At 71.0% G+C, this 56,406-nt stretch carries 52 protein-coding genes and 1 pseudogene (1 of these 53 only partly in view); 18 read left to right on the top strand and 35 right to left on the bottom strand.

What is annotated here, in order from left to right; all coding sequences use genetic code 11:
* Positions 1-140 precede the first annotated feature (140 nt).
* Genes AB0F29_RS37600 through AB0F29_RS37615 form a run of 4 tightly spaced genes read right to left on the bottom strand, consistent with a single transcriptional unit; the run spans position 141 to position 3,979 of the window.
* Positions 141-806, bottom strand: a complete 666-nt coding sequence (locus AB0F29_RS37600; RefSeq protein ID WP_361882290.1) for a response regulator transcription factor — start codon at positions 804-806, stop codon at positions 141-143.
* Positions 803-2,131 carry a histidine kinase gene (locus tag AB0F29_RS37605; protein ID WP_361882293.1) on the bottom strand — a complete coding sequence of 443 codons (1,329 nt, stop codon included), beginning with the start codon at positions 2,129-2,131 and terminating at the stop codon, positions 803-805. The genes AB0F29_RS37600 and AB0F29_RS37605 overlap by 4 nt, the downstream gene beginning before the upstream one ends.
* Before the next feature lie 19 nt (positions 2,132-2,150).
* Positions 2,151-2,999 (bottom strand): ABC transporter permease, encoded by an 849-nt coding sequence (locus AB0F29_RS37610; protein ID WP_361882296.1) that lies wholly within the window; start codon positions 2,997-2,999, stop codon positions 2,151-2,153.
* Positions 2,996-3,979 carry an ABC transporter ATP-binding protein gene (locus tag AB0F29_RS37615; protein WP_361882298.1) on the bottom strand — a complete coding sequence of 328 codons (984 nt, stop codon included), beginning with the start codon at positions 3,977-3,979 and terminating at the stop codon, positions 2,996-2,998. The genes AB0F29_RS37610 and AB0F29_RS37615 overlap by 4 nt, the downstream gene beginning before the upstream one ends.
* A gap of 183 nt (positions 3,980-4,162) precedes the next feature.
* Between AB0F29_RS37615 and AB0F29_RS37620 the strand changes: the two genes are divergently transcribed.
* Entirely contained in the window at positions 4,163-4,723 is a 561-nt protein-coding gene (locus tag AB0F29_RS37620; RefSeq protein ID WP_361882301.1) for a GNAT family N-acetyltransferase, read from the top strand.
* A 79-nt stretch (positions 4,724-4,802) separates the two neighbouring features.
* On the opposite strand, the gene AB0F29_RS37625 is transcribed toward AB0F29_RS37620, so the two are convergent.
* From AB0F29_RS37625 to AB0F29_RS37650, 6 genes are all read right to left on the bottom strand, one after another.
* On the bottom strand, positions 4,803-6,434 hold the full coding sequence (locus tag AB0F29_RS37625; RefSeq protein ID WP_361882304.1) for a type VI secretion protein: 1,632 nt from the start codon (positions 6,432-6,434) through the stop codon (positions 4,803-4,805).
* Between the two features lies 1 nt (position 6,435).
* A complete protein-coding gene (locus AB0F29_RS37630) occupies positions 6,436-7,854 on the bottom strand; it encodes an ATP-binding protein (RefSeq protein ID WP_361882307.1) in 1,419 nt (472 codons plus the stop codon).
* A gap of 57 nt (positions 7,855-7,911) precedes the next feature.
* Positions 7,912-9,462 (bottom strand): SCO6880 family protein, encoded by a 1,551-nt coding sequence (locus tag AB0F29_RS37635; protein WP_018959916.1) that lies wholly within the window; start codon positions 9,460-9,462, stop codon positions 7,912-7,914.
* Positions 9,459-10,775, bottom strand: a complete 1,317-nt coding sequence (locus AB0F29_RS37640) for a hypothetical protein (protein ID WP_361882431.1) — start codon at positions 10,773-10,775, stop codon at positions 9,459-9,461. Before AB0F29_RS37640 ends, AB0F29_RS37635 begins: the two co-directional genes overlap by 4 nt.
* A gap of 52 nt (positions 10,776-10,827) precedes the next feature.
* Positions 10,828-11,697, bottom strand: a complete 870-nt coding sequence (locus AB0F29_RS37645) for a hypothetical protein (protein WP_361882310.1) — start codon at positions 11,695-11,697, stop codon at positions 10,828-10,830.
* Positions 11,698-11,877: 180 nt separating this feature from the next.
* On the bottom strand, positions 11,878-12,186 hold the full coding sequence (locus tag AB0F29_RS37650) for a hypothetical protein (RefSeq protein WP_003968086.1): 309 nt from the start codon (positions 12,184-12,186) through the stop codon (positions 11,878-11,880).
* Positions 12,187-12,781: 595 nt separating this feature from the next.
* Between AB0F29_RS37650 and AB0F29_RS37655 the strand changes: the two genes are divergently transcribed.
* The 4 genes from AB0F29_RS37655 to AB0F29_RS37670 all read left to right on the top strand — a co-directional run bounded on the left by AB0F29_RS37655 (position 12,782) and on the right by AB0F29_RS37670 (position 18,069).
* A complete protein-coding gene (locus AB0F29_RS37655) occupies positions 12,782-15,187 on the top strand; it encodes an alpha/beta hydrolase (protein ID WP_361882313.1) in 2,406 nt (801 codons plus the stop codon).
* Positions 15,184-15,768 carry a hypothetical protein gene (locus tag AB0F29_RS37660; RefSeq protein ID WP_361882316.1) on the top strand — a complete coding sequence of 195 codons (585 nt, stop codon included), beginning with the start codon at positions 15,184-15,186 and terminating at the stop codon, positions 15,766-15,768. Before AB0F29_RS37655 ends, AB0F29_RS37660 begins: the two co-directional genes overlap by 4 nt.
* A gap of 136 nt (positions 15,769-15,904) precedes the next feature.
* A complete protein-coding gene (locus AB0F29_RS37665) occupies positions 15,905-16,915 on the top strand; it encodes a bifunctional lytic transglycosylase/C40 family peptidase (RefSeq protein ID WP_361882319.1) in 1,011 nt (336 codons plus the stop codon).
* Between the two features lie 422 nt (positions 16,916-17,337).
* Positions 17,338-18,069: a phosphatase PAP2 family protein gene (locus AB0F29_RS37670; RefSeq protein WP_361882321.1), complete on the top strand. Its 732-nt coding sequence runs from the start codon at positions 17,338-17,340 to the stop codon at positions 18,067-18,069.
* A 183-nt stretch (positions 18,070-18,252) separates the two neighbouring features.
* On the opposite strand, the gene AB0F29_RS37675 is transcribed toward AB0F29_RS37670, so the two are convergent.
* Positions 18,253-18,543, bottom strand: coding sequence for a hypothetical protein (locus AB0F29_RS37675; protein ID WP_361882438.1), 291 nt, complete (start codon positions 18,541-18,543; stop codon positions 18,253-18,255).
* 213 nt (positions 18,544-18,756) lie between these two features.
* Here AB0F29_RS37675 and AB0F29_RS37680 point away from each other — a divergent pair, with 213 nt between their 5' ends.
* Together AB0F29_RS37680 and AB0F29_RS37685 are read left to right on the top strand one after the other, a co-directional pair.
* Positions 18,757-19,617, top strand: coding sequence for a hypothetical protein (locus AB0F29_RS37680; RefSeq protein WP_361882324.1), 861 nt, complete (start codon positions 18,757-18,759; stop codon positions 19,615-19,617).
* 249 nt (positions 19,618-19,866) lie between these two features.
* Complete coding sequence (locus AB0F29_RS37685; RefSeq protein ID WP_361882326.1) at positions 19,867-20,070, top strand: hypothetical protein; 204 nt, start codon at positions 19,867-19,869, stop codon at positions 20,068-20,070.
* A gap of 43 nt (positions 20,071-20,113) precedes the next feature.
* Here the strand turns inward: AB0F29_RS37685 and AB0F29_RS37690 are convergent, their stop codons facing one another.
* Positions 20,114-20,497, bottom strand: coding sequence for a metal-sensitive transcriptional regulator (locus AB0F29_RS37690; RefSeq protein WP_361882329.1), 384 nt, complete (start codon positions 20,495-20,497; stop codon positions 20,114-20,116).
* A 319-nt stretch (positions 20,498-20,816) separates the two neighbouring features.
* Here AB0F29_RS37690 and AB0F29_RS37695 point away from each other — a divergent pair, with 319 nt between their 5' ends.
* Positions 20,817-21,437 (top strand): DUF47 family protein, encoded by a 621-nt coding sequence (locus tag AB0F29_RS37695; protein WP_026290881.1) that lies wholly within the window; start codon positions 20,817-20,819, stop codon positions 21,435-21,437.
* A gap of 5 nt (positions 21,438-21,442) precedes the next feature.
* Positions 21,443-22,441 carry an inorganic phosphate transporter gene (locus AB0F29_RS37700; RefSeq protein ID WP_361882333.1) on the top strand — a complete coding sequence of 333 codons (999 nt, stop codon included), beginning with the start codon at positions 21,443-21,445 and terminating at the stop codon, positions 22,439-22,441.
* Between the two features lie 221 nt (positions 22,442-22,662).
* Here AB0F29_RS37700 and pstB read toward each other — a convergent pair whose 3' ends face one another.
* The 12 genes from pstB to AB0F29_RS37760 form a co-directional block, all read right to left on the bottom strand.
* Positions 22,663-23,439 (bottom strand): phosphate ABC transporter ATP-binding protein PstB, encoded by a 777-nt coding sequence (gene pstB / locus AB0F29_RS37705; protein ID WP_361882336.1) that lies wholly within the window; start codon positions 23,437-23,439, stop codon positions 22,663-22,665.
* 38 nt (positions 23,440-23,477) lie between these two features.
* On the bottom strand, positions 23,478-24,560 hold the full coding sequence (gene pstA / locus AB0F29_RS37710; RefSeq protein ID WP_361882339.1) for a phosphate ABC transporter permease PstA: 1,083 nt from the start codon (positions 24,558-24,560) through the stop codon (positions 23,478-23,480).
* Positions 24,557-25,549, bottom strand: a complete 993-nt coding sequence (gene pstC, locus AB0F29_RS37715) for a phosphate ABC transporter permease subunit PstC (RefSeq protein ID WP_361882342.1) — start codon at positions 25,547-25,549, stop codon at positions 24,557-24,559. The genes pstA and pstC overlap by 4 nt, the downstream gene beginning before the upstream one ends.
* A gap of 199 nt (positions 25,550-25,748) precedes the next feature.
* Positions 25,749-26,885 carry a phosphate ABC transporter substrate-binding protein PstS gene (gene pstS, locus AB0F29_RS37720; protein WP_361882345.1) on the bottom strand — a complete coding sequence of 379 codons (1,137 nt, stop codon included), beginning with the start codon at positions 26,883-26,885 and terminating at the stop codon, positions 25,749-25,751.
* A gap of 312 nt (positions 26,886-27,197) precedes the next feature.
* On the bottom strand, positions 27,198-27,650 hold the full coding sequence (locus AB0F29_RS37725; protein WP_361882348.1) for an NUDIX hydrolase: 453 nt from the start codon (positions 27,648-27,650) through the stop codon (positions 27,198-27,200).
* On the bottom strand, positions 27,647-28,852 hold the full coding sequence (locus AB0F29_RS37730; protein WP_361882351.1) for a CHAD domain-containing protein: 1,206 nt from the start codon (positions 28,850-28,852) through the stop codon (positions 27,647-27,649). Before AB0F29_RS37730 ends, AB0F29_RS37725 begins: the two co-directional genes overlap by 4 nt.
* Positions 28,839-31,088, bottom strand: coding sequence for an RNA degradosome polyphosphate kinase (locus tag AB0F29_RS37735; RefSeq protein ID WP_361882354.1), 2,250 nt, complete (start codon positions 31,086-31,088; stop codon positions 28,839-28,841). Before AB0F29_RS37735 ends, AB0F29_RS37730 begins: the two co-directional genes overlap by 14 nt.
* A gap of 430 nt (positions 31,089-31,518) precedes the next feature.
* The gene (locus AB0F29_RS37740; protein ID WP_361882357.1) at positions 31,519-32,526 is read right to left on the bottom strand and encodes an ABC transporter permease; all 1,008 of its coding nucleotides are present in this window, start codon (positions 32,524-32,526) and stop codon (positions 31,519-31,521) included.
* A complete protein-coding gene (locus AB0F29_RS37745; protein WP_361882360.1) occupies positions 32,523-33,440 on the bottom strand; it encodes an ABC transporter ATP-binding protein in 918 nt (305 codons plus the stop codon). The genes AB0F29_RS37740 and AB0F29_RS37745 overlap by 4 nt, the downstream gene beginning before the upstream one ends.
* Positions 33,437-33,865 carry a GntR family transcriptional regulator gene (locus AB0F29_RS37750; RefSeq protein ID WP_361882363.1) on the bottom strand — a complete coding sequence of 143 codons (429 nt, stop codon included), beginning with the start codon at positions 33,863-33,865 and terminating at the stop codon, positions 33,437-33,439. Before AB0F29_RS37750 ends, AB0F29_RS37745 begins: the two co-directional genes overlap by 4 nt.
* Before the next feature lie 97 nt (positions 33,866-33,962).
* On the bottom strand, positions 33,963-34,886 hold the full coding sequence (gene mshD, locus AB0F29_RS37755) for a mycothiol synthase (protein ID WP_361882366.1): 924 nt from the start codon (positions 34,884-34,886) through the stop codon (positions 33,963-33,965).
* A gap of 107 nt (positions 34,887-34,993) precedes the next feature.
* Entirely contained in the window at positions 34,994-36,091 is a 1,098-nt protein-coding gene (locus tag AB0F29_RS37760; RefSeq protein ID WP_361882369.1) for a PDDEXK nuclease domain-containing protein, read from the bottom strand.
* 246 nt (positions 36,092-36,337) lie between these two features.
* Here AB0F29_RS37760 and AB0F29_RS37765 point away from each other — a divergent pair, with 246 nt between their 5' ends.
* The 3 genes from AB0F29_RS37765 (at position 36,338) to AB0F29_RS37775 (ending at position 39,353) form a co-directional block, all read left to right on the top strand.
* Entirely contained in the window at positions 36,338-38,149 is a 1,812-nt protein-coding gene (locus AB0F29_RS37765; protein WP_361882372.1) for a bifunctional metallophosphatase/5'-nucleotidase, read from the top strand.
* Positions 38,150-38,266: 117 nt separating this feature from the next.
* Positions 38,267-38,947, top strand: a complete 681-nt coding sequence (locus tag AB0F29_RS37770) for a hypothetical protein (RefSeq protein ID WP_361882375.1) — start codon at positions 38,267-38,269, stop codon at positions 38,945-38,947.
* 40 nt (positions 38,948-38,987) lie between these two features.
* Positions 38,988-39,353, top strand: a complete 366-nt coding sequence (locus tag AB0F29_RS37775; protein ID WP_361882378.1) for a hypothetical protein — start codon at positions 38,988-38,990, stop codon at positions 39,351-39,353.
* Positions 39,354-39,410: 57 nt separating this feature from the next.
* On the opposite strand, the gene AB0F29_RS37780 is transcribed toward AB0F29_RS37775, so the two are convergent.
* Both AB0F29_RS37780 and AB0F29_RS37785 read right to left on the bottom strand, forming a co-directional pair.
* A complete protein-coding gene (locus AB0F29_RS37780; RefSeq protein WP_361882381.1) occupies positions 39,411-40,475 on the bottom strand; it encodes a hypothetical protein in 1,065 nt (354 codons plus the stop codon).
* A 352-nt stretch (positions 40,476-40,827) separates the two neighbouring features.
* Positions 40,828-41,262, bottom strand: a complete 435-nt coding sequence (locus AB0F29_RS37785; protein ID WP_361882384.1) for a hypothetical protein — start codon at positions 41,260-41,262, stop codon at positions 40,828-40,830.
* A gap of 299 nt (positions 41,263-41,561) precedes the next feature.
* Between AB0F29_RS37785 and AB0F29_RS37790 the strand changes: the two genes are divergently transcribed.
* From AB0F29_RS37790 to AB0F29_RS37800, 3 genes and pseudogenes are all read left to right on the top strand, one after another.
* Positions 41,562-43,241 carry an ATP-binding cassette domain-containing protein gene (locus AB0F29_RS37790; protein WP_361882387.1) on the top strand — a complete coding sequence of 560 codons (1,680 nt, stop codon included), beginning with the start codon at positions 41,562-41,564 and terminating at the stop codon, positions 43,239-43,241.
* A 79-nt stretch (positions 43,242-43,320) separates the two neighbouring features.
* Positions 43,321-43,437 (top strand): annotated as a pseudogene (locus tag AB0F29_RS37795) (TetR/AcrR family transcriptional regulator); the annotation flags it as partial.
* Positions 43,438-43,500: 63 nt separating this feature from the next.
* Positions 43,501-43,932: a TetR family transcriptional regulator C-terminal domain-containing protein gene (locus AB0F29_RS37800; protein WP_361882434.1), complete on the top strand. Its 432-nt coding sequence runs from the start codon at positions 43,501-43,503 to the stop codon at positions 43,930-43,932.
* A 208-nt stretch (positions 43,933-44,140) separates the two neighbouring features.
* Here AB0F29_RS37800 and AB0F29_RS37805 read toward each other — a convergent pair whose 3' ends face one another.
* Together AB0F29_RS37805 and AB0F29_RS37810 are read right to left on the bottom strand one after the other, a co-directional pair.
* Complete coding sequence (locus AB0F29_RS37805) at positions 44,141-44,644, bottom strand: GNAT family N-acetyltransferase (RefSeq protein ID WP_361882390.1); 504 nt, start codon at positions 44,642-44,644, stop codon at positions 44,141-44,143.
* A 116-nt stretch (positions 44,645-44,760) separates the two neighbouring features.
* Positions 44,761-45,345: an isochorismatase family protein gene (locus tag AB0F29_RS37810; RefSeq protein ID WP_361882393.1), complete on the bottom strand. Its 585-nt coding sequence runs from the start codon at positions 45,343-45,345 to the stop codon at positions 44,761-44,763.
* Positions 45,346-45,581: 236 nt separating this feature from the next.
* Between AB0F29_RS37810 and AB0F29_RS37815 the strand changes: the two genes are divergently transcribed.
* The gene (locus tag AB0F29_RS37815) at positions 45,582-46,577 is read left to right on the top strand and encodes a DJ-1/PfpI family protein (RefSeq protein WP_361882396.1); all 996 of its coding nucleotides are present in this window, start codon (positions 45,582-45,584) and stop codon (positions 46,575-46,577) included.
* A gap of 71 nt (positions 46,578-46,648) precedes the next feature.
* On the opposite strand, the gene AB0F29_RS37820 is transcribed toward AB0F29_RS37815, so the two are convergent.
* Together AB0F29_RS37820 and AB0F29_RS37825 are read right to left on the bottom strand one after the other, a co-directional pair.
* Positions 46,649-47,980: a HAMP domain-containing sensor histidine kinase gene (locus AB0F29_RS37820; protein WP_361882399.1), complete on the bottom strand. Its 1,332-nt coding sequence runs from the start codon at positions 47,978-47,980 to the stop codon at positions 46,649-46,651.
* Positions 47,977-48,642: a response regulator transcription factor gene (locus AB0F29_RS37825; RefSeq protein ID WP_018959884.1), complete on the bottom strand. Its 666-nt coding sequence runs from the start codon at positions 48,640-48,642 to the stop codon at positions 47,977-47,979. The genes AB0F29_RS37820 and AB0F29_RS37825 overlap by 4 nt, the downstream gene beginning before the upstream one ends.
* A gap of 297 nt (positions 48,643-48,939) precedes the next feature.
* Between AB0F29_RS37825 and AB0F29_RS37830 the strand changes: the two genes are divergently transcribed.
* Together AB0F29_RS37830 and AB0F29_RS37835 are read left to right on the top strand one after the other, a co-directional pair.
* Entirely contained in the window at positions 48,940-50,364 is a 1,425-nt protein-coding gene (locus tag AB0F29_RS37830) for an ABC transporter permease (RefSeq protein ID WP_361882402.1), read from the top strand.
* 2 nt (positions 50,365-50,366) lie between these two features.
* Positions 50,367-51,089, top strand: coding sequence for an ABC transporter ATP-binding protein (locus tag AB0F29_RS37835; protein WP_361882405.1), 723 nt, complete (start codon positions 50,367-50,369; stop codon positions 51,087-51,089).
* 112 nt (positions 51,090-51,201) lie between these two features.
* On the opposite strand, the gene AB0F29_RS37840 is transcribed toward AB0F29_RS37835, so the two are convergent.
* From AB0F29_RS37840 to AB0F29_RS37860, 5 genes are all read right to left on the bottom strand, one after another.
* The gene (locus tag AB0F29_RS37840) at positions 51,202-52,521 is read right to left on the bottom strand and encodes an LPXTG cell wall anchor domain-containing protein (protein ID WP_361882408.1); all 1,320 of its coding nucleotides are present in this window, start codon (positions 52,519-52,521) and stop codon (positions 51,202-51,204) included.
* Positions 52,522-52,780: 259 nt separating this feature from the next.
* The gene (locus AB0F29_RS37845) at positions 52,781-53,869 is read right to left on the bottom strand and encodes a hypothetical protein (protein ID WP_361882411.1); all 1,089 of its coding nucleotides are present in this window, start codon (positions 53,867-53,869) and stop codon (positions 52,781-52,783) included.
* A gap of 479 nt (positions 53,870-54,348) precedes the next feature.
* Complete coding sequence (locus AB0F29_RS37850) at positions 54,349-55,143, bottom strand: MerR family transcriptional regulator (protein ID WP_361882414.1); 795 nt, start codon at positions 55,141-55,143, stop codon at positions 54,349-54,351.
* Between the two features lie 15 nt (positions 55,144-55,158).
* Positions 55,159-55,920: an ABC transporter permease gene (locus tag AB0F29_RS37855; RefSeq protein WP_361882416.1), complete on the bottom strand. Its 762-nt coding sequence runs from the start codon at positions 55,918-55,920 to the stop codon at positions 55,159-55,161.
* Positions 55,917-56,406: the 3' portion of an ATP-binding cassette domain-containing protein gene (locus AB0F29_RS37860; RefSeq protein ID WP_361882419.1), read on the bottom strand. Its footprint extends 320 nt past the window's final position; only the last 490 of its 810 coding nucleotides appear in the window; its start codon lies beyond the right edge, outside the window; it ends in the stop codon at positions 55,917-55,919. The genes AB0F29_RS37855 and AB0F29_RS37860 overlap by 4 nt, the downstream gene beginning before the upstream one ends.

The raw sequence follows: 56,406 nt of genomic DNA on the forward strand, positions 1-56,406 counted from the left end.
GTACTGCAGGGGGGACCCTGTGGGAGAGTAGGACGCCGCCGAACAATTTTTCCGGGAAAGCCCCGCACCTTTTGGTGCGGGGCTTTTCTGCGTTCCAGGACCTTTGAGGGGACGTTTCCGGACCCCTCCCCACGCACCCCCTACATCGGGGTGACGAGGCGGGTGTCGTAGGCCAGGATGACCGCCTGGACGCGGTCTCTCGCGCCGGTTTTGGCGAGGATGCGGGTCACGTGCGTCTTCACCGTGGATTCGGCGAGGTGGAGGCGGGCGGCGATCTCCGTGTTGGACCAGCCCTGGCCGATCACGGTGAGGATTTCCCGTTCCCGTTCCGTCAGCGCGGTGATGCGCGGGTCCGCCGCACCCGGCGCACCGGGTGTTACCGGGAGATGGTGGACGTAGGCGTCGAGGAGGCGGCGCGTCAGGGTCGGGGCGACCACCGCGTCGCCCGCGGCCACCGCGCGGACGCCGGCGAGGAGCTCCTCGGGCAGGGCGTCCTTGACCAGGAAGCCACTGGCTCCGGCGCGCAGACCGTCGTAGGCGTACTCGTCCAGGTCGAACGTCGTGACGATGAGGATGCGGGTCCTGGCTCCCGACGTGATGATGCGCCGGGTCGCCTCGATGCCGTCCAGGCCCGGCATGCGGATGTCCATCAGCACGACGTCCGGGTGGTGGCGGGTGACCAGGCCGACGGCCTCGGTGCCGTTGCCCGCCTCTCCGACGACCGTCATGTCGTCCTGGCTCTCCAGCAGCATGCGGAACCCGAAGCGCTGCATCGGCTGGTCGTCCGCGATGAGTACGGTCGTCACGGGTGCGTGTCCTCCAGGGGAAGGCGGAGCATTATCTGCCATCCGCCGTGGTTCGGCAGCGGGCCGGCCTCGACGGTGCCGTCGTAGAGCGCGGCGCGTTCCCGCATGCCCATGATGCCCTGGGCCGGCAGTGCGGCTTCCTCCGCGTCCGCGGTCGTGCCGGCTCCGGTGCCCGTATCGGTGATGCGGGCGGCGAGATGGGTGCGCGAGTAGGTGAGCGTGACCGTCGCGGACGTGGGCCGGGTGGCGTGCTTGAGGGTGTTGGTCAGTGCTTCCTGGACCACGCGGTACACGGTGAGTTGGCGGCCCGGGGTGAGTGACCGCGCGGGGGGTTCGCCGTGGAGTTCCAGGTGGACGGGGAGCCCCGCCCGGCGTACGCGTTCGATGAGGGGGGCCAGTTCGTCGAGCGTCGGCTGCGGGGCGCGTACGGCCTCGGGGTGGTCGTCGCGCAGGACGCCCAGGAGACGGCGCAGCTCGGACAGGGCCTGCCTGCTGGTGGCGCCGATGGCTTCCAGCGCCTGGCCCGCCCGTTCCGGGCTCTTCCGGGCCGCGTACGCGCCGCCGTCCGCCAGGCCCGTGATGACGGACAGGTTGTGGCCGATGATGTCGTGCATCTCCCGTGCGATGCGGGTGCGTTCGGCGGCGGCGGCGAGCCGGGCCTGCTGGTCGCGTTCGTGCTCCAGCCGGTGGGCCCGCTCGACCAGGGCCTCGGTGTACTCGCGACGCGTGCGTACCGCGATCCCCAGCAGGACGACGAAGACCAGGCCCCAGACGTACGAGACCACTTGCTGGCCCCAGGTGGAGGCGATGCGGACGCCGATGGCCAGGACCGGGGCGACGAACAGGGCAGCCGCGGCCCCGACCGTACGGAACGAGGAGCGCAGGACGATCTGGAACACCGGGATCAGCTGGAGGAGTGCGGCCTGGACCACGGCGCCCGTCCAGACGTTCAGCAGGGACGCCGGTGCCATCAGCAGCAGTACGGCCATGGGGTGCGTCCGGCGCCACAGCAGCGGCAGCGAGAAGCAGAGGCTCATCAGGAGCACCAGCGGTTCGGCTGCCGTCACGTCGTCGTCTGCGACGGTCCGCCAGCCGCCGGAGGTGTAGTCGAGCACCGCCGCCACGACCCAGAATCCGGTCACCGCCGCGTCCCAGACCCGTGGCCGGCGTCGGTCGAAGGCGCGGAGCCGGTCCAGGGCGTTGCGGATGATGCGGGTGAGAGGGGCCGTGCCGCCGGTGCCGGTGGTGGATCCGGTGAGCGGGGGTGGTGCTGGGGCGACGTCGGGGGCCGGGGGTGTGCCGGTGGTCGGGGGGTGGTCCGTCACCTGGTCGCTCCTCGTGCGGTCAGACGTCGCGGCGGTCGAGTGCCAGCGCTGCCGCGGCCAGTGTCGTGCCCGCCCACACGGACAGGGCGAGCAGGGCGGGGCCGGGGGAGATGGTGCCCGGGATGGGGGTGGCGGAGCCCAGGGCTCCCGCGGCCTGGGTGGGAAAGTACATGATGGCGCGCTCCACGGCGTCGTACGGGAGCATCCCGAGGATCTCCGGCAGGATCATGACCCCGCCGATGAACGCGCCTATCGCGCCCGGTACCGAGCGCAGCAGCGCGCCGAGGCCGAGGGCGAGCAGGCCCAGCAGGGTGAGCGCCGCCGCGTTCCCCGCCAGGGCGCGCACGATGCCCGGGTCGGTGAGCGAGGCGGCCTGGTCGGTGTCGTGGAGGAAGGCCTGGGCCGCCGCGAACGTGACCAGGGCCGTCGCGAACATGACCGTGAAGACGGTGGCGGCGAACACCGCGGGCTTGGCCCACAGGACGGGCAGCCGGGCGGGTACGGCGGTGAGCGAGGAGCGGATCATCCCGGTCGCGTACTCGCCGGCGGTCATCAGAATGCCGAGGACGACCAGGCACAACTGGCCGAGCATGCTGCCGTACAGGGTCAGGACGATCGTGTCGACGTCGGAGTCCCCGCCGCCGGAGGTGTACGTCCCGCCCATGATCAGGCCGACCCCCAGGACCATGACGACCGCGGAGACGACGGTGATCCATGTGGAGCGCAGCGTGTGGAGTTTGTGCCATTCCGAGCGCAGGATCCGGAGCGCGGTGATCCGGTACCGCGGTGACGGTGGTGATGGCGGTGGGCTCGGGCTCGGGCTCGGGCTCGGGGATGGCAGGGTGGGCTGGGTCGGGGTCGTGGTCATGCTGCTGCTCCGGTGAGAGGGGAGGAGGCGGGAGTCGCCGGTGTCCGCTGCTGCGGGCGGTGGTCCACCGATTCCTGGGTGAGGTCCATGAACGCCTGCTCCAGCGACACGGTCTGCGGCGTGAGTTCGTACAGCGTGATCGCGTGTGCGGCGGCCACGCCTCCGATGTGCGCGGCGTCCGCTCCTCGGATCCGGAGTTCGTGGCCCGGGGCGTCGGTGGTGGCGGCAGGGGTGGCAGGGGTGGCGGTGATGGTCACGCCCGGACCCGTCAGGTGGGCGCTCAGGTCGTCCGGCTGCGGGGTGACGACCTTGACGGACGCCCCGCCCGCCGAGCGGATCAGCTCGGCCACCGTGGTGTCGGCGAGGAGCCTGCCACGGCCGATGACGATCAGGTGGTCGGCGGTGAGGGCCATCTCGCTCATCAGGTGGGAGGAGACGAGGACCGTACGGCCTTCGGCGGCGAGGGAGGTGAGGAGGGTGCGGATCCACAGGACGCCTTCGGGGTCCAGTCCGTTGACCGGTTCGTCCAGGATGACGGTGGCGGGGTCGCCGAGGAGTGCGGCGGCGATGCCGAGCCGCTGGCCCATGCCGAGGGAGAAGCCCTTGACTCTCCGGTGGGCGGCGTCGGTCAGCCCGGCGAGGTCGATGACCTCCTCGACCCGGCGGCGCGGGATCCCGTGGGTGTGGGCGAGGGCCATCAGGTGGTTGAGGGCGGACCGGCCCGGGTGGACGGACCGGGCCTCCAGCAGCGCGCCGACCTGGGTGAGGGGTGCCGGGTGGGTGGCGTAGGAGCGGCCGTTGACGGTGGAGTGGCCGTGCGTGGGGGCGTCGAGGCCCAGGAGCATGCGCATCGTCGTGGATTTCCCGGCGCCGTTGGGGCCGAGGAAGCCGGTGACCGTGCCGGGGCGGACGGTGAAGTCGAGGTCCTGGACGACGGTTCTGTCGCCGTACCGCTTGGTGAGTCCGTGTGCCTTGATCATGCGGTCGACGCTACGGAGACGGCGCGGCACGGTCGTCCGACCGGGGGTTGGACGTGGGCGCGGCCCGTAGTACCGGGGTACGACGGGTGTGTGTGGGGGGCGAGGCTGGGGCGGTCGCGTTCCCGGTGGTGACGGTGGGGTTAGTCGGTTGAACGTCGGGCGGGCTGGGGTGAGGATCGGGGGATGGATTATGTGATGCGTGCGGTGCGGGCCGATGAATGGCCGCAGGTCAGACAGTTGCGGCTGGAGGCTCTGAAGGACCCGGTGGCCCCGGTGGCGTTCCTGGAGTCGTACGAGGAGTCCGTGGCGAAACCGGACGCCTTCTGGCAGGAGCGCGCCGCGGCCGCTGCCGAGGGCGGGGGCGATCGTGTCCGGCAGTTCGTCGCGGAGTCGCCCGAGGGGGTGTGGGTGGGTACGGTCACCGTGCTCGTCGAGAGCCCGGAGGACGATGTGCGCTTCGGGGAGGCCGCTGAGGTGGACCAGGCGCACCTGGTCGGGGTGTTCGTCCGGCCCGAGGTGCGGGGGGCCGGGGTGACGGACGCGCTGTTCCGGGAGGCCGTCGCGTGGGCCTGGTCGTTGTCCTCGCCGCGGCTGGAGCGGGTGCGCCTCTATGTGCACGAGAAGAACCCGCGGGCCGCCGCGTTCTACCGGCGGTTCGGATTCGTCCCCTCCGGGCAGCGGATTCCGGCCCCGGGCGGCCGGGGCGAGCTGGAGCTGGAGTACGTCCTCGGGCGCCTGGGGTAGCGGCGCTCCGGGGCCTTTCGTCCGGCCGGGGCTCCGCTGTCCTCCGTCCGGCTTTCGTCCGGCCGCGTACGGCTTTCGTCTAGACGGTGCCCGGGGCGGGGGCGTGCAGGCGGTCCTGCCAGCGGGCCCGTCCCTGTTCGCGGGAGCGGAGCAGCACGAGGGCGGGCATGCCCCGGTTCTGGCCGGTCGCGAGCAGCTCCGGGAGCTGGGGCAGGGGCGCCACGGCCGCGATGTCGTCGAGGACGAGCGTCATTGGTGGGTCGAGCCGACCGTCGGTTGACCGTGCGGCCATGCGGCGGCCGTGCTCGACCACGTCTGCGGCCAGCGCGGTGAGGAGGGGCATCGCGCCGGGGCGGGAGCGGGGATCCTCGATGGATTCGCCCACCAGATAGAGCGTTCCCCCTTCGTCCGCAAAAGATTCCAGCGCGAGGGAATCCGCTCGGTTCGCCGTGCAGGCCTCGCGGATGTGCACCGTGGACAGTGCGGCGAACGCCCGTACCGTCAGTTCCTGGGCCACTTCGCGGCGTTCGGGATAGGCGGTGAGGGCGGACTCCAGCAGCCCGGCGAGTCCGGACGCGGCCTTGGAGTGCGTACGGAGGAGGCGTACCGGTTCGTGGGCGCCGGAGCCGGAGGCCCAGCGGAGGACCTGGCGGAAGGGGCGGCCGTCCACCGCGGCGGCGTGCAGCCAGCACTGGAGGAGCGTCTGCGCGGTGTCGGCCACCGCCGCGTCGATCCGGGCCTGCGGGCGTACCGGGGCGAGCAGGGCGGCGGCGCGTGCGGCGGCGACGTCGGGGAGCTCGCAGCCCGTGGTGGGCGACCAGTGGAGGCGGGCGGGGGTGTCGCAGAGGTGGCCCGGGTCGTAGACGAGGACCGGGCCGAGCTTGGCGCGGGCGTCTTTCGTCTCGGCCCAGACGGTGGGGTCCGAGGTGACCACGAGGGCGGGGCCCTCGGCGTCGTGTACGGCCCGGACGACGGTGGGGCGCCGGGCCGGGGCGGGAGCGTAGACGAGGAGGGGGGTGCGGGGGGACGGGAGGGAGAGGGCGTGGGGGTGGTGGTGGGTGGGAGGGGCGTCGGAGGGGGCGATTCCGGGGGGCTCCTCGGAGGTCCCGGGGGGCCCGGGGGAGTTCAGAGGTCCGCTGGGGGCCTCGGAGGGAGTGGGCGTCTCTGTGGCCGCGGGTGTGCTCGCGGCGCCGGCGCCGGGGTGAGTGTGCGTCATCGCTGGTGCTGGTGCTGGTGCCGGTGTCTGGGGCTGGGTCGGGGGTGGGTTCTGTGCGGGGGGCTGCTTCTCCTGCGTGCCGAGGGCTCGTTCCTCGCGGTGCCGTTCCCGTACGGCACGACCACGGGCCACGACTCCTAGCGTGAACACCACGAGGACCACCAGCACCATCAGTTCGCCGATGAACAGGCCCCAGAACAGGCCGTACCCGGAGAGCTGGGCCGGGGGTGTCCCCGGCCAGGCCGCGGCGAGGTCCTGGGGGGCGGTGGCCAGTTCGCGCAGGGCGAGCGGGGACCGGGTGAACGTCACGCCGTCCGGCCAGGCCCCGTGGGCGAAGAGCCCGGCGAGGCCGGTGGCCGTCCAGCCGACCAGGGTGGCGGCGAAGAGGAGGCCCAGGAGGCCGATCAGCAGGCCGTCCGGGATGCCGCCGCCCTGGGGCCGGTCGTGTCCGTCGTGATGGGCCGGGCCACGGCCGCGTGCCGGCTGACGTGCCATGTCATGCCACCGTTGACTCTGACGACTCGTTCATCCGTGCTTGGTGCTCGATGCGGGCCGCCCGTTGTTCCGCCTCCAGCTCGGCGGCGCGGATGTCCTCGGGAAGCAGGTCGTCCGTCGATCCCTCGGTCATGGCGCGGTCGGTGAAGACCAGGGGGCGTTCGGCTTCGGTGATCAGGTGTTTGACGACCTGGACGTTGCCGTTGACGTCCCAGACGGCGATGCCGGGGGTGAGGGTCGGGATGATCTCGACGGCCCAGCGGGGCAGGCCGATGACCCGGCCGGTCGCTCGGGCCTCATCCGATTTCTGGGCGTAGATCGTGCGGGTGGAGGCCATCTTGAGGATGGCCGCCGCTTCCTTCGCCGCGGCTCCGTCCACCACGTCGCTGAGGTGGTGGACGACGGCGACGAAGGAGAGGCCCAGGCGGCGTCCGAACTTCAGGAGGCGCTGGAAGAGCTGCGCGACGAAGGGGGAGTTGATGATGTGCCACGCCTCCTCGACCAGGAAGATGCGCTTCTTCCGGTCGGGCCTGATCCAGGTGTGCTCCAGCCAGACGCCGACGATCGCCATCAGGATCGGCATCGCGATCGAGTTGCGGTCGATGTGCGAGAGGTCGAAGACGATGAGGGGCGCGTCGAGGTCGATGCCGACGCTCGTGGGGCCGTCGAACATGCCGCGCAGGTCACCGTCGACCAGGCGGTCCAGGACGAGGGCGACGTCCAGGCCCCAGGCCCGTACATCGTCTATGTCGACGTTCATCGCCTCGGCGGACTCGGGTTCCGGGTGGCGCAGCTGCTCCACGATGTCCATCAGGACGGGCTGGCGGTCGGTGTTGGTCGCGGTGACGTAGGCGTGGGCGACCTTCAGGGCGAAGCCGGAACGCTCGTCGAGGCCGTGGCCCATCGCTACTTCGATGATCGTACGGAGCAGGGCGAGCTGGCCGGTGGTGGTGATGGAGGGGTCGAGGGGGTTGAGCCGGATGCCGCCGTTGAGGGCTGCGGTGGGGTCCAGGCGGATGGGGGTTATGCCCAGCTCCTGGGCGATGAGGTTCCATTCGCCGACGCCGTCCTCGCCCTGGGCGTCGAGGACGACGACCTGGCGGTCACGGAAGCGGAGCTGGCGCAGGACGTAGGTCTTCTCCAGCGCCGACTTGCCGTTGCCGGACTCGCCGAGGACGAGCCAGTGGGGGGCGGGGAGCTGTTGCCCGTACAGCTGGAAGGGGTCGTAGATGTAGCCCTTGCCGCTGTAGACCTCGCGGCCGATGATCACGCCGGAGTCGCCGAGGCCGGGGGCGGCGGTGGGGAGGTAGACGGCCTGGGCCTGGCCCGTCGACGTACGGACGGGGAGGCGGGTCGTCTCCACCTTGCCGAAGAGGAAGGAGGTGAAGGCATCCGACAATGCGGACAGGGGGTCTCGCATGGTGGGGGTGCCCTCTCTTGTCGCGGTTCGGTTCGGTGTGCTCTGGGGGTGGCCGCGTCAGCGGCGGATGCCGGTGGCGAACGGGAGGGTGTTCACGAAGGCCCGGTGGTGCTCGCGGTCGCACCACTCCAGCTTGAGATACGACTTGCCCGCCGAGGCGCGGATGGTGCGCTTGTCGCGGGCGAGGGCCTCGGGTGAGCGGGACGACACCGTGATGTACCCCACCAGGTTCACTCCGGCCGCACCGCTGGCGAGATCTTCACCCCGCTGGTCGAGCCGGCCGTGGGCGGCGATGTCGCGGGGGTCGACGGTGCGGTTCATCTTGGCCTGGCGGCTGGCCTCGGCGTCGTCGTTGGTCTTCTCGGTCAGCATGCGTTCGATGGCCACCTCGGTGGGTTCGAGGTCCATGCAGACGGCGACCGTACGGATGACGTCGGGGGTGTGGACGAGGAGCGGGGCGAGGAAGTTGACGCCGACGGGGGTCATCGGCCATTCCTTCACCCAGGCCGTGGCGTGGCACCAGGGGGCGCGGGTGGTGGACTCGCGGGTCTTGGCCTGGAGGAACGTCGGCTCGACCGCGTCCAGTTCGGCGGGCCAGGCGTTGCGCTTGGTCATGGCCTGGATGTGGTCGATGGGGTGGTCGGGGTCGTACATGGAGTGCACGAGGGAGGCCAGGCGGCTCTGGCCGAGCGGCTGGCGTACCCGGATGTCGGCCTCGGCGAGGCGGGCGCAGATGTCGGTGAGCTCGCGGGCCATGACGACGGCGAGGCCGGCGTCGCGGTCGAGCTTGCGGCCGCCGTGGGGGCGGGCGGCGCGGGCCATGGCGTTGGCCTCGGCGGCCAGTTCGCGGCTGTAGTGCATACAGGCGACGAGGTAGGCGCGGTGCTGCTCGCTGGAGGTGGAGACCATGGACTGGAGCTGGTCGTAGGACTCCTGGAGCCAGCCCGGGGACGCCTTGTCGCCGCGCTGGGCGACGTCCTTGGCGTGGGCGTCGGGGTCGGCGGGGAGGGTGCGGGCGAGCATCTGGAGGCGGGTGACGAAGCCGTCGCCGTTGGCCACGTGCTTGAGGAGGGTGCCGAAGCGGTCGACGAGGGCTTCCTGGTCCTCGCTGTCACGGAGGCCGACGCCGGGGCCCTCGATCTCGATGGCGGCGGTCACGGTGCGGCGGTCGGCGTGGAGGAGCACGGCGATCTCGTCGGGGCCGAAGGGGGCGGCGAGCCAGCTGATCCGGCCGATGCCGGGGGGCGGTCCGATCTCGACCTCACGGCCGTCGGAGCTGACGCCCGCTTCCATGGCGGTGGAGCGGTAGGCGGTGCCGCGGCGCAGGGAGCGTTTGAAGCTGCGGTTGATCTCGAACCATTTGTAGAAGGTGCGGCCCTTGTACGGGACGTACACGATGGCGAGGGCCAGCATCGGGAAGCCGACGAGGCAGACGATGCGGAGGGAGAGGACGGGGACGAGGAGTCCGCTCATCATGCCGAGGAACGCGCCGGCGATGATGAGGGCGATCTCGCCGGTCTCGCGGTTCTTGCCGACGATCGCGTTCGGCCGGGCGCGGCCGATGAGATACGTGCGGCGGGGCGTCATCGTGTGGGACTGGGTGGTCAACGCCCTCCACCTCCTGTGTTCGAGTTACCTGTGGTGCCGAAGCCGCCTCCGCCTCGGGAGGAGCGGCTGCTGTGAGGGGTTCCGGAGGTGGGTGCGGACCCGCTGCGGGGCGAGGGGGCGGCGCCGCCTCCGCCGGTGGTGCGGGAGCTGTGGGCGGCGACGCCGCCGCTGGCCGGGTTGGCGGGGCGGGCGCCTCCGCCTCCGCCGCTGTTCTGGTCGTTGCGGCCGCTGTGGGTCTTGATGCCCTGGGAGACGAGGGCGGCCGGGGAGCTGATCATGGCGGCGGCCTGGGAGCCGTCGGTGGCCTGCTTGCGGTTGGTGCGGGCGCCCTGGATCTCGTCGCCGAAGCCGGGGACGAATCGGTAGATCATGGCGGAGGCGAAGATGGCCAGCAGGATGATGGAGAGGCCGGAGACGACGGCGGAGAAGGCGTCGGGGCCGTCGCCCGTGGAGAGTGCTCCGGCGAGGCCGAGGACGATGACGATGACCGGTTTGACCATGATCACCGCGATCATGATGCCGGCCCAGCGGCGGACGTGGCCCCACATGTTCTTGTCGACGAGACCGGCGTAGACGACGATCCCGAGGAGCGCGCCGACGTAGAGCAGGGCGGCGCGGATGACGAGTTCCAGCCACAGGATGCCGGCGGCGAGGATCGAGACGAGCGAGACGACGATCAGCATGATCGGTCCGCCGCCGATGTCCTCGCCCTTCTTGAGGGCTTCGGCGAACGAGCCGAAGAAGACGTCGGTCTGGCCGCCGGTGGCGGAGGAGATGACCTCGGTGACGCCGTCGGTGGCGGAGACGATCGTGTAGAGGATCAGCGGGGTGAAGGCCGAGGCGAGGACGGTGAGCCAGAGGAAGCCGACGGCCTCGGAGATCGCGGTGGTGAGGGGGACGCCGCGGATGGCCCGCTTGGCCACGGCGAGGAGCCAGAGGACGAGGGTGAGGATGGTGGAGGCCGCGAAGATGACGGCGTACTGCTGGAGGAACTTGGGGTTGGTGAAGTCGACGTTGGCCGTGGACTCGACGGCCTCGCTGAGCTTGCCGACGATCCAGGAGGCGGCGTCGGCGCAGCCTCGGGCCAGGGAGGAGAGGGGGTCGAGGGACTCCGTCGGGTCGGGAGACCCCGGGACGCTGCTGGGAGCGCTGTCGCCGTCGCCTTCCTCGCAGAACTTCTTCACCTCGCCGAACAGCAGGCTGCAGTCGTTGCTGGGGCTCGGTGAAGGCGTCGGGGTGGGGGTCGGCTCCGCGGCCGCGCGTCCGGCGAACGTCAGCGCGACGGCTTGCAGTCCGATCAGCGTGGTGGCCACCGAACGGAAGCGGTGCTGGGGACCACGGCGCTGGGGACCACGGCGCTTGGGGCTACCTGGCATAAGTGAAGCCTCCGTACTCCTCGACGGCCTTGCTGATCGCGTCCGACCGGGAAGCCGCGACATCACCGGGAACCGGCGCCGGGCCGTCGCTCTCGGACGCTCCCGTCACCTTCCAGTCACCGTCCAACCACGACAACTGAGCCGTCCACGTCTTCCAGGTGGTGCTGACGGGCTTGGTGGAGTCCTGACCGGACATGCCGATGAGCCCCGTGTACCAGACAGCTACCTTTGCGGTGTCGTCGTCGAACGCGAGCACCTTCGTGCCCACGGGAACCGTTCTCGAGATGAAGGTGCTGCCCTGCGGGGCATTGCCGTCGGGGTCGAGACCGAGGCGCGCGAGGAACTCGGCTGAGTAGGCCAGGTCCTGAGGTGCTCTGAGTTTCTCCGCCGCCGCGGGCGAGTAGACGGTGTCGAGGATCTGGTGGCGGCTCCCCTTCGTGAACATCTCCGCGGACCCCAGCGCCACCGCGTAGTTCGCCGCGGCGCTCTGCGCCCCCTGTTCGTCGCGGGCGAAGCCGGAGGCGATCGTGCCGTTCTTGCCCTCGACGGGCTTCGTGCCGGTGGCCGCGGTGGGGGTGCTTCCCGCGGCCCCGGGCTTCTTGGCGTCCGGGGCGGCGTCCTTGTCGCTGCCACCGCCGCGGTTGGCGAAGGCGATGGCAGCGATGAGGAGGACCACGACACCGGTGATCGTCACGAGGGAGCGGGAGTTGCGGACCGGGCGGCGCGCGTGAGGAAGCCCGGCGTCGCCGTCGGGGAGACGGGTGCGGGTCTGACGCGTGCCGCCGAGGGTGCTGTACGGGTCGTCCGGGCGCCCCCCCTGGTCCTTGCCGCGGTAGTCGTGCTCGTCACCGGGACTCATGCCGCGTTCGCTCCCTCGGTCGTGTGCGGATCCGCGCAGGACGACGGTAGCTGTGCTGGTTGCCGCTTGAGCGCGGTGTGGTGACTCGACATCAGGGAAACGCGACCTCAGCCGGTGGGCACGACGGGCGGATGGTGGGGAGCGGGCTGGGGCGGCCCGGCGGAGCTGGCCGGCGGAGGGTCAGACGGCCATTCCATAGACGATGGTGAACAGGGTGCCCAGGGAACCGATGATGAAGACCCCTGTCAGTCCTGCCACGATCAGGCCCTTGCCCTGCTCCGCGCTGAACGTGTCGCGGAGTGCCGTCGCCCCGATGCGCTGCTTCGCCGCGCCCCAGATCGCGATGCCGAGGCAGAGCAGAATGGCAATGGCCATCACCACCTCGATCATGATGCGCGCCTCGTTGCCCAGCGTCCCGAACGGCCCCCAGTCCGGAGCGATTCCGCCGATGATGGTGGTGATGTCGCCCTTCTCTGCTGCCAGGATCATGTAAGTCACCGCCCCTGTTGGGTAGTTCGCTGCCCGTGCCGTTCGGCACGGGTCGCCTTCTATCTTCGCTGATGAAACCGCGCTCGCACGACGCCTTCCCGGGTCTCTTTACCCGGATCTCGCACGTTTGACCGGGGTGGTCGCCCTGACCTGCGGCTCGTCCGGCTCTTCACGTATACACCTGGTTACTCTGTGTATCACGGGGTGTGACCAGGAGCAACGATGATGGCCATGGGTTCCTGACGCGGTTGCAGCGTTCGCGGGGCACGGCGTGTTCGTATGCGCCGTTCGAGAGCCGTCGGTGCGCCGGTCGGCTGCCTGTTCGATGCTTCGTCAAAGGGTGCCGCGGCCGACGCGGCGGCGGATCGGGGCAAGTTGGCCCAACTGGGCCGGTGAGTGCGGGCTTTGAGCCCTGTATTGGGTCCTGGGGCCCATGTCGTGCCCCCTGCCCGTGTGGTCGCATACGCGGAGTGACTGATCTGTCGCCCGTTCCGCCCACTCACGAGGTAGGGGACTGCTCTTGTCCGGCATACGAAGAAGCGCGGTCCCTGTTGGCGTCGATGTAAGCGCTGCCGTCGCGGATTCGGGGCGGTTGATGCCCCGGTCGTTGCAGGCGGTGCTGATCCTGCTTCACGTTCTCTTCGTGGCCACCCTGGTCGGCGCGGTCAAGGCCCTGTCGACGGCGTCCTCGGTGGACGCGGTGGACGGGTACCTCCTCGGGCTGTTGCTCTACGCGTCGTTACCCGGCATCGGCGCCTTCGTGCTGTCGCTGTACGTCCGCAAGGGCGGGGTTCGGGTCTGGTACGGGCTTCTCGCCGTTCAGGCGTGGATCGTCCTCGGCGCCCTCGCGGAGCTGAGTGGCGGGGCCGGGGCGGGGGGTGTCGCCCGGCTGGTGATACCGACGGCCGCCATCGTGCTGCTGTGCCGGCCGGGGAGCCGTCGATGGTTCCGGAGCGGTCCGGAGCAGCGGGCCGAGCAACGGCTGTTCAGCTTCGCCCGGATGATGAAGCTCCGCCGCGACGCCGGGCAGACCGCGCTGGAGTATCTGGGCCTCGTCCTCGTCGTCGTCGCGCTCGTCGGCGGGCTGACGGCCACCGGAACCGGCAGGCAGCTCACCGCGGAGATCCGTAGCGCGATCTGCGAGCTCACCGGTGGCTCGTGCCCGGCCCCGGGGCATGACGTCGTGGCCGGCGGAGGTAGCGCCGACGGCAGCGGGAGCGGCGACAGCGGCGGTCCCGAGGGTGCTCCTCCGGGTGCCGGTACGGACGGCGGTGCTGGAGCCGACGGCGGCGGTGGTGGTGGTGACGAGTCCAGTCTTACCGGCGGTACCGGGGGTACCTCCGGTGGCACCCGTGACACCGGAGGTACCGCGACCACCGGAAGCACGGGCGGCACTGACGGCGCTCGTGGCACTGGTGGTACTGGCGGAGACAGCGGCGGCACCGCCGGGAGCGGCGGCGGCTCCGGTGACACCCTTGGCTCCGGTGACACGTCAGGTCCCGAAGGGGGCGACCAGGGCGGCGGCGCCTTCCCCCCGAGCGAGGCCATCGTGCCGGTCGACGCGGGTAGACCCGCGGGCCCCGACGGCGGCGGGTTCCTCGACGGGTTCCTCGGGGACGGGCTGGGCGGCGACGTGCAAGGGGTCGTCGACGCGGTCCTGCGGCCGGGCGAGAGCGGTCGGCGCATCGTCGACCAGTGGGGGCGCGACACCCGGGGCGCGGGCGAGAAGTGGGATCGGGGCGACTACGTCGGCGCCGCCTGGGACTGGAACAAGGCGGTCGGCGGCGCCGGCGCCGGGCTGGCGATACCAGGCTCGGGGGCGCGGGTCGACGCCGAGGTGCGGGACGCCGAGCGCGCGCACCTGAGCGGGCGGATGCCGCAGAACGCCACGCCCGCCGGGAACAAGGCCTGGTGGGACGGGCTCTCGCCGGAGGAGCGCGATCGGTACGTCGAGCTGGTCCCGGAGCGGATCGGCAATCTCGACGGCATCCCGGTCCTCGCGCGCGACGCCGCCAACCGCAGGAACCTTCCCGCGCTCATCGACAAGCTGGAGGGCGTCGACACCGACAAGGCCCGTGACCAGCTGGCCGGGCTGCGGGAGATCGAGCGGCAGCTCCAGGAGGACGGGAAGCCGCCCATGTACCTCATCGGGATCGGGGACGAGGGCAACGGGCGGGCCATCGTCTCGTTCGGCAATCCCGACGCCTCCCAGAACGTGTCGGCGTACGTACCGGGACTCAACACCTCGCTCGACGAGGAGTTCGCCAAGAACGACCTCGGGCGGGCCCGGGACACCGCGATCGGGGCGCAGGGGTACGACGACTCCACGGCGTCCATCGTCTGGCTCGGGTACGACGCGCCACAGCTGCCGGACAAGGACGGGGCGGCGGGCTACTTCGCCGTCATGGGCACGGGGCGCGCGGAGAAAGGCGGGGCGGCCTACCGCGACTTCATGGGCGGGATCTCCGTGACCAACCAGAGCAAGGACCCGCACATGACGGCCATCGGGCACTCCTACGGGTCCCGGACCGTGGGCGCCGCGGCGGCCGGGCCCGGCGGGATTCCCGGGGTCGACGACATCATCCTGGTCGGCAGTCCGGGGGTCGGCGTCGACCACGCCGTGGACCTCGGCGTCGGCAGCGAGCACGTCTTCGTGGGCGCCGCCGCCAACGACCCGGTGACCAAGCTGCCCTCGAAGACCCAGGTGGTGGTGGGCGGCATCGGGCTGGCCCTGGGCGGCCCCGGTGGGGCCTATCTGGGCGGCGATCTGGCCGATCCGGGTGACGACGACCTGTGGTTCGGGAAGGATCCGGCGAGCAAGGCGTTCGGGGCGCGGCGCTTCCCGGTGGCCGACGGTCCGCCGCTCGTCAGCGGGAGCGGTATCAGTCTGGACTCGCACTCGAACTACTTCAGCCCGGAACGCGACGCCGTGTCCGCGGACAGCATCGCCCTGATCGTGTCGGGCAACGCCGACCGGCTCAAGATGGAGGAACCGAAGTGAGTCGAGCGAAGCGGGCTCTGCATCTCGGCGCGATCGTCCTTGCCCTGGGGGTGGTGCTGTCCGGGTGCGGCAGTGAGGACACAAGCGCGCGCGACGGCGGCGTGAGCACCGGAAAGGAGCGCGGGATGGACATGCAGGAGGCTGCCGAGCAGTCCGACGCGATGCTGGACGCCGTCCTGAAGGGCATCGACCCCGATGTGCGGTGGGCGCACGGGCCGACCACCACCCGCGCCTGCGGTGTGACCCGCCGGCGGGCCGTCATGACGGTCGTCTCCCCCGAACGCCGTCAGACGTTCCTGGACCGTGCGGAGACGTTCTGGCGGAAGAACGACTACCGGATCAAGGCGGTCAACAAGGACGAGAAGTTCCCGGCGGTCTACGCGGTCACGAAGAGCGGGTTCGGTGTCAGCGTCTCCTTCCGGGGGAAGGGGCAGGCCTTCCTGGAGGCCGACAGCCCGTGCGTGGAGGAGTCCGAGGTCGCCGCTCCCACCGCCGAGCCGAACGGTCCGGCGTACGAGGACGTCTATCCGCTGCCCCGGCCCGACGTCCGCTCCGACTTCTGGTCGGGTGCGGGCGGCTGAGGCCGCGTCACCCCTGGTGCCGGTGAGCCGTCGGCGCCCCCGTGTGCTTCGGGTGCGCCGGTGGTGTGCCGCGGATGACTCGTACACACCGTCGAAAACTGCTCTGAAGCGCGCCCCGATGGGGGATGGTTGAGGGGTGCGGAAATTCTGGGTGTTCGGTGGCATCGGCGTCGGCATGGTCATGTGCTTCCTGGCGCTGCTCGTCGTCGGTACGTACTCCGCCGCCGCCGGGCTCGCCGGGTCGGGGGGCGGCGGTGCCGTCGCGCTGGCCAAGGGGGCGGTCCCGGCGCGGTTCCAGCCGCTGGTGCAGAAGTGGGGCAACCTCTGCCCCGCCATCAACCCGGCGCTGCTGGCCGCGCAGTTGTACCAGGAGAGCGGCTGGAACCCACAGGCGCAGAGCCACGCCGCCGCGCAGGGCATCGCCCAGTTCATCCCCGGTACGTGGGCCACGCACGGGATCGACGGCAACGGCGACGGCAGGCGGGACGTGTGGGACCCCGCCGACGCGATTCCCTCGGCCGCCTCGTACGACTGCGAGCTCGCCGGGTACGTGAAGAAGGTGCCGGGCGACCCGACGAGCAACATGCTCGCCGCGTACAACGCCGGCGCCTACGCGGTGATCAAGTACGGCGGCGTCCCGCCGTACAAGGAGACGCAGAACTACGTCAGGATCATCCGCTCGCTGGAGAAGAGCTTCGCCCGGCCCGTCGGCCGTGTCGCGCCCTCCCGGCAGGCCGCCGGGGCCATCTACTTCGCACAGAAGCGGCTCGGCACGCCGTATCTGTGGGGCGGCAACGGTACGCCGGAGCAGCAGGGCCGGTTCGACTGTTCGGGGCTGACCCAGGCGGCGTACCGGACCGTCGGCATCGAGCTGCCGCGCGTCGCCAACGACCAGTACAACGCGGGCCCGCATCCCTCGCGGGACGAGCTGCTCCCGGGGGATCTGGTGTTCTTCTCCGACGACCTCACCAACTCGCGTGCGATCCGGCACGTCGGGATGTACGTCGGGGGCGGCTATATGATCAACGCGCCGTTCACCGGGTCGGTCATCCGATTCGACAAGATCGATACACCGGACTACTTCGGTGCGACACGGGTCACCAAGGACGGCGCCGCCGCCCTTCCGACGGATCTGCCCACAGGGTGACGGATGTCTCCCGGATGGCTCCCGCACACCTCCCGGCTGCTCCCGGCTGCTCCCGGTGGTTTCCGGCGTCGCCCGTACGGGCGTGCCGTACGGGGCTTCCGGAGCGGCCAGGGGTGCTGACGGGCAGTCGGCCGTGGCCGGAACTCTCTGTGAAGCCTGGGCCCTGAGCTGCGATGACGAGTCACTCTTCGATAACGTCATGGTGATCATTCGGTGGAGAGCGGAACGCACACGACGGCCGGGCCGTTCCCTGGACAGGGGACGGGAACGGCACGCGCACTGACCATGCGTCGCGGTGACGCGGTACGGCGATGCTGTGCAGTGCGGTAGCGGACAGCACCGGACACGGGGGTTCGACCACGGCGGCGTGCAAGGACGCGCGTCGCAGCAGAAGAAGCAGACAAGGCAAGGGGCCGCAGCAGATGGCTGGACTCGAACTCGACGGGTCGAACCCGGACGTCAGTCTGCTCTACGACATCAACGGCCTCGCGAAGGCCGCTCCGACCTGGTTCGACCGGGTCATGGAGTTCGTCGGCGAGTACGGGATCATGTTCGGCCTGGTGCTGGTGGGCCTGTGGTGCTGGTGGAGCATGCGCAAGCGCGGGACGGCCGAGGACTCGGTGACGGCTGCCGCCGCCATCGTCTGGGCGCCGCTCGCCGCCGCCATCGCGATCCTCGTCAACGTCCCGATCCGCGGTTTCGTCGAACGGCCTCGCCCGTTCAACGACCACGAAGGCCTTGAGGTCCTGATCCACGGCAAGACGGACTTCTCGTTCGTCAGTGACCACTCCACCCTGGCCATGGGCATCGCCGTCGGCATCTTCGTGGCGAACCGGAAGTTCGGCTTCGTCGCGATCGGCCTCGCGCTCTTCGCCGGTTTCAGCCGGGTCTACATGGGCGTCCACTACCCGACCGACGTGATCGGCGGGTTCGCCCTCGGTACGGCGGTCGCCCTGCTGCTGGCCCCGCTCGCCATGGCGCTGCTGACCCCGCTGATGGCGGCGATCGCCCGCTCGCCGCGGGTGGGCTGGTTCGTCCGGTCGAAGAGCGCGGCCGTCGCGTACGCGGACGAGCACGGTGAGGCGATGGGCATCCCCGAGCCGCGGCCCGGTTCCGGACGGGGCGACGCGGGGGAGAAGGATCTGGCCGCCTGACGGTCTCCGTCAGCCCGGTCAGCCCGTCAGTCCCCTTCGATCGCGGTCACCACCTCGGTCAGCACCTCGGTCCTGCCGCCGTCCGTCTCCCTTCTCTCCCCGCCCTTGTCTCCCGATCCCCCGGACGCCTCTGAGCGTCCGGGGGATCGTGCTTCGACCAGGTCCCGCGGGCGAGCGGGTGGGTCAGGGGGTGACGAGGTGTTTCGCGGCGTCGGTACGGGCCAGGTCCCGGGACCTGCGTGCCGGTCCCGACCAGCCGCAGGAGCAGCGGGCCAGGCAGAACGAGCCGCGTTCGATCGTCGTGGCGCTGTGCCCGGCCGGCGGGCCGGGCGGGGGAGCGGAGGCGGAGTGGGACGGGGGCCCCGGGGCGGTGGGTGCCAGGACCACGACAGGGGCCGCCGAGGGAGCCGGGGCGGTCCGGGTGCGGGTGCGGGGGACGGTGGTGCGGGCCGGGGCGGGGAGATCCTCATGCACCCGACCACGGTACTGGCCACAGTCGGCGGACGGGGGGCGCATCCGGGCTTCTGCCCACAGGGCACCGCACCCGGCGACGGAGCGCAGGCTCCCCTCGCCGGGCCGCAACGCGCCGGGGGCGCGTGACGGGGGGCGTGACGGGGGGCGTCGGCGGTCGTTATGCGGGGCGGGTGAGGGCTCGGCCGGGCGGTAGTCGTTGGGGGTTGGCAGGCGATGGTGGTGCAGCAGTACAGGGACGGAGGCAGGGCCCGTACTGTTCGCGCCCTCGCCGCGGCCGGAGTGATCGCGGTCAGCGCCGGGTGTTTCGGCGGAGACGCGGGGAGCGGCGCGAGCGACGGTTCCGGGCGGCGCTCCGTGGCCGCCGATCGTCCGCTCGATCTGCTCGGGCAGGCGGCGGACGTCCTCGTCGAGGCGGGCGGCGCGGAGACCCGTACGTCGATGGAGACGGCGGCCGGCGGGACGCGGGTGACGATCCGGGGGCAGGGCGCGTACGACTTCCGCCGGCAGTTGGGGCGGCTCAAGGTGGTGCTGCCCGAGGAAGCCGTGGGTACGGACGGACACCGGCCGATCACCGAGCTGCTGGCCCCCGGGACGCTGTACATGAAGAACCGCGGTGCCGGGGTGCCCGACGACAAGTGGGTCAGGATCGACACGACCACGCTGAAGGACGGCAACCTCCTCACCGGCGGGGTCACCGACCCGATGGCGGCGGCCGAACTGCTGCGCGGCGCGGCCGGTGTGACCTATGCGGGCAAGTCCGAGCTGGCCGGGGTGACGGTGCATCACTACCGGGGGGTCGCGGATCTGGGCCGGGCGGCGCGGTCCGCGTCGCCGCAGTCGCGCGGGGCGCTGAGCGCGGCGGCGAAAGGGTTCAGCAAGGACGCCGTCCCGTTCGACGCCTACCTGGACGAGGACGGCCGGCTGCGGAAGGTGCGGCACCGGTTCACGTTCTCCGCCGAGGGCCCGGAGGTGTCGGTGGTGTCGACGCTGCTGCTGTACGGGTTCGGGCTGCCGGTCACGGTGAACCTGCCGGACGAGGACGCCATCTACACCGGCGAGATCCGGCAGGGGTGAGGGTGGCGGGACGACGGGACGGCGGGACGGCTGGGCGACGGGACGGGGCAGCGTCGCGTGTTGACGGCCGGGGCTGCCGGGACGGGGCGGCGTCGCGTGGTGGCGGTCGGGACGGGCCGGGTGGTGGGGCCGGTTGGGAGGGGGCGCAAAATGGTCCGTCCGTGCCATGCGCGGTGCGTATCGCGCTCTCTAGGCTGGGAAGCCGGTGTGCCCCAGGGGCCGGTGACGGCCGGGAGACGGCAGAGAGAGGTGACGCAGGTGGTGACGCTCAGCGCTCCGAACGCTCAGGACTGTGTGGCCCTCGCCGAGATCGAGCTGTGCGGCGAGCTGATGATCGCCGCGTCGGCGGCGGGCGAGGAACGCCTCAGCCCCGACCGGATCGACGAAGTGCTCGACGTACGCGGTGCGGAGTCCTGGGCGACGGTCCCCCGGCAGGCCGTTTGCCGGGGGTGACGCCCGCTTCCCTCCGCGCCGCCACCGCGCACGGGGTCGCGCCTCAGGTGCGGAGCAGGCGGGCGATGGCCTTCGTGGCCTCCTCGACCTTCGCGTCGACCTCCGCGCCGCCCTTGACGGACGCGTCGGCGACACAGTGGCGCAGGTGCTCCTCCAGCAGTTGGAGGGCGAAGGACTGGAGCGCCTTGGTGGACGCCGAAACCTGGGTGAGTATGTCGATGCAGTAGACGTCCTCGTCGACCATGCGCTGGAGGCCGCGGATCTGGCCCTCGATGCGGCGGAGCCGTTTGAGGTGCTCGTCCTTCTGGTGGTGGTAGCCGTGAATGCCGCGGTCGTGGTCGGTGACGATCTCCACCGGGGCGGCCGCCCCCGCGTCCGGGGCCGCCACGCCCGTAGATTCCGTCCCTGTGGTCCCGGTCGTGGTCATCTGCGTCCTCCCGTTGCTGTCCTCTGAGTGTCCCTGCCGGTAAGTGTCCCTGCCGGAACGTGGAAATGCCGAACCCTCGGGCCCACCGTTGCCGGCGGGGCCGTGCCGGACGATTCCGCCGCCCTGCCCCGCCCGTGCCGCGCCGTGCCGTATTGATACCCCTGCCGGGTATATGGTACCGAATCCTGCCGAACCGTGACCGGGGGGCCGTGCTGATCGCCGTGTCCGATGGGCGACACTGAAGAACGCCGGTTAGCCGTGGCCGGATGATGCGCCTAGCATCAGCCTGACCGAATCCAAAGCACCCCGAGGACCCCACGTGCGCTTTCGTCTGACCCCCAGGGAGACGAGCTTCTACGACATGTTCTCCGCGTCCGCGGACAACATTGTCACGGGCTCGAAACTCCTGATGGAACTGCTCGGGGCGGATTCTGCCTCCCGAGTCGAGATCGCGGAGCGTATGCGGGCAGCGGAGCACGCGGGGGACGATGCCACCCACGCGATCTTCCACCAGCTGAACTCCTCCTTCATCACGCCGTTCGACCGCGAGGACATCTACAAGCTGGCGTCCTCGCTCGACGACATCATGGACTTCATGGAGGAGGCCGTCGACCTGGTCGTCCTCTACCAGGTCCAGGAGCTCCCCAAGGGCGTCGAGAAGCAGATCGAGGTGCTGGCCCGGGCGGCGGAACTGACCGCCGAGGCCATGCCGGGGCTGCGGACCATGGACAACCTCACCGAGTACTGGATCGAGATCAACCGTCTGGAGAACCAGGCCGATCAGGTCCACCGCAAGCTGCTGGCCCAGCTCTTCAACGGCAAGTACGACGCCATGGAGGTGCTGAAGCTCAAGCAGATCGTGGATGTGCTGGAAGAGGCGGCTGACGCGTTCGAGCACGTCGCGAACACCGTGGAGACCATCGCGGTCAAGGAGTCCTGAACCTCGTGGACACCTTTGCGCTGATCGTGACCATCGGTGTCGCGCTCGGCTTCACGTATACGAACGGCTTCCACGACTCGGCGAACGCCATCGCCACCTCGGTCTCCACCCGGGCGCTGACCCCGCGTGCCGCTCTGGCGATGGCGGCGGTGATGAACCTCGCGGGCGCCTTCCTGGGCCAGGGGGTCGCCAAGACCGTCAGCGAGGGCCTGATCGCGACGCCCGTGGGGCAGAAGGGGATGGGGATCCTGTTCGCCGCGCTGGTCGGCGCGATCATCTGGAACCTCATCACCTGGTACTACGGCCTCCCTTCCTCGTCCTCGCACGCCCTGTTCGGCGGCATGGTCGGGGCGGCGCTGGCCGGCGGCACGGACGTCATCTGGTCCGGGGTGCTGGAGAAGGTCGTCATCCCGATGTTCATCTCGCCGTTCGTCGGCCTGATCGTCGGCTATCTGGTGATGGTCGGCATCATGTGGATCTTCCGGAACGCCAACCCGCACAAGGCCAAGCGCGGCTTCCGGATCGCGCAGACGGTCTCGGCGGCGGGCATGGCGCTCGGCCACGGCCTCCAGGACGCGCAGAAGACGATGGGCATCGTCGTGATGGCCCTGGTCATCGCGGACATCGAGGGCCCCAACGACGAGATCCCCGTCTGGGTCAAGATCGCCTGTGCGCTGATGCTCTCGCTGGGCACGTACGCGGGCGGCTGGCGCATCATGCGGACCCTCGGCCGCAAGATCATCGAGCTGGACCCGCCGCAGGGCTTCGCTGCGGAGACGACCGGCGCCTCGATCATGTTCGGTTCGGCGTACCTGTTCCACGCGCCGATCTCGACGACGCACGTCATCACCTCCGCGATCATGGGCGTCGGGGCCACCAAGCGGGTGAACGCGGTGCGCTGGGGCGTCGCGAAGAACATCATCCTGGGCTGGTTCATCACCATGCCGGCCGCGGCGCTCGTCGCGGCGCTGAGCTACGGAGCGGTTCTCCTGCTCTTCGGCTGAGCCGCCGGTGCGCGGTGATCCGACCGGGTTGGTTACACGTGTGGGTCCGCCCCCGTTCTCGTACGAGAACGGGGGCGGACCCTTTCGCCTTGTGGTGGCACCGCCATGCAGCACCGCAAGGCTGTCTGTGGGGTGGGACGGAGGGGCGTGGCCGGCCGGGGTGGCCGGGACAGCCGTCCCGGGGTGGCCGGGACGGCCGGGATGGGCCGTCCCGGGACGGCTCAGCCGAAGCGGCCGGAGATGTAGTCCTCCGTGGCCTGGACCGACGGGTTGGAGAAGATCCGCTCCGTCTCGTCGATCTCGATGAGCCGGCCGGGCTTGCCGACCGCCGAGAGGTTGAAGAACGCGGTGCGGTCCGAGACGCGGGCCGCCTGCTGCATGTTGTGCGTCACGATGACGATCGTGAAGCGCTCCTTCAGCTCGCCGATCAGGTCCTCGATGGCGAGCGTCGAGATCGGGTCCAGCGCCGAGCACGGCTCGTCCATCAGCAGGACCTGCGGCTCGACCGCGATGGCGCGGGCGATGCACAGGCGCTGCTGCTGGCCGCCGGAGAGTCCGGAACCGGGCTTGTTGAGGCGGTCCTTGACCTCGTTCCAGAGGTTCGCGCCGCGCAGGGACCTCTCCACGACGTCGTTGAGCTCGCTCTTGCGGTAGCTGCCGTTCAGCCGCAGGCCGGCCGCCACGTTGTCGAAGATCGACATGGTGGGGAAGGGGTTGGGGCGCTGGAAGACCATGCCGATCGTGCGGCGGACGGTGACCGGGTCGACGCCGGGCCCGTACAGGTCCTCGTCGTCCAGCAGCACCTTGCCCTCGACGCGGCCGCCGGGGGTGACCTCGTGCATCCGGTTCAGGGTGCGCAGGAAGGTGGACTTGCCGCAGCCGGACGGGCCGATGAAGGCGGTCACGGAGCGGGGCTCCACGGTCATCGAGATGTCCTCGATGGCCTTGTGGCTGCCGTAGTAGGCGTTCAGGCCGCCGATGTCGATGCGCTTGGCCATGGAAATCACTGCTTCTTTCGGGGTCGCTGTTGGCCGCGTCAGCGACCGGTCTTCGGGGCCTTCCAGCGGGCGATGCCGCGAGCCACCAGATTGAGGATCATGACGAAGGCGATCAGGACCAGAGCGGCGGCCCAGGCGCGGTCGTAGGACGCGACCTCGCCGACCTTGTACTGCTCGTAGATGTAGAACGGCAGCGAGGACTGGTCGCCTTCGAAGGGGTTCGCGTTGATCTGCTGGCTGCCGAAGACCACCAGGATGATCGGTGCGGTCTCCCCGGCGACGCGGGCGATGGCCAGCATGACGCCGGTGGTGATGCCGCCGATCGCGGTGGGCAGGACCACCTTCAGGATGGTGCGCCACTTCGGGATGCCGAGGGCGAGAGAGGCCTCGCGGAGCTCGTTGGGGACGAGCTTGAGCATCTCCTCGGTGGAGCGGACCACGACCGGCACCATCAGGATGGTCAGGGCCAGGGAGCCCATCAGGCCCGACGACTCGATGCCGACGATCAGCATGATCGACAGGATGAAGAGACCGGCCACGATGGACGGGATGCCCGTCATCACGTCCACGAAGAAGGTGACGGCCCGTGCGAGCGCGCCCTTGCCGTACTCCACGAGGTAGACGGCGGTCAGCAGACCGATCGGCGCGGAGATCACCGTGGCGATTCCCACCTGCTCCAGGGTGCCGATCAGCGCGTGGTAGACGCCCCCGGTGTGCTCGGCGCCGAGCACGCCGTTCATGGAGTGGGTGAGGAAGTGGAGGTCCAGACGCTCCATGCCCCGACTGACGGTCGTCCAGATCAGGGAGACGAGCGGGACGACGGCGATGAGGAAGCAGACCCAGACGATGCTGGTGGCGAGGCGGTCCTTGGCCTGCCGCTTGTTCTCGACGACCGTCGTCGCGACGTACGAGATGACCACGAAGAGGAGAGCCGAGAGCAGCCCCCACTGGATGCGGCTGTGCAGACCGGCGGCCAGTCCCGTGCCGACGCCGAGCGCGATGGCGACCGCGGCGAAGCCGATGGGGGCCCAGCGGGGCAGCGTCCGGCTGGAGAGGCTGGTTTCCCGGGGCGCCGAGGGGGGCGTCTTCCGGTCCAGCGGGGCGGTGGGTGCGTGGCTCATGCGTTGGCCCCCGAGTACTCCTTGCGGCGGGCGATGATGAGCCGGGCCGCGCCGTTGACCAGCAGGGTGAGGACGAACAGGACGAGGCCGGAGGCGATCAGGGCGTCGCGCCCGACCTCGTTGGCCTCTCCGAATTTCGCCGCGATGTTCTGGGCGAAGGTTCCGCCGCCCGGGTTGAGCACGTGCAGGGAGATGATGAAGCTCGGCGACAGGACCGTGGCGACGGCCATCGTCTCGCCGAGGGCGCGGCCCAGCCCCAGCATGGAGGCGGAGATCACGCCGGAACGTCCGAAGGGCAGGACGGAGAGGCGGATGACCTCCCAGCGCGTGGCGCCGAGGGCGAGCGCGGCTTCCTCGTTCATCTTCGGGACCTGGAGGAACACCTCGCGGCTGACGCTGGTCACGATCGGCAGGATCATGATCGCGAGCAGGATGCCGACGGTGAAGAGCGAGCGGGCGACGCCGACCTCGGTCTTCTCGAAGATGTACGTCCAGCCGAAGAACTGGTCGAGCCAGAGGTTCAGGCCCTCCAGATACGGGACGAGGACCAGGGCGCCCCAGATGCCGTAGACGATGCTGGGCACCGCGGCGAGCAGGTCGATCACGTAGGCGAGGGGGGCGGCCAGCTTGCGCGGCGCGTAGTGCGAGATGAACAGGGCGATGCCGACAGCGATCGGAACCGCGATGACCATCGCGATGATCGAGCTGACGACGGTGCCGAAGAGCAGGACCGCGATGCCGAAGACCGGCGGGTCGCCGGCCGGGTTCCAGTCGAAGGTGGTGAGGAAGTTGCCCTCGTTCTCCGAGAGGGCGATGGCGGAGCGGTAGCTGAGGAACACGGCGATCGACGCCATGATCACGAGCAGCAGGATGCCCGAGCCGCGGGAGAGACCCAGGAAGATCTTGTCGCCCATGCGCCCGGTGGACCGGGGGCTGGGCCGGTGGGCCGGCGGCGCCGGTGGGGTGTCTATCGGTGTGGTGGAAGCCATGGTCTTTCCGGTCTGTGTGGGGGAGCGGTGAGCTCCCCTGGCGGCGGTGCACCGGATGGAGAGTGGGGCGGGTGGCGGGCCGGTCCGGAGGGGTGCGCCGGGCCGGCCTGCCGGTGGCGCGTCACGTCGGTGACGCGGGGCGTCGTCGACGGGTTACGCCGGTGGGCGGGCGGGCCCGGTGGGCCCGGCCGCCCGGGTGTTACGAGAGGGAGCCGATGGTCTCGCGGACCTTGGTGTTGATCTCGGCCGGGATCGGGGCGTAGCCGGCGTCGGTCAGGATCTTCTGGCCGTCGTCGGAGGCGGTGTAGGAGAGGAAGGACTTGAGCGTGTCGAGGGTCTCGGCGTTGTTGCCGGTGTCGCAGACGACCTCGTACGTCACCAGGACCAGCGGGTAGGCGCCCTCGGCCTTGGTGGTGTAGTCGAGGTCGAGTGCCAGGTCCTTGCCGGTGCCCTTGACCTTGGCGGCGGCGATGGCCTTGGAGGCGTTCTCCGAGGTGGCCTTCACCGGGGCGGCGCCGCCGGTGTCGATGTCCACCGTGGTGATGCCCTGGGACTTGGCGTAGGAGAGCTCGAAGTAGCCGATCGCGCCGTCGACCTGCTTGACCTGGGCGGCGACGCCGGAGGAGCCGGACGCGGCCTGGCCACCGGGGGCCGGCCACTTCTTCTCGGCCTCGTACTTCCAGTCGCTCGGGGCGGCGGCGCCGAGGTACTTGCCGAGGTTCTGCGTGGTGCCGGAGTCCTCGGAGCGGTGGAAGGCCTGGATCGCCTTGTCCGGCAGCTCGACGCCGTCGTTCAGCTTGGCGATCGCCGGGTCGTTCCACTTCTTGATCTTGCTGTCGAAGATCTTGGCGAGGGTCGGGGCGTCCAGGACGAGGCTGTCGACGCCCTCCAGGTGGAAGCCGACCGCGACCGGGCCGCCGACCATCGGGAGGTTGATGCCCTGGCCGGACTTGCACATCTTCTTCGACTGGGCGACCTCGTCGGGCTTCAGCGCCGAGTCGGAGCCGGCGAAGCCGACGGTGCCCTGGTTGAAGGCGACGATGCCCTCGCCGGAGGAGGAGGAGTTGTAGTTGATCTGCACACCGTCACAGGCGGCCATGTAGTTCTTGACCCAGAGGTCCATGGCGTTCTTCTGAGCGCTGGAGCCGGAGGCGCGCAGCTGGCCCTTGGCCTTGCCGCAGTCGACGTCCGACGCGGCGGTCGTCTTCTCACCCGTTCCGGCCGTACCGCCGCCGGTGTTGTCGTCCGAACCGCACGCCGTGAGGACCAGGGCGCCGGAGACGGCGAGGGCACCGAGCGCGGTGGCACGAAGCCGGTTCTTGCGCTGAAGCTTCACTTTCGGGTGTTCCTTCCAGGAGCCGCCGTGGTCGTTTCGTTCTACGACGGCGTGCGATGAGGAGCGGTGCTGTGGCTTGCCGCCGCGCACCGTGTACGTCCGAAATTAGGCAGAACAGGTGAAGCCGCCGACGGGGGAGGGTGAACGGGAGGTGAACCGTGTCGGGCAGGTGGGTGCGGGCCGGTCCGGGACGGTGGCGGGGGCGCGGCGCGGAACGCTGATCAGGGCGGTCCGGGACGGTGGCCGGGGCGCGGTGCGGAACGCTGGGTCAGGGCAGCTCGGATCGCGTATCAGGGCCGGTCAGCACGCTGATCAGGGCGCGGCGAGGACGTCCAGCAGGGCGGTCAGCTGCCGGACGTCGCGGGGCTGGGTGAGCCGGACCCGGGCGGCGTCGGGGGCCAGCCACAGGATGCGGTCCACCTCGTCGTTGGCGGTGAAGGAGCCGCCGGTCGCCTCGGCCGCCCAGTAGGCGACCTCCTTGGGCCGGCCGTCCACCGGGTAGCGGGAGGTCGGCAGCCGGTCCCCGGGGGCGCAGTGGTGGCCGGTCTCCTCCAGCACTTCCCGTACGGCGGCGGCCAGCGGGCCCTCGCCGCGCTTCAGTTTCCCTTTGGGGAAGGACCAGTCGTCGTAGCGGGGCCGGTGGACCAGGCAGACCTCGACCCCGCCCCCGCCCGGGGCGCGGCGCCAGAGCACGCAGCCCGCGGCCCGGACGGTGCCGGTGCGGTTCTTCACGGGCCGCCCGGTGGCTCCCGGGTCGCCGCTCATGGGGTGCTCAGGGCCGCTGCGTACGGCCAGGTCTCCCGGAAGACGGACCGTGCCGCCTCCACCTCGTGGCGCTGGTCCGCGTGGAGCACGCCCAGCGCGTACGCCGTGGCCGGGGCGATCCGGGGGGTGCGGGCCGCCGCTGCCGCCGCCCCGGCCGCCTCCACGGCGTCCCGGTGCAGGTCGAGGGCGTGGCCCGCGCCGGTCAGGGCCGGGTCGGTGGCGCCGAGGACGACCTCGTGGGCGTACCGGTGCAGCCGCAGCAGCAGGCGGGTCTGGTGCCACGCCGCGTCCTGCGCCTCGTTGTACGGCTCCGTGTCGTCGGGCGGCAGGGAGGCCACGGCGGTGAGGAGGCGTTGCTCGGCGTGTTCGGCGGGCTCCAGGAGGGCCTGGGCGGTCCGGCCCGCGGGGCCCGGGGCCAGGGGTACGTCGGAGGCCAGGAGCGCCACGGCGTCGGCGACCGCGTGGAAGCGGGAGGAGCCGAGCGCCTGGAGGGCCGCGGAGTGGGACCGGGTCCGGGCGAGGGTGAGGCGGCGTTCCAGCAGCGCCCCCGCCCGTGCGGCGCCCACCCCGAGGGCGGCGCGGCCCTGGGCGTCGGAGGCGGCGCCGTCCCCGGCGGCCCGGACGCCCCGGGCGGCGGGGAGAGCGGCGCCGGAGAGCTGGTGCAGGGCCTCGACGAGCCGGGTGAGGCGGCCCGCGTAGGCGTGTTCGCGGGCGAGGAGGCCGGAGAGCCAGACCAGTTCGGCGCGGAGCTGATCGGCCCAGAGCGGGTCGAGCGCGGCCCGGAAGGTGTGCAGAGCGCCGCTGATCCGGCGGGCCGAGCGGCGCAGTGCGCGGGTGGCGGCCGCGGCGTCGTGGCCGCCGGAGTCCGCGGGGGCGCTGTGCTCGTGGTGCAGGCGCAGGCTCCGCAGGAACTCGGCGGCCTGCCCCCGGAGGTAGGGGGCGAGGACCGCCTCCGTGGTCAGCTCCCCGGTGAGGCGGGAGCCGGCGGGGCCGGAGCCGACGAGGCCCGGGGGGCGAGCCGCCCCCGTGGTGTCGGCGAGCTGCCGTGCCCCCGGTCCGGTGGCGCCGGCGAGGCGCTGTGTCCGCGGTTCCGTGGGGTGTACCCCCGGTCCGGTGGCGTCGGCGGGCGGCGCGTCCGGTGGGGTGCCGGGGGCCGCGTCCGGCGTCGGCCGGGTCGTCGTCTGCTGGTCAGGGCGTCGCACGCCTGCGCCTCCGGGCGTCGATGAGCATTTCCTGGACGTGCCGCAGCGGCTGGCCGTCCGCGTCCGTGGCGTGCCGGGTCCAGTTCCCGTCGGGGCCCAGGTGCCAGGAGGCGGTGGTGTCGGCCATACCGGTCTCCAGGAGTCGGCTGAGTGCGGCGCGGTGGGCGGGGTCGGTGACCCGGACCAGGGCTTCGATCCGGCGGTCGAGGTTGCGGTGCATCATGTCGGCGCTGCCGAACCACACCTCGGGCTCGCCGCCGTTGCCGAAGGAGAAGACCCGGGAGTGTTCGAGGAAGCGGCCGAGTATGGAGCGGACCCGGATGTTCTCGGAGAGCCCGGCGACGCCGGGGCGGATCGCGCAGATCCCGCGCACCCAGATGTCGACGGGGACGCCCGCCTGGGCGGCCCGGTAGCAGGCGTCGATGATCGCTTCGTCGACCATCGAGTTGACCTTGATCCGCACGTAGGCGGGGCGGCCCGCGCGGTGGTGGGCGATCTCCTTGTTGATCCGGGCGATCAGCCCGTCGCGCAGGGACTTCGGGGCGACCAGGAGACGGCGGTAGGTCTCGCGGCGGGAGTAGCCGGAGAGCCGGTTGAACAGGTCGGAGAGGTCCGCCCCGACCTGCGGGTCGGCTGTGAGCAGGCCGAGGTCCTCGTACAGCCGGGCCGTCTTGGGGTGGTAGTTGCCGGTGCCGACGTGGGAGTAGCGGCGCAGCGTGTCGCCCTCCTGGCGGACGACGAGAGAGAGCTTGCAGTGGGTCTTCAGCCCGACGAGTCCGTACACGACGTGGCAGCCGGACTCCTCCAGCTTGCGGGCCCACTTGATGTTGGCCTGCTCGTCGAAGCGGGCCTTGATCTCGACGAGGACGAGGACCTGCTTGCCGGACTCGGCGGCGTCGATGAGGGCGTCCACTATCGGGGAGTCGCCGGAGGTGCGGTACAGCGTCTGCTTGATGGCCAGCACGTCCGGGTCGCCCGCCGCCTGTTCCAGGAACGCCTGGACGGAGGTGGAGAACGAGTCGTACGGGTGGTGGAGCAGGACGTCGCGCTCGCGCAGGGCGGCGAATATGTCGGGCGCGGAGGCGGACTCCACCTCGGCCAGGTCCCGGTGGGTGCCCGCGATGAACTTGGGGAACTTCAGCTCCGGCCGGTCCAGCGAGGCGATGGCGAAGAGTCCGGTCAGGTCGAGCGGTCCGGGCAGCGGGTAGACCTCCGCGTCGGACACCTTCAGCTCGCGGACCAGCAGGTCCAGGACGTACGGGTCGATGGACTCCTCGACCTCCAGGCGCACCGGCGGGCCGAACCGGCGGCGCATGAGCTCCTTCTCCAGGGCCTGGAGAAGGTTCTCCGCGTCGTCCTCCTCAACCTCCAGGTCCTCGTTCCTGGTGACCCGGAACATGTGGTGCGCCAGCACCTCCATGCCCGGGAACAGCTCCTCCAGGTGCGCCGCGATGATGTCCTCGATGGGGACGTACCGCTGGGGCGAGGCCTCCAGGAAGCGGGTCAGCAGCGGCGGGACCTTGACCCGGGCGAAGTGGCGGTGGCCGCTGACCGGGTTGCGGACGACGACGGCGAGGTTGAGGGAGAGCCCGGAGATGTACGGGAAGGGGTGCGCGGGGTCGACGGCCAGCGGGGTCAGGACCGGGAAGACGCGCTGCCGGAAGAAGGTGAACAGGCGGGCCTGCTCCTTCTCGGTCAGGTCCGGCCAGCGGATCAGCTGGATGCCCTCGTCGGACAGGTCGGGGGCGATGTCCTGCTGGTAGCAGGCGGCGTGCCGGGCCATGAGTTCGCGCGAGCGGGTCCAGATGAGGTCCAGGACCTCGCGGGGCTGGAGGCCGGAGGCGGAGCGGGTGGCGACGCCGGTGGCGATGCGGCGCTTGAGGCCGGCCACCCGGACCATGAAGAACTCGTCCAGGTTCGACGCGAAGATGGCGAGGAAGTTGGCCCGCTCCAGGATGGGCGTGTTCGGGTCCTCGGCCAGTTCCAGGACCCGTTCGTTGAACGCGAGCCAGCTGCGTTCGCGGTCCAGGAAGCGGCCCTGGGGCAGCTCGTCGCCGTCCCGGTCGGGCTCGTAGGCGTCCGCGTCGGCGTCCAGATCGGGATCCAGATCGGCGGCGGTGGAGAAGCCGACCCCGTTGGAGGCGGGGGTGGCGTGTGGCCGGTGTGCGGCGAGTGAGCCGACGGACGGCTGGGCGGCGGGCTGGACCGGGACCTCGGACCTGGGCTGCTGGCTCATGGACCTATTGTTCCGCGCTGAGCGCTCCTCAGGCGCGTCGGAGCCCGGAAAGATCGCGGAAGGCCCGGGAAACCCCGGGTCACGGCCGGGGGAGCCCTGAGTGGCGTTTCCCCGGGCTCTCCCGTTGCGGCGGGGGGCGGGCACAGCTGGCTGCATCCCGTGAGGGTCGCAAGGGCGTCTGAATGGCCGGTAACGGCGACATGACGTACAGGAAGCGGTGTGCCTGCGGGTGGGCCTCGTCGTCACTGTACGTGTTCGGTGCGCTGGGCTTTTCTCGGGGGTGGGCGTACGTGTTCGGCGCGCTGGGCGCCGAGCGGGGCGAGCGTGCGTGTTCGGCACGCTGGGCCTCCTCGGGGGCGGCCGTACGTGCCCGCCGTCCGGGCCCACCTCTCGTGGGGCCCGGACGGCGGCCCGTACCGGGCTGGTCCGCTCAGTTGTGCAGGCGGCGCAGGACCCGGAAGGCGGCGAACACGGCGAGCGCGGCGAGGGCGAGCAGGATGCCGGTCTCGACGAGCTGGAGGGGCCAGTAGTGGGAGGCGGGGTGGTACTCGGCGAAGTGGGCGACGGCGCCCCGCTCGCGCATGCAGGCCTCGACGCTCTGCGTCATGACGGCGTCGCTGCAGTCCTCCCAGTACAGCCTCTGGCCCGACGCTGTGATCATGCCCATGTCGATGTCCCAGTCGGAGGGGCTGAGTCTGACGGCATCGGCGTTCTTCCGGAGGACGGTCGGCCACAGCAGGTGCCGCCACGTGGACAGGGCGACGGCCGTCGTGCCGAGGCCGAGGGCGGTGAGGGACATGGCCAGCAGGGTGCGGCGAACGAAGACAGCGCACAGCGCACCGACCGCGACGGCCAGCAACGCGAAGCCGAGGGCGGCGGGCCCGGTTCCGGGGAAGATACCGGGGCCGTACCAGTTGGTCAGGTGCGAGTACGGGTATCCCCGGAGCGCCCACAGCCCCCAGCGGTAGACGGCGATCAGGGCCGTCAGACCGATGACAGCCAGCGCGGTGGGCACGGCCAGCCGGGCGGCGAGCCAGTGTGCGGGGGAGACCGACTGCGCCCAGGCCAGCCGGAAGGTGCCGCTCTCCAGTTCGCGGGCGATCAGCGGGCCCGCGACGAAGACGCCGATGAGCCCCGCCAGCAGGAGCAGCACCGTGCCGCCGTCGGACAGGAAGACCTCGGTGGACGTACGGGCGTAGCTGGGCTGATAGACGGGGCCGCCGCACGGCGTGATGTCACCGTCCGCGCACAGCTCCTTCGAGGAGGCCATCCAGACGCGGAGCGCGACGACGATGACGATGCCGATGACCAACAGGGCGGCCCCGGCCCAGAGGGCCTTGCGGTGCACCCGCAGCACCACCCGCACGGGCCCCCGCAAGGTGGCGCGGGCGGGCGCGGCCGTGACCGCGTCGGGCTTCGGGGGCGTCAGCGTGCTCATGCGGCCGCCACCTCCGCATCGGCCGCGCCCGCGACGACGCTGGCGCTCGGCGTCAGCAGCGGCGGGGCGTCCGGGGAGCGGAGGTGGGCGAGCAGCAGCTCCTCCAGGGACGGTTCCGTGACGGCCCAGGCGGTGGTGTCCACGGGGCCCTCCTTCCTGACGAGCGCGGTGAGCTGACGTCCCGTCGTGCGGGATTCGACGACGGTGTGCGGGGAAAGGTCCCGCGTCCGGCCGGTGACGAGGGCGTGGGCGGAGACGATGTCCTCGGCCTCGCCGCCGAGCCGGACGCGCCCGCCGTCGACGAACAGGAGGTAGTCGCAGGCGCCCTCCAGCTCGGTGAGGATGTGCGAGGACATCACGATGCTGGTGCCGTGCTCGGCGGTCTCCGCCATCAGGACGCCCATCAGCTCGTGCCGGGCGAGGGGGTCGAGGTCGGCCATCGGCTCGTCCAGCAGCATCAGTTCGGGCCGCTTGCCGAGTGCGAGGGCCAGTGCCAGGCGGGTGCGCTGCCCGCCGGAAAGGGTGCGGACACGCGCCTTGCGCGGCAGCGGTCCGGCGATCCGGTCGGCGGTGGCGCGGTCCCAGCGCCCCGGGTTCAGCTCGGCCCCGGCCCACAGGGTGTCGGCGACGGTGAGCTGCGGGTACAGGGGCTTGTCCTGGGAGACGAAGGCGACGCGGTCGCGTACGTCGCCGGGGACGGTGGAGCCGAGGACGGTGAGGGACCCGGCGCTGGGGCGGTCCAGCCCGGCCGCCAGGTTCAACAGGGTCGACTTGCCGGCGCCGTTGGGCCCGACGAGGGCGCAGACGCGGCCGGCGGGCAGCCGGAACGAGCAGTCGTGCAGGGCGCGGTGGCGGCCGCCCCCGCGCCCGTAGGTCCTTCCGAGGCCGTGTGCCTCGATCGCGACGCCGGTCATCGTTCCTCGTCCCCCTTGTACGTGCTGTCCAGTACGGCGGTGAAGAGCGCGCCGACGTCGTCCTTCTCCAGGCCGGCCGCCCGGGCCCGGCGGGCCCAGTCGGCGAGTTCGGTGCGCAGCGGTGCGTCGGCGGCGGTCGCTTCGGCCGCGCCGCCCAGCGTGCCGAGCGTCCTGCGGACGAAGGTGCCGAGCCCGCGGCGGGCCTCGACGAGGCCTTCGCGCTCCAGCTCGCGGTAGGCCTTGAGGACCGTGTTCGGGTTGATCGCGGTGGCTTCCACGACCTCGCGGGCGGTCGGCAGCCGGTCGCCCGGTTCGAGTACACCCAGGCGCAGGGCCTGCTTCGTCTGCTGGACGATCTGGAGATAGGTGGCGACGCCGCTGCGCCGGTCGATGCGGAACTCGACCGCTGCGGATTCGGCTGTCATGCGCTGCACCACCCTTTCACTAATTGAGTAGTGAAAGGGTGGTGCAAAGAAGGGGCGGCGTCAAGTGACGCCGCCCCGGGGATGTCTGACGGGGGGTTCAGGACTCCGTGCGGTACATCAAATCCACCTCGTGCGTGGTGAAGCCCATGCGCTCGTACACCGTCACGGCCGCCGTGTTGTCCGCGTCCACGTAGAGCATCGCGGTGGGCAGCGTCTCGGCGGCCAGGTGGTGAAGCCCGATCGAGGTCAGCGCCTTGCCGAGGCCGCCGCCCTGGGCCTCGGGCAGGACGCCGACCACGTACACCTCGCCGAGCCGCTCCTCGGCGTGGACCTTCGTCCAGTGGAAGCCGACGAGCTCCCCGTCCCGCTCGGCCAGGAAGAAGCCCTTCGGGTCGAACCAGGGCTCGGCCTTGCGGTCGTCCAGGTCCTGCTGGGTCAGGGATCCCTGCTCGGGGTGGTGGGCGAACGCGGCCCGGTTCACGGCGAGCCAGGCGGCGTCGTCACGGCCCGGCTCGAAGGTCCGTACGGTGACGCTCTCCGGCAGGACCGGCTCCGCCAGGTCGAGGGGGATCAGGCTCCGCCGGAGCTGGCGCAGCTCGCGGAAGAGGGAGAGGCCGAGGACCTGGGCCAGGTGGCGGGCGGCGGAGCTGCCGCCGTGCGCCCAGACCCGCAGCCGCTTGCCGGTCGCGGCGAGGAGGGCCGCGCCCAGCGCCCGGCCGTGCCCGCTGCCGCGCCGGTCGGGGTGGACGACCAGCTCGGCGGCCGGGGCCTCCACCGGGTCGGTGTCCTCCAGCTGGGCGTACCCGGCGAGCGCTCCGTCGACGGTGAGGAGGAAGTGCCGTACGCCGTCGCGGTGGCCGCCCCGGATCCGTAGCCTGCCCTGCTCGGAGACCGCCTGCCGGCCGTCCGACCTGGCTGCCTCGGCGAGCAGGGCGAGGACGGCGTCGGCCTGCGCGGAGTCGAGTGCGTCGAGGGTGTGGACCTCGCGTCCGGGAGCGGGGAGGGGTGCGTCAGTCGTCATGCCTCCGAGCGTACGGCGACGGGCGTGCCCGGCGGGGGCGTGGTGGGGTGGCGGTGCCGCGGACCGTGAGGGAGCCGGGTCGGTGTGCGGCCTTGGACGGAGGGCGGTCAGGCGTCCTCGGACGGAGGCGTGGCGTTGAGGACGTTGTCCGCGATGCGGGAGAGGTCCTCCGCACTGGGCAGCAGCTCGCGCACCCCTTCGGGAAGCCCTGCGTACGTGCTGACGGCCAGCGGCGTGTTGTACCCGCGCAGGGCGTACTCCACCATGGCCCGGTCCCGGCTCTCGGCGATCAGGATGCCGAGCGTGGGCTCGTCCCGCTCCTTGTCCCTGACCAGGTCGTCCACCACCGAGACGTAGAACCCGAGCTGCCCGAAGTGCTCGGCCCGTGCCTTACGGGTCTTCAGCTCCAGCACGACGTAACAGTGCAGCTTGCAGTGGTAGAAGAGAAGATCGATGCGGTACTCCGAGTCGCCGACCACGATGGGGTACTGACGCCCGACGAAGGCGAACCCGACGCCCAGTTCGGTCAGGAACCGCACGAGGTTGTCGACCAGCGCGTCCTCCAGATCGCGCTCCGTCGGCCGGCCCGTGAGTTCGGTGAAGTCGAGGCGGTAGGGGTCCTTGAGAATCTGCCGTGCGGCGTCGGACTTCCCGGGCAGGCTGACGTCGAAGTTGTTCGCGGCGGCGCCTTCGGCGAGGTGCAGCTGCCGGTGGATCACCGACTCCAGATGCGTACGGGACCAGCCGTGGTGGACGGCGTGCTGGGCGTAGAAGTCCCGCTCGAAGCGGGTCGCGCACTTGCCCATGATGAGGACGACGTGGCCCCAGGGCAATTGTCCAACAGGCTGTTGGACAATTGAGTCGGGCCAGATCCTGGCCATCTGCTGCATGGAGTGAAGGTTGGACCGGCTGAATCCCCGCTGCTGCGGGAACTCCGTCCGCAGCTCCGTGGCGATCCGCTCGATGACCTTCGTGCCCCACTTCTCCCCACGTTGCCGCTCCAGGATGGTCCGCCCGATCTCCCAGTACATCCGCAGCATCTCGGTGTTGACCGTGAGCTGTGCACGGACATGGGAGCCGCGGACGATCGTCTTGAGGTCGTCGACCATGTCGAGGAAGCCGTCGGGAAGTCCGGCGGAGTGTTCTGCCGACGGTTGCCGCTGTTGGGCCGGCACCTTCGCCGTGGTCGTGAGTTCGTTCTCCATGGCGTACAGGTTTCCGGTGGTGATGCGTGCCGTGACGTTTCTGCCCGGATATGTGAGCCATACGGGTGATCCGGGCGCGTGTGGGGACGTTCCTGACGAGCCATTTGGCCGGATGGCAACCAGTCCGTAACCCCGAACACCTGTTGCGCTACGCGCGTTGACTCTAGGCTGCGGCACGCAGGATCCCAGACGTGACACCAGAGACACGACTGCCACCACCGACAGCACTGACATACAAGGGGACCGATGCCAGCGACTCCGCAGAAGAACCGTGCGACACGGCGGGTGCTCGCCGCCACGGCCGGTCTGGCCACCGTGGGCGCCCTCGTCGCCGCGATGCCGGCCGGCGCCCAGGAGCGGGGCCACGGCCACGGGCACGGCCACCAGCCCCGTACCGTCGACGTGCAGTTGCTGTCGTTCAACGACCTGCACGGCAACCTGGAGCCGCCGGCCGGTTCGGCGGGCAACGTCTCCGAGACGCAGCCCGACGGCACGGTGAAGGCGATCCCGGCCGGTGGCGTCGAGTACCTGGCGACCTCGCTGCGCACCGCGCGCAAGGGCAACCCGTACTCCGTCACGGCGGCCGGCGGCGACATGGTCGGCGCGAGCCCGCTGCTGTCGGGCCTCTTCCATGACGAGCCGACGATCGAGGCGCTGAACGGCCTCGACCTGGACGTCACGGCGGTCGGCAACCACGAGTTCGACGAGGGTGCGGCCGAGCTGGCCCGCCTCCAGAACGGCGGCTGCCACCCGGTCGAGGGCTGCTACGAGAAGGGCAAGAAGTTCGAGGGAGCGGACTTCCCCTACCTCGCGGCCAACGTGACCAAGGAGAAGACCGGCAAGCCGCTTCTGAAGCCGTACACCGTCTGGAAGAAGAACGGCGTCAGGATCGGCTTCATCGGTGTGACGCTGGAGGGCACCCCGGACATCGTCACCGCGAACGGCGTCAAGGGCCTCAAGTTCCACGACGAGGTCGAGACGATCAACAAGTACGCCCGCGAGCTGGACCGCAAGGGCGTCAAGTCCATCGTCGCGCTGATCCACGAGGGCGGGGCCCCGGCCTCCACCTCGTACAACTACGACTGCGACAGCCCCGGCGCGGGCGACGGCATCTCCGGCCCGATCGTCGACATCGCGAAGGGCATCACGCCGAAGGTGGACGCCCTGGTCACGGGCCACACCCACCAGGCGTACGTGTGCACCGTCCCGGACCCCTCGGGCCAGCCGCGCATGGTCACCTCGGCCTCGTCGTTCGGCAAGGTGTACACGGACACCACGCTCACCTACGACCGCCGCACCAAGGACATCGTCCGTACGTCGGTGAAGTCCGCGAACCACGTCGTGACCCGCGACCAGGCCAGGGCCACCGACATGACGCGCCTGATCGACCGCTGGAACAAGCTCGCCGCCCCGATCGCGAGCAAGCCGCAGGGCTGGATCAGCGCCGACATCAACGGCCGCGGCTCCACGGCCCCCGAGAAGCCGCTCGGCAACGTCATCGCCGACGCCCAGCTCGAAGGCCTCGCCCCGGCCGACAAGGGCGGCGCGGAGGTGGCGTTCATGAACCCGGGCGGCATCCGCGCGGACCTGGTGCACAAGGCGTCGGGCGGTGAGGGCGACGGGGTCGTCACCTACGGCGAGGCGTTCACCGTGCAGCCGTTCACCAACATGATGAACGTCGTCGACCTGACCGGCGCCCAGCTGGTCACCGCGCTCCAGCAGCAGGTCAGCGGCTCCAACGCGGCCAGCCCGAAGATCCTCCAGATCTCCGAGGGCCTCACCTACACCCTCGACCTGACGAAGAGCGGCGCGGACCGCGTGGTCGCCGGCACCATCAAGCTGAACGGTGCGGCGATCGACCCGGCCAGGACCTACCGCGTCGCGATGAACGAGTTCCTCGCGGGCGGCGGCGACGGCTTCGCGGCCCTCGGCCAGGGCACGAACAAGCTGGTCGGCGCCTCCGACCTGGACCTGTTCAACGCCTACCTGGCGACCCACTCCACGGCCACCGCCCCGCTGGCCCCGCCGGCGACGGACCGGATCACGGTCATTCAGTAACTCCTGGTGGGTGAAGGGGCGGCAGGCCGGCGGGCCTGCCGCCCCTTCCCTCTTTTCCCTAGGGTGGGGATCCGGTTGCCGTACACACCACGACCCCGTTCCCGAGGAGCCCGCCGGGTGAGCAACGTACTGAGGATGAACAGCGTCCGGCGAAGGCGCCGAAAACTCACGTCCACCACGGTCGCGGACGCGATCGACTTCTCCGAAGGACCGGGACCGGCCCGCGCTGTCGCGTACCCGGAGCGCGAGCTGCCGCCCGGCGGCGTACCCGCCTATCTCGCGGCCCGCAAGAGCGGCGCCCGCTCCTTCGTGCTCTGGGCCGACGAGGACCGCCGGGAGCGGGTGGCCACGGTGGTGACCCGGTCCGCCGCCGGTGGCGTCGCCACCTTCCACGTCCTCGGCGCGCACGGCGAGCACCTCGGCACGATCGTGCGCGAGAAGGCGTTCCGAGGCAGGGGCCTTCGCACGCGCTGGACCGTGGCCCCGGCCGGCGGCCCCGAGGCGGTGGGCTACAAGGGCCGGATCGTGTGGTGGTTCGTGTGGTGGCTGTGTCTGCCTCTGATGGTGGTGGTCGTCATCTTCTCCGTCCTCGACGGCATCCCCGGCAACGAGGGCGGGGCCGCGCGCGCCCCCCGGCGCATCCGATGGCGTGCGGGCGGCAGCATGCCCCTGGAGTTCAGGGCCCGAGGCAGCAAGCTTCATCTGCACGCGCCGGAGACGGACTGGCGGCTCGGGGCGGCGCTGGTCGCCCTGGTGCGCAGCTTCAGCGCCGACATGTGGGACGGCCTGAAGACGTGAGGGTGGTGTTCCGGGTCCGGGCCCAGTAGAACTGGGCTCCATGTCCGACCAGCAGCCTCCCCCGCGCTGGGGCCCGCCGCCCGTTGCGCCGCCCCTTGCGCCGCACGGGGTGTACGCGCCACCGCGGGTCCGTGAGGTGACCGCTTCCTACCGGCGGTGGACGGTCGTTCTCACCTGGGCCTCCGTCGTCGCCGCCGCCCTCACGGCGTTCGCGCTGGTGACGAGCATCGTCTTCCTCGTATGGGCGGACCAGGACACGCGCAACGCCGCCTACGGCTACCTCGCGCTCGTTCTCTGGGTCGGGATCGCCGCGGCGGTCCCGGTCCTGATCGCGGTCACCGTGTCCGCCCGGGACATGAGGCGTCGGGTGCGGCAGCAGAACTGGACGGGGAAAACGCCTTCGTAGGACGCCGCCGGGCGCGCATGCCGGTTCGATGGCCCCTGCTGGTCCAGGTGTTCCCGGTCAGGCGGCGGCCCGTGCGTCCTCGCTTCGGTGTTCGCGGTGCGTGTGGTGGTCGCGGTGTTCGCGGCAGTCGCGGCAGTGGCCGGGGGTGGGGGAGCGGAAGGCGCGGTCGCAGTCGTCGCAGGTCTGGAAGGGCGTGACGGTGATGCGGGGGCGCGCCGGGGAGACCAGGTCGTGGGAGCCGGGCAGTGGCGGTGGCAGCAGGGCGGTCAGCCGGTGTTTGAGAAGTTTGGCGGGATGCCTGAGCGGGTGGGGCAGGTCGGTGGTGAGGATGCGGCGGACGGCGTCGGGGCGGGCCGCCCGTTCGAGCCAGGCCGCGACGCCGGGCACCAGTTGACGGACGTCGGTCTCGGAGAGCGTGAACTGAGGTGCGTGACGGCGTAGATCGCTGAGGAGCGCGGTGGCCGCGCGGCCCAGTTCCGGGGTGAGTTCGTCCGGCTCGGGGAGGGGGGCAGGCGGCGGCTTGGGTGCGGTCGGGGGCGGGACCAGCGGTACGAAAAGGGGGCCGGGGGGCGCTGCGAAGAGGGGCGGCGGTGGTACGGGCGGGGGCTCGGACACCTGCGGTTCGGGCGGCGAGGCGAGGGCCGGGGCGGGAGCGGACGTGGGCACCTGGGCCGGTGCTGGTGCTGGTGCCGGTGTCGGGCGTGGGGCAGGTGCGGCGGGGTGTTGCGGGGCTGCCGGGCGGCGCGGGCGTAACAGCGCTGTCGGCTGGTTGCAGAAGACCGTGCGGGTGATGACCCGCCCGCTGGGCAGTCGGTCGCGGACGCGTTGCAGGTAGCCGAAGGCTTCCAGTTCGCGCAGGGCGGCGGCGATGCGCTTCTCGCCTTCCCGGCAGCGGGCGGCGAGCGCCTTGATGCCGACTTCGATCCCTTGGGGCAGTGACTGGATGCGTACGGCGATGCCGACTGCGGTGCAGCTGAGGTCGGGGTGCTGGGCGAGGTGGTTGCCGACGACGGTGAAGCGGTCGGTGTGCGGGATCGCGATGTGGATCACGCCTCGGGCCGGGAGGGGCCCGGGAATCTCTGCCAGGGCGCGCGTGAGCGCAGTATTCTGCTGGGTATCCATCGGGAAGCTGTTCTCTTCCTTGGTGGTCAGGCCCTCGGTTGGGATTGCAGTCCCGGTCGGGGGCCGACGTATGTCGGGTGGGGTGTTGCTGGCGTGAGCATATGCCGGACAACCCGCCCGAAAGCGAGTTGAGTTGGTAAACCTCACCCGTGTGGGTGACGCGCCCCTGGGATGCGTCAGGTGGTCGCCGGGGGTGGGTGGGGTGGGGTTCTTTCTCTTGTTTCTTTGAGTAGTTGATGTCGCGCTTCACCAGGTCGCGGTGGCGCACGATCCGGTCGGGATACGTGGGCACGCACCGGTTCGCACCGGCGCGCGATCCGGTCGGACGGATCTGTTCCCGATGTGCAGTTCCCTAAAGGGACATGCCGCAGTACAGGCTCCGTCGCGGCCGGGCATCGCGGGCGAGTTCGCTGAGGCGTTCCAGGAAGTCGGCCAGGAGCGCCGGGTCCTCTCCGTCACCGTCCTCCGTGTGGGTCCATGCGGTGGCGGTTTCCAGCAGGCGCTCCGGGGTGGCCGTCGCGAGGGCGTCACGGAGGCTGTCCGTGAGCGAGACGAGCCAGGGCCCTTCGTGCTCGGCGTCGTTGAGCAGTTCGCAGAAGCGGGGGTCAGCTTCCACTTGCTCCTCGGATACTCCTGTCAGATGAGCTTCGACGGTTCCGAGAAGCAGGTAGGGGTCTGCCCCTTTGAGGCCGAGCATGCCGAACGGGTCGTCCGTGCAGCCGTCTTCGAAGAGCGCGAGGGCTTGGCTGTCGTCGGTGGCCGCGTAGTAGTCGTAGATGTTTCCCATGGCTGGATCGTGCCAGCTCGGGGCGGCGTCGGTCAGGGGCCCTGTCGGGTCGGACCAGGTGACGTCGAGGTCGTGAGGGGGCGGGTGGCGCAGCGGCTGTGTCTGCGCAGGGACCGGATCACGGTCATCCGGTAACCCGTCCGTGGAGGAAGAGGCGGCGGGTCTTCGGGCCTGTCGCCCCTCTTCGCGTCTCACCGACGGTGTCGCGGAGAGCGTCGGGGAGTTCGTTCCGTCCGCGATCGCAGTGGCGGACGAAATTACAGGGTCTCGTTTATCACAGTCGTGATAATGTCGCGGCTGTGGGATATATCGATGTCAACTCTGTTTCTTACGGGCTGCCGGACGGCAGGGTGTTGCTGGACGAGATCGCGTTCCGGGTCGGGGAGGGGGCCAAGGTCGCGCTGATCGGGGCCAACGGGTCAGGCAAGACCACGTTGCTGCGGATCATCGCCGGGGACCTCGCGGCGCACAGTGGTGCGGTGAGCCGGGGCGGAAGCCTGGGCGTCATGCGGCAGTTCATCGCCCGTGACGGCGACCGGGTGCGCGACCTGCTGCTGTCGGTGGCGGATCCCCGGATCCGCCGGGCCGCCGCCGTCGTGGACGCGGCGGAAGCGGCCCTGGAGTCGAGCGGGGGCACCAAGGCGCAGTTGGCCTACGCGGCCGCGCTGGCGGACTGGGGCGACGCCGGCGGCTACGAGGCCGAAGTGCTGTGGGACGTGTGCACCACCGAGGCGCTCGGCGTCCCCTTCGACCGGTGCGGGCGGCGCGCGGTGGACTCGCTGTCGGGCGGCGAGCAGAAGCGGCTCGTCCTGGAGGCGCTGCTGCGCGGCCCCGACCAGGTGCTGATGCTCGACGAGCCCGACAACTACCTGGACGTTCCCGGCAAGCGCTGGCTGGAGGACCGTCTCCTGGAGACCCCGAAGACCGTCCTGTACATCAGTCACGACCGCGAGCTGCTGGCGCGCACGGCGCAGAGCGTCATCACGGTCGAGCTCGGCGCGGCGGGGAACACGGCCTGGGTCCACCCGGGCGGTTTCGACAGCTACCACCGGGCGCGGACCGACCGGTTCGAGCGGTTCGACGAGATGCGTACCCGCTGGGACGAGGAGCGCGCCAAGCTGAAGGCGCTCGTGCAGATGTACCGGCAGAAGGCCTCCTACAACTCGGACATGGCCTCGCGTTACCGTTCCGCGCAGACTCGTCTCGACCGGTTCGAGAGCGCGGGTCCGCCGCCCGCCCGCCCGCGCGAGCAGCATCTGGCGATGCGGCTGCGCGGAGGGCGTACGGGAAAGCGGGCCGTGATCTGCGCCGGCCTGGAACTGACCGGGCTGATGAAGCCGTTCGACCTGGAGGTCCGGTTCGGCGACCGGGTCGCCGTGCTCGGTTCCAACGGTTCGGGCAAGTCGCACTTCCTGCGCCTGCTCGCCGCCGGCGGCAGCGCCCCCGAGCCCGAGCACGAGCCGGTGGGCGACCTTCCGGTCGAGCCCGTGTCGCACCAGGGCGTGGCGCGGCTGGGCGCGCGGGTGCGTCCCGGCTGGTTCGCGCAGGTCCACGGGCGGCCCGATCTCGCCGGCCGCACGCTCGTGTCCATCCTGCACCGCGGGGACGAGCGGCGGGAGGGTCTGCCGCGCGAGGAGGCGTCGCGGGTGCTGGCGCGTTACGAGCTGGCGGGTGCGGCGGAGCAGGAGTTCGACTCGCTGTCCGGCGGGCAGCAGGCCCGCTTCCAGATCCTCCTGCTCGAACTCGGCGGTACGACGCTGCTCCTGCTGGACGAACCCACCGACAACCTCGACCTCGTCTCCGCCGAGGCGTTGCAGCACGGGCTCCGCGGCTTCGAGGGCACGGTGCTCGCGGTGACGCACGACCGGTGGTTCGCCCGGGACTTCGACCGGTTCCTGGTCTTCGGCTCCGACGGTACCGTCCGCGAGTCGCCCGATCCGGTGTGGGACGAGAAGCGCGTCGTGCGCCGACGCGGCTGAGCGCTGCCCTCCCCCGACCCGGAACGGGCGAGCACGGCGAGGCCGTTCGGTGTTGTCACGGCTGTGATATTTTGGGGAAATGCCAGCTCGGATCGATCTCGAACAGCGTCGCAAGGATGTTATCGAGGCGGCTTTCCGCCTCTTGGTCGCTGAGGGAATAACCGGTCTTTCGCTGCGGAAGGTAGCCGCCGAGTCGGGGCTGAACATCGGGTCGGTGCGACACTATTTCGACGATCATCGCAATCTTCTCGTCGCGGCCGTGACCGAAGTCGGCGACCGTATGGGGAAGAGGCTCACCCGCTGTGCGACCGACACCCTGGTCGGACTCGACGGCGAGTGTGCCGTGGACGCGTTGCAGGCCCTCGTCGAGGAGTTGCTGCCGCTCGACGACGAACGGCGCGTCGAGTCGATCGTGCTGGTGGAGTTCATCGTCGCGGCACGGGTGAATCCGATCTTCCGCCCCGTGACCGAACGGATGGCCGCCGACATGCGGCAGGTGATCACGCGGGCCCTGGACGTTCTCGACGTGCCCGGGCCGGCCGAGGAGGCGGAGCGGCTCATCGCGCTGCTGGGCGGTCTGATCCTCGACGCGGTGACACCGCACGGGTCACTCGGCACCGAACGTGTGCGCAGGACGCTGCGTGCCCATCTGCGCTCGGTGCTGGTGACCGGACACGGCGGGGCCCGGTGACCCGGTGACCCGGTGATCTGACGTCACGAGGGACTCGGCCTTGGACCGGGCCGTGGCCGTACTGCGGCACCACGGGGCACCACGGGGCGCCACCGGCTGACGCGGAACAGCGGAACAGCGGTACGGCGGTGTCACCGGCAGGCGCGGAACAGCGGTGCCACCGACTGACGCGGTACGGCGGTACGGCGGAGCGTCCGGCCGGCGGGGTTCACCTCGCCGTATCGCTCCAGGTGACGGCGAAATAGGTAACGCGTTCGTCCTCCCCGACCGGGAGCATTCCCGCCGCCGTCATCACGCGCTGGGACGCGACGTTGTCGTGGTCGGCGTCGCCCTTCACCGAGACGACGCCGCCGGCCCGGGCGAACGACAGGAGGGCGCGGAGAGCTTCGGAGGCGTAGCCCTTCCCCTGGGCCGACGGTACGACGCCGTAGCCGATCGTGACGTGGCCGTGTTCGTCCGGGGGGCTGTGGAAGTCCACGCCGCCGATCACCCGGTGGTCGGAGCGGCGGCGGATCGCGTACGGGCCGAACGGCCGGGGATCGTCCGTGGACGAGCAGCGTTCCAGGAAGCGCTTGGCCACGGACACGTCGTCCTCGGTCGGGAATCCGGGCTCCCAGGCCGTGCCGGCGGCCGGCCGGCCCGCCACCATCTGTTCGGCCTCGGCCACGGATATCGGGTGCAGGACGAGCCGCTCGGTCACCAGGTCGGTCATGGCGTCACCAGGTCGGCGGTCATGGCGTCATCAGGTCGGTCATGGCAGGGAGGTGTATCACGCGGTACGGAGGGGGCGCGCGTGGATTTTCCGGCCCGGGGCCGCCCGCTCCCCGGCTACCTCAGGGACTCCTGCGTCGGGACGACCACCCCGTACAGGTCGCCGATGGTGGCCAGCGCGGCGTGGTGCACCTGCTGGGCGTCGAGGTCGGTCCCGGCGACGGGCAGGGACCGGGTCGCGCAGGCGTCGGCGACGACCGTGGGGCGGTTGCCGCGCAGGAACGCGCCCTGGGCCGTGAACGCCACGCACATATGGGTCATCCAGCCCGCGATGATCACGTCCCCGCCCGCCGGGACGTGCTCGCCCAGGTCGGTGCCGTGGAAGGAGTCCGGAGCCTTCTTGACGACGACGGTCTCGCCGTCGGCCGGGGCGACGGCCGGGCAGATCTGCCCGATCTCGGCCTGGATGTCGTACGGAGTTCCCTCGCCGCCGTCGTTGATGACATGGACGACCTTGGTCCCCGCCTCGCGGGCCCGGGCCAGCAGCCGCGCGGCGGCGTCCAGCGCGTCCTGCCAGCCGTCGAGTTCCATCACGCCGCGGGTGTAGGTGTTCTGGTAGTCGACCAGGATCAGCGTGGAGCCGGCGAGCGCGGCCGGGGTCGCGTCGAAGCCGTTGAGTTCGCGCAGGGTGGTTCGGGACATGGGTGTACCGCCTCGGGGTGTCGTACGTCGGGGAGGGATCGGGGAGGGATCGGGGAGGGATGGGCTCGGCCGGTGGGGCTCGGTCGGTGAGCCGCTTCCCCCGCTAGGACCCGGGCAGGGATGTCCGCAATGACGTCTAACATGCAGATACCGACATGCGCTTTTGGGGCAGCTGCCACTCAAGGCGGGCGGGTGGCAGCCGCCACCGGACGTACGGCTGAACAGGGAGATCGGGCATGGACACCGTCGGACGACTCGTCGTCATCGTCCTCTTCGAGGGCGTCGACCTGCTCGACGTCACCGGTCCGCCGGAGGTGTTCTCGCTCGCCCGGCGCGAAGCCGAGGACGCGGACGGCTACGAGGTCGTCCTGGCCGCCGCGTCCATGGACCCCGTCACCACCGGGGCCGGGGTCCGCGTCCTCCCCGATCTCACCTTCGACGAGGTGGCCGGGCGGAGCATCGACACCCTCATCGTCCCCGGCTCGGTGGAGATCGACGGCGAGCGCCGGGTGCGCGCCCTCGTCGACCCCGCGCTGGTGGAGCGGGTGAGGCAACTCGCCGGGCGGAGCCGGCGGACCGCCTCCGTCTGCGTCGGGGCGCATCTGCTGGCCGCCGCCGGGCTGCTCGACGGCAGGCGCGCCACCACCCACTGGTCGACCGCGCCCCAGCTCGCCGCCGCGCACCCGGAGATCGAGGTCGACGCCGACCCGATCTTCATCCGCGAGGGCGACGTCTGGACCGGGGCCGGGATCAGCGCCTGCCTCGACCTGTCCCTCGCCCTCGTCGCCGACGACCTCGGCGAGGCCGTCGCCCTGCGGGTCGCCCGCCAGCTCGTGATGTATCTGAAGCGGCCGAGCGGCCAGAGCCAGTTCAGCGTTCCGCTGGAGCAGATCTCGCCGACCAGGCGCATCGAGGACCTCCGCCACCACATCCTGCGCAACCTCGGCCGCCGGCTCACCGTCGTGGACCTCGCCGCCCACGCGCACGTCAGCGACCGCCACCTCACCCGGATCTTCAGGACCGAGCTGAACACGACCCCGCACGCGTACATCGAGTCCGTCCGGGTCGAGAAGGCGCGCAACGAACTGGAGTCCTCCGACGCCACCCTCGAACGCATCGCGTCCGTCTGCGGGTTCGGCACGGTGGACACCCTGGTACGCGCCTTCCGGCGGAGGCTGAACGCGACGCCGACGGAGTACCGGCGCAGGTTCCGGACCTCCCGCACCGGCTGATGGCCGGGGCGGGAGGTCCGGAACCTGACCCGGGGCCGGGGCCGGGGGCCGGTGGACGGACGAAGCCCGGCTCAGGCGTCCCCGGGGAAGTCCGCCCGCACGGTCAGGCCCCCGCCGGGTCCGGCCGTCGCGGTGATCGTGCCGTGGTGGGCGCGGACCACCGCTTCGGCGATGGCGAGACCCAGACCGTGTCCGGTCCGGTCGCTGCGCACGCGGGGGGCGGCGCGGTGGAACGGCTCGAAGAGACGGTCGGTGTGCTCGGGGTCCAGTACGGGGCCGGAGTTGGAGACCTCCAGGGAGACCGGATGGACCGGACCCGGACCGTCGGGGCCGGTGCGGCCGGTGTGGCCGTTGCGGACGGACACGTGCACCCAGCCGTCCGCGCCCGGGACGTTGTGCGTGAGCGCGTTGTCGATCAGGTTGTGCACCAGCCGGCGCAGCAGGGCGGTGTTTCCCGCGAGCGTCCGGCCGGTCTGCGTACGGGCCCCGGCAGCGGCCTCCGTACCGGCCCGGGAAACGGTCTTCGTACGGGCCCCGGCAGCCGTCTCCGTACCGGCCCGGTTAGCGGTCTCCGTACGGCCCCCGGCAGCGGTCCCGAGGTCGGTCTCCAGGGTGATCCCGGCGGCCCGGGCGCGGGGGGCCAGCTCCTCGCAGACCTCCGCGGTGATCTCCGCCAGGTCGACCGGTTCCGTGTCGGGCCGGGCGTGCTCGGCGCCGGCGAGTTGCAGCAGGCCGTGCACGATCTCGATGCTGCGCTCGTTGACGGCGGCCAGTTTGGGGGCGAGCCGGCTCAGTTCGCGGCCCGACGCGTCCGTCTGCGCGAGTTGCAGCGCGGTACGGGTGGTGGCCAGCGGAGTGAGGAGCTCGTGGGAGGCGTTGGCGGCGAAGCGCTGATGGGCCTCGAAGGAGCGTTCCAGCCGGTCCAGGGTGTCGTCGAAGGTGTCGGCGAGCTGGCGGAGCTCGTCGTTCGGCCCGTCGGCGTGGATCCGGTACGACAGATCGCCCGTGCCCGCGCGGGCCGCCGCCCGGTTGATGGTGTGCAGCGGGGCCAGCAGGCGGCGGGAGAGCAGCCACCCGGCGGCCAGGCCCAGCGCGGCCACCAGCGACGCGCCCGCGACGGACACGGTGAGCACGGTGTCCCACACGTCTTCCTTGGAACGGATCACCTGCGTGTCGGCGTACGAGGGCGGCGGGTCGACGGTGCGGAACGGTGCGGGGAGGCTGTCCGCCGGACCGCCCGGCACGAAGTCGGTGTGGGCGGGCGTGCTGCCCAGGTCGTAGGAGGGCAGGAACCGCGTACCGAGGTAGACCGCGGCCACCATCAGGGCCCCGGAGACCACCAGGACGGCAGCGAAGCCGAGGAAGAGCCGGGTGTGGATGCTGACCCGGAGCTGTGCGGTCACGGCTGCTCCGCCAGGTAGTAGCCGGCGCCGACCGAGGTGTGCAGCAGCGGCGGCGTGCCCAGCTTGCGCCGCAGGGTGTGGATCACCAGACGCACCGCGTTGGTGAACGGGTCGGCCGCCTCGTCCCACGCCTTCTCCAGTAGGTACTCCGCGCCGAGCACCCCGCCCTCCGCCCGCATCAGCAGCTCCAGGACGGCCAGTTCCTTCGGCGTCAGCCGGATCTCCCGGCCCGCCCGCTCGGCCCGCCGCCGGTGGGTGTCCAGCGTGAGGTCCCCGAGGGACAGCGTCGGGGCGTGTGCGGGGGCGGCCCGGCGGTAGAGGGCGCGGAGCCGAGCCACCAGCTCCGGGAAGTCGAAGGGCTTGGGGAGGTAGTCGTCGGCCCCGAGGCCGAGGCCCGCCACCTTGTCGCCGAGGCGGCCCGCGGCGGTCAGCATCAGGATCCGGCAGCCGGGGTGCTCCGCGACCGTACGGCGGCAGACCTCGTCGCCGTGGACGCCCGGCAGGTCCCGGTCGAGGACCACGATGTCGTAGTCGTTGACCGACAGCTTCTCCAGCGCCGCCCCGCCGTCGTGGACGGCGTCGGACGAGATGCCCTCGCGGCGCAGGCCGAGCCCGATGACCTCGGCCATGAACTCCTCGTCCTCGACGATCAGCACACGCATCGCCGGTGTCGCCTCTTCTCGCGTGGGGTGGCCGCCCGCCAGCCAGTAGGGGCGGACGGCACCACTTCTCTGCATACGTGCATACGTGCATACGTGCATGCGTCCCGGAGTGGGCGCGCCCCATGACCAGGGGCGGCCCCATGACTATGGGCGCGCCCCATGACTATCAGAGCCCGCATGTGGACGACGTATGAGAGCCCGCCCGGTCCGGCCCGGCGCCGAACGCCGCCGATAACGCCCGCTTCCTAGCGTGAGCCGTCCGTCCGCCCGTCGTCGACCGCGAAGAGAAAAGATTCCATGAACCTGTTCAAACGGGCCTGGTGGCGGCTGACCGCCACCCCCGGCAAGGCCCTGATGCTGACCGGCCTGTTCTTCGTCATCTGCGCCCTTGTCCTCTCCGGCTTCCTCATCCGGTCGGCGGCCGACCGAGCCGCGACGGAGGCGAAGCGCACGGTGGGCGCGGTGGCCACGCTGTCCCTGGACATCAACGCGCTCATGGCGTCGGGGAAGGCGGAGAACGGCGGCGCGAGCGGCGTCCGGATCGACGATTCCGACCGGCTGCGCAGCGGGCAGGCCGACCGCCTCGGCGCGTCACCGGTCGTCACCGGGTTCAGCTACAAGGTGGAGGCGGCGGGCCAGCCCACGGACCGGCTGAAGCTCTACCGCGCCGTACCGCCGCCGCCCGCCACCGACACGGAGTCCGGCGACTTCTTCAAGGTCGAGGGAGTACGGGACCTCCTCGCGACGCCCGCCTTCCGCAACGGCACCTCGAAGATCGTCGCCGGCAAGGGCATCGGGCCGGAGACCCGGGGAGGCGTCCTCGTCCTGGAGAAACGCCTCGCGGAGGCCAACAAGCTGAAGGTCGGCGACAAGGTCACCGTGCGTCCCTTCCTCGGCGACGGCAGCACGCAGCCACCGAAGGAGTTCACCGTCGGCGGTGTCTACGCTTCCGCCACCGCCTCCAGCAGCCAGTACGTGCCCGCGCTCGCCGACCCGGCCAACCTGGTCTACGCTTCGCCGGACGCGGCCGGTTCGCTGTCGGCCGTCGCGCCGACCGGCGAGGGCCCGGACATCCAGGAGGCCACCTTCACCCTGCGCGGTCCGGACGATCTGCCGAAGCTGCGTGCGGAGGCGAAGGCGCTCGGCCTCGATCCGGAGATCTATCCGCTCGCGGTGAACGACAAGCAGTACCAGCAGCTCGTCGGACCCATCGCCAGGACCGCCGGTTTCGCGACGCTCACGGTGTGGCTGGTCTCGCTGGCCGGCCTGGCGGTCGTGTCGCTGGTCGTGGCCGGTTCGCTGCGCGAGCGCCGCCAGGAGCTCGGCATCCTGCTGGCCATGGGTGAGCGCAAGCCGCGGCTGCTCGGCCAGCACCTGGTGGAGATCGCCGCCTGCGCGCTGATCGCGATCGGCCTCGCCGTGCCCGCCAGCCAGGCGCTGGCCGGCACGGCGGGAAGCGTTCTGCTGGCCGGTGAGGTGTCCGAGGCGGCGAAGGACGCCGACGCCGGGAAACGGAACGACTACGCCAACTCCATGGGCGCGGCACCCGAGGAGGAACAGCCGGCGGCCGAGCCCCTGGACGAGCTGGACGTCCGCCTCACCGCGGGAGACATCGGGCAGGTCGGCGCGGCCGGCCTCGGCATCGCCGCCGCGGCCACCCTCGTACCCGGCTACCGCGTCCTGCGACTGAAGCCCCGCCAGATCCTCACGAAGGGCGACTGACCATGCCGCACCCGACCCTGCCGCACCCCGAACCGACGGACGACGGCCGGAGCCCGGTCCTCCAGCTCGTCGACGTCCGGAAGAGCTACCCCGTCGGCAACCGCGCCCGGGAGCGTACGGTCCTCAAGGGCGTCAGCCAGGACTTCGAACAGGGCCGCATGTACGCGGTCGTCGGCCCCTCCGGGAGCGGCAAGACCACCCTCCTCTCGCTGGCCAGCGGCCTCGACGCGCCAAGCGGGGGCACGGTGCGCTTCCGGGGCCAGGAGCTGGACCGGCTGGGGCTGGACACCTATCGCCGGCGGCACGCGGCCACGGTGTTCCAGTCCTTCAACCTTCTCGGCTACCTGACCGCCGTGCAGAACGTCACCTCGGCCATGGAGATCACCGGTGCGGCCCGGCGTGGCCGCAAGGACCGCGCGAACGAGCTCCTCGGCCTTCTCGGCATCGAGGAGGAGGACCGCCACCGCAGGATCCGGCAGCTCTCCGGCGGACAGCAGCAGCGGGTGGCGATCGCCCGCGCGCTGGCCTGCGAGGTGGACGTCCTCTTCGCCGACGAACCCACCGGGAGCCTCGACCAGGACACCGCGGCCGGCATCGTCGAGGTGCTGCGCAAGCTGGCCCACGACGACGGCAAGTGCGTCGTCGTGGTGACCCACTCCGCGAAGGTGGCCGACGCGGCGGATGAGGTGCTGCAACTCAAGCGGGGCAAGTTGTCGCGGAGTTGAGCGCGACGATGCCCTGAGACGACGGGAGAGGGCGGAGACCCGTACAGGTCTCCGCCCTCTCCGCTTCACCGCCTCAGCGCTTTGAAGTGCCTCAGCGACTTCCGCTTCGCCGTCAGGCGTCGGAACCGGCCTTCCGGCGACGGACGACGAACACCGCCGCCGCGCCGAGCACCACGGCCGCACCGCCCGCGAGAGCGATCGAGGTGGTGGCGGAGGACGAACCGGTGGCGGCGAGGCTGCCGTCCGTGCCCGTCTTCGCCGGGGTGCCCGACGCCGAGCCCTGCGGCTGGTGGCCGGAGCCCTTGCCGCCGGGCTTCGTGGTGCCGGCGGGCTTGGGCTTGGCGTCCTCGGTCTTGCCGGGCTTGCTGCCCGCGGCCTTCACGTCGAACTCGTACATGTCCGCGCCGGGCGTCCCGCCGCAGGAGCCGTCCTTGTTGTAGAAGTCGGCCGCGATGAAGGCGACACCGTTGCCGGCCGGGGTGGCCTTGTCGAGGGTGAGGCGCATCTTCAGGTCGGTCCGGGCGCCGGGCTTCAGCGCGCCGACGGCGTCGATGTAGTCGTCCTTGACGTTCTTCCACTTCGGGGACGACTCGGAGGACCACTGGAGGCGGAAGAACTTGCCCGTGTCCTTGAGACCGCTCTTGTCGGTCGCGTGGACTCCGACGTACGTGATGATCTCGTCCATGTTCCGGTCGGAGCCGTTGGTCACCCGGAGCGAGAAGGCGGTGGTCGTCCCGGCGACGAGCTTGGTCGGCAGGCCGGTCACCTTGGCGGTGAGGTCGTTCTCGGGCTCGCAGTCCTCGCCCTCCTCCTCCGCCTCCTTCTTGGCCTGGGCCAGCGCCGCGTCGGCGGCGATCTTCGCGGCGAGCGCGTCTTCGAGGGCCTTGTCGGCCACGCCGGCGGCGCGGAACGCCTCGATCCGGGCCTCGGTGACCGCCTCGCGGGCGTCGGCGGCCTTTGTGTCGGCGGCGGTCTTGGCGGTGGCAGCCGTCGCCGCGGTCGCCTCGGCCTCGGAGAGAGCGGTCGCCGCGGCGGTCTTCTGCTCCTCGGTGGCGTCGGCCGGCAGCTCGGTGATGGCCGTCTTCGCTTCGGTCACCGCCTTGTCGGCGGCGTCCTTCGCGTCGGCGGCGAGCTTCGCGGCCTCCTTGGCGGCGTTGGCGGCGGCCACGAGGGGGTGGCTGTCCTCGGACAGTTCCTGAAGGGCCCTGCGCACCGTGATCTGGGCCTCGTCGCGAGCCTTGACAGCCTCTTCGTACGCCTTCTGCGCCTCGGCGGCGGCCGCCTCCAGTTCCTTGATGGTCGGCTTGCTCTGCTTGTTCTGCGTCTGCGTCACCGGCTTGGTGTCGGCGAACGCGGGGGTGACGGAGAGCAGGACGACGGGGGCGGTCACGGCGGCGGCGACGGCGGTGGCGAGAGCGCGGCGAATCTTCACATGATCCCTTGGGTCGGGTCCGAACGGCGGAAAACGTTGTGGGGCGGCTGCCACGGCGGAAGGATCACGCGGGCGACCTGTGCCGATCGTATGGGGATCCTGTGAGGGGGCCGGGGAATTATTCCCGGACTCGGGGGCGGGGCGGCGTCCCCCGGAGCGGACAGACATCACCAAAGCGTGCAGTTGCTCTCGGATTCCGTCTTTTCGCTGTGACGAAAGCCATGCGGCCGTGCCGTCCGTGCTGGTGCGCTCCGCCCGCTCAGGCGGCGGCAGTTCGCGTGTCGTCGCTCCGGTGCGTGCGGTGTTCGCGGCAGTCGCGGCAGTGGCCGGGGGTGGGGGAGCGGAAGGCGCGGTCGCAGTCGTCGCAGGTCTGGAAAGGCGTGATGGTGATGCGGGGGCGGATGGGGACGGTGAGGTCGCGGACGCCGGGGAGCGGCGGGGGCAGGAGGGCGGTGAGCCGGTGCTTGAGGAGCAGCGCGGGACGCCTGAGGGGGTGGGGCAGGTCGGTGGTGAGGGTGCGGCGGATGGCATCGGGGTGGACGGCCCGTTCGAGCCAGGCCGCGACGCCGGGGCCCAGCTGACGGATGTCGGTCTCGGAGAGCGTGAACTCCGGTGCGTGACGGCGTAGGTCGCTGAGGAGCGCGGTGGCGGCGCGGTCGAGTTCCGGGGTCGGTTCGTCGGGCTGGGGGAGAGGCGGGGGTGGGGGCTTGGGCACGGTCGGGGGCGGGACCAGCGGTACGAAGAGTGGGGGCGGCGGGGACGGGGGCGGGGGCGTTGCGAGGGAGGGCGGCGGCGGTACGGGCGGGGTCTCGGGCATGTCCGGCTCGGGCGAGGGCCCCGGTGCCGGGGCGGGCGAGGGCGAGGGCGCCGGTGCCGGTGCGCACGTGGGCGCTTCGGTCGGTGCCGATGCCGGTGGCGGTGCCTGGGGTGTGGCTGTTACGGCGGGTCGTAGGGGGCTCGCCGTCGGACGGGGGCGTAACAGCGCAGCAGGCTGGTTGCAGAAGACCGTGCGGGTGATGACCCGGCCGCTGGGGAGCCGTTCCCGGACGCGTTGCAGGTAGCCGAGGGCTTCCAGTTCGCGCAGGGCGGTCGCGATGCGCTTCTCGCCTTCCCGGCAGTGGGCGGCGAGCGCCTTGATGCTCACCTCCACGCCCTGGGGCAGTGACTGGATGCGTACGGCGATGCCGATCGCGGTGCAGCTGAGGTCGGGGTGCTGGGCGAGGTGGTTGCCGACGACGGTGAAGCGGTCGGTGTGCGGGATCGCGATGTGGATCACGCCTCGGGCCGGGAGGGGCCCGGGAATCTCTGCCAGGGCGCGCGTGAGCGCAGTATTCTGCTGGGTATCCATCGGGAAGCCCTAACTTCCTTGGTGGTCAGGCCCTCGGTTGGGATTGCACTCCCGGTCGGGGGCCGACGTATGTCTGATGTGGTCTGGCGTGAGCATATGCCGGACAACGGGTCCGAAAGCGAGCCGAGTTGGCAAACCTCACCCGTGTGGGTGACGAGCCCCTGGGACGCGTCAGGTGGTCGCCGGAGTGGGTGGGGTGGGGTTCTTTCTCTTGTTTCTTTAAGTAGTTGATGTCGCGCTCCACCAGGTCGCGGTGGCGAACGATCCGGTCGGGGTTCGACCGGCACGCACCGGGTCGCCGCAGCGCACGACCCGGTCGGGGCAGCCCCTCGCAAGCGTGCTGACCGGCGGGATCAATCGCTCGGTGCAGCATCCCCAGCCTGCTCGGCAGGGGTGTCGTTGCTCAGGTCGTTGTGAGTGCGGGCGTGCGGCCACCCCTGGATAGCGTTATTCCAGGAACCCGAGCTGCCTTCACGCCTTCACGATGGCGGCAGCTCAGTGTTGAGTCTGTCGGCAGGCACTCGCTCGATGCGTGTCCAGCCCCTCCAGCCCCGCTCCTCCAGGATCGCCAACAGCCGCGCGGCGTGCGGTGAGGACTCGGCCGTCGTGGAGTCCAGCAGGTCGACGAACTGGTCGTCGATGCCGTCGTCGGCACCCACCTCGCCGGCCTCCACAGCACGAATCATCAAGCGCTCCATGATGTCGGCGACCTCGACGATCCGCGGATCGTCGGCCGGCCAGTCGTGTGCCCCGCTGAGCAGGCTGTAGAGCTTCACCGTATCGGGGTCGTCCAGCTCCTGGTGCTTCTTGGCGATCACGGACTCGATCGAGTGCGGCACCTGGGCGGCGATCATGATCCAGGCGTCCCGCTCCATCTCGATGTACCGCTCCTCGACGCCGAGACCGCGCAGCCGGTCGAGGTAGTCCACGACGCTCTGCGGGAGCGCCAGGTGCTCTCCGGCGGCAAGCCGGGAGAGTCGGCTGCGAGTGTTCTGGAGCCGCCGGATCTCGGCGCACAGATCCTTGTCGATCTCCTGGACGCCGCCGGCGAACTCCTCCGGGCCGGCGGCGAGGAGTTCCTGGACCCGGGCCAGCGGCACGCCGGCGTCCGCGAGGGTGCGAATCCGGATCAGTCGCACGACCGCGACAGCATCGTAGGTCCGGTATCCGGACCGGTCCCGCTCGGCCTCCGGCAGCAACCCGATCCGGTGGTAGTGGCGTACCGCCCGCACCGTCACCCCGGCGTACGCCGCGAGCTGGCTGATGGTGATCATGGACCTCAGCCTGCCTCAGGCGATCTTCCGGCGATAGGCGGCCATCGCGAAGACGTACGCCACGACGAGGATGCCGACACACCACGGGAGGGCGGTCCAGATGTCGTCGCCGACCGGCTGCTGGGCGAACAGGTCGCGAAGGGTGTTGACGATCGACGTCACCGGCTGATGCTCGGCGAACCAGCGCACCGGGCCGGGCATCGTCTTCGTGGGCACGAACGCCGAACTGACGAACGGCAGGAAAATGAGCGGGTAGGCGAACGCGCCGGCGCCCTCGACCGACGACGCGGAGAGCCCGGGGATCACGGCGAGCCAGGTCAGCGCCAGGGTGAACAGGAGCAGGATGCCGGCGACCGCGAGCCACGCCGACACTCCTGCCCCTGAGCGGAAGCCCATGAGCACCGCGACGCCCGCTACGAGCACGAGAGCGATCAGGTTGGCGACCAGAGAGGTGACGACGTGGGCCCACAGCACACCCGACCGCGCGATCGGCATGGACTGGAAGCGTTCGAAGATCCCGCTCTTCACATCGGTGAACAGCCGGAACGCGGTGTAGGAGACGCCCGATGCGATAGTCATGAGCAGGATGCCGGGCAGCATGTAGTTCACATACGAGACCGACCCGGTATCAATGGCGCCACCGAACACGTAGACGAACACCAGCATCATGGCGACCGGCGTGATGGCGGTCGTGATGATGGTGTCCATGCTGCGCGTGACATGGCGCAGGGTCCGCCCCGTGAGGGCGACCGTGTCGCTGAAGAAGTACGCGGTCATCCTCGCCCCCCAGGTGTCCTGCCGGTGACGTCGCTCTTGTCGCCGCTGCCGATGACTGCGAGGAATATCTCCTCAAGAGTCGGCTGCTTCTCGACGTACTCGACCTTGGCGGGCGGGAAGAGCCGTTTGAGCTCGGCGAGGGTGCCGTCCACGATGATCCGACCCTGGTGGAGGATGCCGATCCTGTCGGCCAGCTGCTCGGCCTCGACCAGGTACTGAGTGGTGAGCAGCACCGTCGTTCCGTGTCCGGCAAGCTCCTTGACCGCATCCCAGACCTCGATGCGCGCCTCGGGGTCAAGACCGGACGTCGGCTCGTCCAGGAAGATCACCGGCGAGTTCCCGATGAGACTCATCGCGATGTCCAGCCGACGCCGCATCCCACCCGAATACGTGGACACGCGCCGCGAGCCCGCCTCGCTCAGCGAGAACCGCCTCAGCAGGTCATCCGCGATTGCTCCGGGGTCCTCGACGTGGCGCAGCCTGGCG

The organism is Streptomyces sp. NPDC026589 (assembly GCF_040638385.1).
Lineage (GTDB): Bacteria > Actinomycetota > Actinomycetes > Streptomycetales > Streptomycetaceae > Streptomyces.

Coding starts and splice junctions, on each gene's coding strand:
- AB0F29_RS37610 (WP_361882296.1), bottom strand. CDS start 2,999: ATGACCACGACCCCGACCCAGCCCACCCTGCCATCCCCGAGCCCGAGC.
- AB0F29_RS37615 (WP_361882298.1), bottom strand. CDS start 3,979: ATGATCAAGGCACACGGACTCACCAAGCGGTACGGCGACAGAACCGTC.
- AB0F29_RS37620 (WP_361882301.1), top strand. CDS start 4,163: ATGGATTATGTGATGCGTGCGGTGCGGGCCGATGAATGGCCGCAGGTC.
- AB0F29_RS37625 (WP_361882304.1), bottom strand. CDS start 6,434: ATGGCACGTCAGCCGGCACGCGGCCGTGGCCCGGCCCATCACGACGGA.
- AB0F29_RS37630 (WP_361882307.1), bottom strand. CDS start 7,854: ATGCGAGACCCCCTGTCCGCATTGTCGGATGCCTTCACCTCCTTCCTC.
- AB0F29_RS37645 (WP_361882310.1), bottom strand. CDS start 11,697: ATGAGTCCCGGTGACGAGCACGACTACCGCGGCAAGGACCAGGGGGGG.
- AB0F29_RS37650 (WP_003968086.1), bottom strand. CDS start 12,186: ATGATCCTGGCAGCAGAGAAGGGCGACATCACCACCATCATCGGCGGA.
- AB0F29_RS37655 (WP_361882313.1), top strand. CDS start 12,782: ATGCCCCGGTCGTTGCAGGCGGTGCTGATCCTGCTTCACGTTCTCTTC.
- AB0F29_RS37670 (WP_361882321.1), top strand. CDS start 17,338: ATGGCTGGACTCGAACTCGACGGGTCGAACCCGGACGTCAGTCTGCTC.
- AB0F29_RS37680 (WP_361882324.1), top strand. CDS start 18,757: ATGGTGGTGCAGCAGTACAGGGACGGAGGCAGGGCCCGTACTGTTCGC.
- AB0F29_RS37690 (WP_361882329.1), bottom strand. CDS start 20,497: ATGACCACGACCGGGACCACAGGGACGGAATCTACGGGCGTGGCGGCC.
- pstB (WP_361882336.1), bottom strand. CDS start 23,439: ATGGCCAAGCGCATCGACATCGGCGGCCTGAACGCCTACTACGGCAGC.
- pstA (WP_361882339.1), bottom strand. CDS start 24,560: ATGAGCCACGCACCCACCGCCCCGCTGGACCGGAAGACGCCCCCCTCG.
- pstC (WP_361882342.1), bottom strand. CDS start 25,549: ATGGCTTCCACCACACCGATAGACACCCCACCGGCGCCGCCGGCCCAC.
- AB0F29_RS37725 (WP_361882348.1), bottom strand. CDS start 27,650: ATGAGCGGCGACCCGGGAGCCACCGGGCGGCCCGTGAAGAACCGCACC.
- AB0F29_RS37735 (WP_361882354.1), bottom strand. CDS start 31,088: ATGAGCCAGCAGCCCAGGTCCGAGGTCCCGGTCCAGCCCGCCGCCCAG.
- AB0F29_RS37740 (WP_361882357.1), bottom strand. CDS start 32,526: ATGAGCACGCTGACGCCCCCGAAGCCCGACGCGGTCACGGCCGCGCCC.
- AB0F29_RS37745 (WP_361882360.1), bottom strand. CDS start 33,440: ATGACCGGCGTCGCGATCGAGGCACACGGCCTCGGAAGGACCTACGGG.
- AB0F29_RS37750 (WP_361882363.1), bottom strand. CDS start 33,865: ATGACAGCCGAATCCGCAGCGGTCGAGTTCCGCATCGACCGGCGCAGC.
- mshD (WP_361882366.1), bottom strand. CDS start 34,886: ATGACGACTGACGCACCCCTCCCCGCTCCCGGACGCGAGGTCCACACC.
- AB0F29_RS37760 (WP_361882369.1), bottom strand. CDS start 36,091: ATGGAGAACGAACTCACGACCACGGCGAAGGTGCCGGCCCAACAGCGG.
- AB0F29_RS37765 (WP_361882372.1), top strand. CDS start 36,338: ATGCCAGCGACTCCGCAGAAGAACCGTGCGACACGGCGGGTGCTCGCC.
- AB0F29_RS37775 (WP_361882378.1), top strand. CDS start 38,988: ATGTCCGACCAGCAGCCTCCCCCGCGCTGGGGCCCGCCGCCCGTTGCG.
- AB0F29_RS37780 (WP_361882381.1), bottom strand. CDS start 40,475: ATGGATACCCAGCAGAATACTGCGCTCACGCGCGCCCTGGCAGAGATT.
- AB0F29_RS37785 (WP_361882384.1), bottom strand. CDS start 41,262: ATGGGAAACATCTACGACTACTACGCGGCCACCGACGACAGCCAAGCC.
- AB0F29_RS37805 (WP_361882390.1), bottom strand. CDS start 44,644: ATGACCGACCTGGTGACCGAGCGGCTCGTCCTGCACCCGATATCCGTG.
- AB0F29_RS37810 (WP_361882393.1), bottom strand. CDS start 45,345: ATGTCCCGAACCACCCTGCGCGAACTCAACGGCTTCGACGCGACCCCG.
- AB0F29_RS37815 (WP_361882396.1), top strand. CDS start 45,582: ATGGACACCGTCGGACGACTCGTCGTCATCGTCCTCTTCGAGGGCGTC.
- AB0F29_RS37825 (WP_018959884.1), bottom strand. CDS start 48,642: ATGCGTGTGCTGATCGTCGAGGACGAGGAGTTCATGGCCGAGGTCATC.
- AB0F29_RS37830 (WP_361882402.1), top strand. CDS start 48,940: ATGAACCTGTTCAAACGGGCCTGGTGGCGGCTGACCGCCACCCCCGGC.
- AB0F29_RS37835 (WP_361882405.1), top strand. CDS start 50,367: ATGCCGCACCCGACCCTGCCGCACCCCGAACCGACGGACGACGGCCGG.
- AB0F29_RS37845 (WP_361882411.1), bottom strand. CDS start 53,869: ATGGATACCCAGCAGAATACTGCGCTCACGCGCGCCCTGGCAGAGATT.
- AB0F29_RS37850 (WP_361882414.1), bottom strand. CDS start 55,143: ATGATCACCATCAGCCAGCTCGCGGCGTACGCCGGGGTGACGGTGCGG.
- AB0F29_RS37855 (WP_361882416.1), bottom strand. CDS start 55,920: ATGACCGCGTACTTCTTCAGCGACACGGTCGCCCTCACGGGGCGGACC.